At 72.6% G+C, this 47,490-nt stretch carries 45 protein-coding genes (1 of these 45 only partly in view); 31 read left to right on the top strand and 14 right to left on the bottom strand.

Annotation, left to right across the window (positions count from 1 at the left end; genetic code table 11):
* Nucleotides 1–51: 51 nt before the first annotated feature.
* On the bottom strand, nucleotides 52–756 hold the full coding sequence (locus QRN56_RS08830; RefSeq protein ID WP_285102460.1) for a tyrosine-protein phosphatase: 705 nt from the start codon (nucleotides 754–756) through the stop codon (nucleotides 52–54).
* A 9-nt stretch (nucleotides 757–765) separates the two neighbouring features.
* Nucleotides 766–2,538: a cation:proton antiporter gene (locus tag QRN56_RS08825; protein WP_285102459.1), complete on the bottom strand. Its 1,773-nt coding sequence runs from the start codon at nucleotides 2,536–2,538 to the stop codon at nucleotides 766–768.
* 178 nt (nucleotides 2,539–2,716) lie between these two features.
* Here QRN56_RS08825 and QRN56_RS08820 point away from each other — a divergent pair, with 178 nt between their 5' ends.
* The 9 genes from QRN56_RS08820 (at nucleotide 2,717) to QRN56_RS08780 (ending at nucleotide 11,178) form a co-directional block, all read left to right on the top strand.
* Entirely contained in the window at nucleotides 2,717–2,902 is a 186-nt protein-coding gene (locus tag QRN56_RS08820) for a hypothetical protein (RefSeq protein ID WP_285102458.1), read from the top strand.
* A 129-nt stretch (nucleotides 2,903–3,031) separates the two neighbouring features.
* On the top strand, nucleotides 3,032–5,059 hold the full coding sequence (thrS, locus tag QRN56_RS08815) for a threonine--tRNA ligase (protein ID WP_285102456.1): 2,028 nt from the start codon (nucleotides 3,032–3,034) through the stop codon (nucleotides 5,057–5,059).
* A gap of 22 nt (nucleotides 5,060–5,081) precedes the next feature.
* The gene (locus QRN56_RS08810) at nucleotides 5,082–5,654 is read left to right on the top strand and encodes an HIT family protein (protein WP_285102455.1); all 573 of its coding nucleotides are present in this window, start codon (nucleotides 5,082–5,084) and stop codon (nucleotides 5,652–5,654) included.
* Nucleotides 5,654–6,322, top strand: coding sequence for a phosphatidylinositol phosphate synthase (pgsA, locus tag QRN56_RS08805; protein ID WP_285102453.1), 669 nt, complete (start codon nucleotides 5,654–5,656; stop codon nucleotides 6,320–6,322). Before QRN56_RS08810 ends, pgsA begins: the two co-directional genes overlap by 1 nt.
* Complete coding sequence (locus QRN56_RS08800; protein ID WP_285102452.1) at nucleotides 6,322–7,338, top strand: phosphatidylinositol mannoside acyltransferase; 1,017 nt, start codon at nucleotides 6,322–6,324, stop codon at nucleotides 7,336–7,338. The genes pgsA and QRN56_RS08800 overlap by 1 nt, the downstream gene beginning before the upstream one ends.
* Nucleotides 7,335–8,564, top strand: a complete 1,230-nt coding sequence (locus QRN56_RS08795; protein WP_502928770.1) for a glycosyltransferase family 4 protein — start codon at nucleotides 7,335–7,337, stop codon at nucleotides 8,562–8,564. Before QRN56_RS08800 ends, QRN56_RS08795 begins: the two co-directional genes overlap by 4 nt.
* On the top strand, nucleotides 8,561–9,148 hold the full coding sequence (locus QRN56_RS08790) for a hypothetical protein (RefSeq protein ID WP_285102451.1): 588 nt from the start codon (nucleotides 8,561–8,563) through the stop codon (nucleotides 9,146–9,148). The genes QRN56_RS08795 and QRN56_RS08790 overlap by 4 nt, the downstream gene beginning before the upstream one ends.
* 150 nt (nucleotides 9,149–9,298) lie before the next feature.
* Nucleotides 9,299–10,201, top strand: coding sequence for a pyridoxal 5'-phosphate synthase lyase subunit PdxS (gene pdxS, locus QRN56_RS08785; protein WP_199718178.1), 903 nt, complete (start codon nucleotides 9,299–9,301; stop codon nucleotides 10,199–10,201).
* A gap of 101 nt (nucleotides 10,202–10,302) precedes the next feature.
* The gene (locus QRN56_RS08780; protein ID WP_350224561.1) at nucleotides 10,303–11,178 is read left to right on the top strand and encodes a S41 family peptidase; all 876 of its coding nucleotides are present in this window, start codon (nucleotides 10,303–10,305) and stop codon (nucleotides 11,176–11,178) included.
* 48 nt (nucleotides 11,179–11,226) lie between these two features.
* On the opposite strand, the gene QRN56_RS08775 is transcribed toward QRN56_RS08780, so the two are convergent.
* Complete coding sequence (locus tag QRN56_RS08775; protein WP_285102449.1) at nucleotides 11,227–12,726, bottom strand: SDR family NAD(P)-dependent oxidoreductase; 1,500 nt, start codon at nucleotides 12,724–12,726, stop codon at nucleotides 11,227–11,229.
* Between the two features lie 150 nt (nucleotides 12,727–12,876).
* Between QRN56_RS08775 and QRN56_RS08770 the strand changes: the two genes are divergently transcribed.
* On the top strand, nucleotides 12,877–14,283 hold the full coding sequence (locus QRN56_RS08770; protein WP_285102448.1) for an FAD-dependent oxidoreductase: 1,407 nt from the start codon (nucleotides 12,877–12,879) through the stop codon (nucleotides 14,281–14,283).
* Between the two features lie 37 nt (nucleotides 14,284–14,320).
* On the opposite strand, the gene QRN56_RS08765 is transcribed toward QRN56_RS08770, so the two are convergent.
* Both QRN56_RS08765 and QRN56_RS08760 read right to left on the bottom strand, forming a co-directional pair.
* On the bottom strand, nucleotides 14,321–15,016 hold the full coding sequence (locus QRN56_RS08765; protein WP_285102446.1) for a hypothetical protein: 696 nt from the start codon (nucleotides 15,014–15,016) through the stop codon (nucleotides 14,321–14,323).
* A complete protein-coding gene (locus QRN56_RS08760; protein WP_285102445.1) occupies nucleotides 15,013–15,903 on the bottom strand; it encodes a hypothetical protein in 891 nt (296 codons plus the stop codon). Before QRN56_RS08760 ends, QRN56_RS08765 begins: the two co-directional genes overlap by 4 nt.
* A gap of 43 nt (nucleotides 15,904–15,946) precedes the next feature.
* Here QRN56_RS08760 and hrpB point away from each other — a divergent pair, with 43 nt between their 5' ends.
* From hrpB to QRN56_RS08695, 13 genes are all read left to right on the top strand, one after another.
* Nucleotides 15,947–18,490, top strand: a complete 2,544-nt coding sequence (hrpB, locus tag QRN56_RS08755; protein ID WP_285102444.1) for an ATP-dependent helicase HrpB — start codon at nucleotides 15,947–15,949, stop codon at nucleotides 18,488–18,490.
* Between the two features lie 188 nt (nucleotides 18,491–18,678).
* Nucleotides 18,679–19,326: an NUDIX hydrolase gene (locus QRN56_RS08750; RefSeq protein WP_285102442.1), complete on the top strand. Its 648-nt coding sequence runs from the start codon at nucleotides 18,679–18,681 to the stop codon at nucleotides 19,324–19,326.
* Nucleotides 19,327–19,573: 247 nt separating this feature from the next.
* Complete coding sequence (locus QRN56_RS08745) at nucleotides 19,574–20,548, top strand: Abi family protein (RefSeq protein ID WP_285102441.1); 975 nt, start codon at nucleotides 19,574–19,576, stop codon at nucleotides 20,546–20,548.
* A gap of 107 nt (nucleotides 20,549–20,655) precedes the next feature.
* The gene (pdxT, locus tag QRN56_RS08740; RefSeq protein ID WP_285102440.1) at nucleotides 20,656–21,291 is read left to right on the top strand and encodes a pyridoxal 5'-phosphate synthase glutaminase subunit PdxT; all 636 of its coding nucleotides are present in this window, start codon (nucleotides 20,656–20,658) and stop codon (nucleotides 21,289–21,291) included.
* Between the two features lie 68 nt (nucleotides 21,292–21,359).
* On the top strand, nucleotides 21,360–22,121 hold the full coding sequence (locus QRN56_RS08735; protein WP_285102438.1) for a YebC/PmpR family DNA-binding transcriptional regulator: 762 nt from the start codon (nucleotides 21,360–21,362) through the stop codon (nucleotides 22,119–22,121).
* 60 nt (nucleotides 22,122–22,181) lie between these two features.
* Complete coding sequence (gene ruvC, locus QRN56_RS08730; RefSeq protein ID WP_285102437.1) at nucleotides 22,182–22,748, top strand: crossover junction endodeoxyribonuclease RuvC; 567 nt, start codon at nucleotides 22,182–22,184, stop codon at nucleotides 22,746–22,748.
* A gap of 102 nt (nucleotides 22,749–22,850) precedes the next feature.
* Nucleotides 22,851–23,477 (top strand): Holliday junction branch migration protein RuvA, encoded by a 627-nt coding sequence (gene ruvA / locus QRN56_RS08725; RefSeq protein ID WP_285102436.1) that lies wholly within the window; start codon nucleotides 22,851–22,853, stop codon nucleotides 23,475–23,477.
* Entirely contained in the window at nucleotides 23,470–24,549 is a 1,080-nt protein-coding gene (gene ruvB, locus QRN56_RS08720) for a Holliday junction branch migration DNA helicase RuvB (protein WP_285102435.1), read from the top strand. The genes ruvA and ruvB overlap by 8 nt, the downstream gene beginning before the upstream one ends.
* A 139-nt stretch (nucleotides 24,550–24,688) precedes the next feature.
* Nucleotides 24,689–25,120 (top strand): preprotein translocase subunit YajC, encoded by a 432-nt coding sequence (gene yajC / locus QRN56_RS08715; RefSeq protein ID WP_285102489.1) that lies wholly within the window; start codon nucleotides 24,689–24,691, stop codon nucleotides 25,118–25,120.
* Nucleotides 25,121–25,201: 81 nt separating this feature from the next.
* Nucleotides 25,202–27,094 carry a protein translocase subunit SecD gene (gene secD / locus QRN56_RS08710; protein ID WP_350224560.1) on the top strand — a complete coding sequence of 631 codons (1,893 nt, stop codon included), beginning with the start codon at nucleotides 25,202–25,204 and terminating at the stop codon, nucleotides 27,092–27,094.
* A complete protein-coding gene (gene secF, locus QRN56_RS08705) occupies nucleotides 27,094–28,185 on the top strand; it encodes a protein translocase subunit SecF (protein ID WP_285102434.1) in 1,092 nt (363 codons plus the stop codon). The genes secD and secF overlap by 1 nt, the downstream gene beginning before the upstream one ends.
* A gap of 22 nt (nucleotides 28,186–28,207) precedes the next feature.
* A complete protein-coding gene (locus QRN56_RS08700; protein ID WP_285102487.1) occupies nucleotides 28,208–28,780 on the top strand; it encodes an adenine phosphoribosyltransferase in 573 nt (190 codons plus the stop codon).
* Between the two features lie 76 nt (nucleotides 28,781–28,856).
* Entirely contained in the window at nucleotides 28,857–31,193 is a 2,337-nt protein-coding gene (locus QRN56_RS08695; protein WP_285102433.1) for a RelA/SpoT family protein, read from the top strand.
* A gap of 51 nt (nucleotides 31,194–31,244) precedes the next feature.
* Here QRN56_RS08695 and QRN56_RS08690 read toward each other — a convergent pair whose 3' ends face one another.
* Nucleotides 31,245–32,405 carry an ATP-dependent DNA ligase gene (locus tag QRN56_RS08690; protein WP_285102431.1) on the bottom strand — a complete coding sequence of 387 codons (1,161 nt, stop codon included), beginning with the start codon at nucleotides 32,403–32,405 and terminating at the stop codon, nucleotides 31,245–31,247.
* Nucleotides 32,406–32,420: 15 nt separating this feature from the next.
* Nucleotides 32,421–32,984 carry a dihydrofolate reductase family protein gene (locus tag QRN56_RS08685; RefSeq protein ID WP_285102430.1) on the bottom strand — a complete coding sequence of 188 codons (564 nt, stop codon included), beginning with the start codon at nucleotides 32,982–32,984 and terminating at the stop codon, nucleotides 32,421–32,423.
* A gap of 111 nt (nucleotides 32,985–33,095) precedes the next feature.
* On the opposite strand from QRN56_RS08685, the gene QRN56_RS08680 reads away from it, so the two are divergent.
* Nucleotides 33,096–33,365: a DUF7218 family protein gene (locus QRN56_RS08680; protein ID WP_285102429.1), complete on the top strand. Its 270-nt coding sequence runs from the start codon at nucleotides 33,096–33,098 to the stop codon at nucleotides 33,363–33,365.
* A gap of 34 nt (nucleotides 33,366–33,399) precedes the next feature.
* On the opposite strand, the gene QRN56_RS08675 is transcribed toward QRN56_RS08680, so the two are convergent.
* The 4 genes from QRN56_RS08675 to QRN56_RS08660 form a co-directional block, all read right to left on the bottom strand.
* Entirely contained in the window at nucleotides 33,400–34,503 is a 1,104-nt protein-coding gene (locus QRN56_RS08675; protein WP_285102427.1) for a DNA polymerase domain-containing protein, read from the bottom strand.
* Between the two features lie 9 nt (nucleotides 34,504–34,512).
* Nucleotides 34,513–35,127 carry a hypothetical protein gene (locus QRN56_RS08670; protein WP_285102426.1) on the bottom strand — a complete coding sequence of 205 codons (615 nt, stop codon included), beginning with the start codon at nucleotides 35,125–35,127 and terminating at the stop codon, nucleotides 34,513–34,515.
* Between the two features lie 65 nt (nucleotides 35,128–35,192).
* Complete coding sequence (locus QRN56_RS08665) at nucleotides 35,193–37,220, bottom strand: DUF349 domain-containing protein (protein WP_285102424.1); 2,028 nt, start codon at nucleotides 37,218–37,220, stop codon at nucleotides 35,193–35,195.
* A complete protein-coding gene (locus QRN56_RS08660; protein WP_285102423.1) occupies nucleotides 37,217–37,993 on the bottom strand; it encodes a peptidylprolyl isomerase in 777 nt (258 codons plus the stop codon). The genes QRN56_RS08665 and QRN56_RS08660 overlap by 4 nt, the downstream gene beginning before the upstream one ends.
* 204 nt (nucleotides 37,994–38,197) lie before the next feature.
* Between QRN56_RS08660 and QRN56_RS08655 the strand changes: the two genes are divergently transcribed.
* Genes QRN56_RS08655 through hisS form a run of 3 tightly spaced genes read left to right on the top strand, consistent with a single transcriptional unit; the run spans nucleotide 38,198 to nucleotide 40,413 of the window.
* A complete protein-coding gene (locus QRN56_RS08655; protein WP_285102422.1) occupies nucleotides 38,198–38,860 on the top strand; it encodes an MBL fold metallo-hydrolase in 663 nt (220 codons plus the stop codon).
* Nucleotides 38,857–39,003 carry a hypothetical protein gene (locus QRN56_RS08650; RefSeq protein ID WP_285102421.1) on the top strand — a complete coding sequence of 49 codons (147 nt, stop codon included), beginning with the start codon at nucleotides 38,857–38,859 and terminating at the stop codon, nucleotides 39,001–39,003. The genes QRN56_RS08655 and QRN56_RS08650 overlap by 4 nt, the downstream gene beginning before the upstream one ends.
* Nucleotides 39,004–39,033: 30 nt before the next feature.
* The gene (gene hisS / locus QRN56_RS08645) at nucleotides 39,034–40,413 is read left to right on the top strand and encodes a histidine--tRNA ligase (RefSeq protein ID WP_285102420.1); all 1,380 of its coding nucleotides are present in this window, start codon (nucleotides 39,034–39,036) and stop codon (nucleotides 40,411–40,413) included.
* Between the two features lie 82 nt (nucleotides 40,414–40,495).
* Here hisS and QRN56_RS08640 read toward each other — a convergent pair whose 3' ends face one another.
* Both QRN56_RS08640 and QRN56_RS08635 read right to left on the bottom strand, forming a co-directional pair.
* Nucleotides 40,496–41,647 (bottom strand): endonuclease, encoded by a 1,152-nt coding sequence (locus QRN56_RS08640; RefSeq protein WP_285102419.1) that lies wholly within the window; start codon nucleotides 41,645–41,647, stop codon nucleotides 40,496–40,498.
* 74 nt (nucleotides 41,648–41,721) lie between these two features.
* Nucleotides 41,722–43,110, bottom strand: a complete 1,389-nt coding sequence (locus QRN56_RS08635; protein WP_285102418.1) for an SMI1/KNR4 family protein — start codon at nucleotides 43,108–43,110, stop codon at nucleotides 41,722–41,724.
* A 426-nt stretch (nucleotides 43,111–43,536) separates the two neighbouring features.
* Here QRN56_RS08635 and QRN56_RS08630 point away from each other — a divergent pair, with 426 nt between their 5' ends.
* The 4 genes from QRN56_RS08630 (at nucleotide 43,537) to QRN56_RS08615 (ending at nucleotide 46,963) form a co-directional block, all read left to right on the top strand.
* Nucleotides 43,537–44,166: a hypothetical protein gene (locus tag QRN56_RS08630; RefSeq protein ID WP_285102417.1), complete on the top strand. Its 630-nt coding sequence runs from the start codon at nucleotides 43,537–43,539 to the stop codon at nucleotides 44,164–44,166.
* Nucleotides 44,167–44,231: 65 nt separating this feature from the next.
* Entirely contained in the window at nucleotides 44,232–45,356 is a 1,125-nt protein-coding gene (locus tag QRN56_RS08625) for an Rv2578c family radical SAM protein (protein ID WP_285102416.1), read from the top strand.
* Nucleotides 45,356–46,333, top strand: coding sequence for a phosphotransferase family protein (locus tag QRN56_RS08620; protein ID WP_285102414.1), 978 nt, complete (start codon nucleotides 45,356–45,358; stop codon nucleotides 46,331–46,333). The genes QRN56_RS08625 and QRN56_RS08620 overlap by 1 nt, the downstream gene beginning before the upstream one ends.
* Before the next feature lie 57 nt (nucleotides 46,334–46,390).
* Nucleotides 46,391–46,963: a GNAT family N-acetyltransferase gene (locus QRN56_RS08615; RefSeq protein WP_285102413.1), complete on the top strand. Its 573-nt coding sequence runs from the start codon at nucleotides 46,391–46,393 to the stop codon at nucleotides 46,961–46,963.
* Nucleotides 46,964–46,989: 26 nt separating this feature from the next.
* Here the strand turns inward: QRN56_RS08615 and QRN56_RS08610 are convergent, their stop codons facing one another.
* Nucleotides 46,990–47,490: the 3' end of a pyridoxal phosphate-dependent aminotransferase gene (locus tag QRN56_RS08610; RefSeq protein WP_285102411.1), read on the bottom strand. The gene runs 714 nt beyond the window's last position; only the last 501 of its 1,215 coding nucleotides appear in the window; the start codon falls outside the window, past its right edge; it ends in the stop codon at nucleotides 46,990–46,992.

The raw sequence follows: 47,490 nt of genomic DNA, 5'->3' as shown, positions 1-47,490 counted from the left end.
TCCGGGCGCGTGCCTCGTTCCTCGGCCCGCACCCTGCGCTGCACCTCCGGCTCAGCCGACCAGCCGGGTGCGCAGCGCACGGACGTGCCCCGGGGTGAGCCCGCCGCGGGCCAGGTACTCCTCGACGCCGCCGTGCCGCGTGCGCAGGTGCTCCAGCGCCCCGAGGATGACGTGCCGGGTGGGCGGCACCCGGCGCTCGGCGGGCCGGTCGTAGCCGGGCTCGGCCGCCCGCTCGACGTACCGGGGCGCGAGCCGCTCGTTGGTGACCTCGTAGTCGTCGGCGAGGGCGTCGACGTCGGCCCCGGCGAGCGTGAGCGCGAGCGCCACGACCAGGCCCGTGCGGTCCTTCCCGGCGGCGCAGTGCACCAGCACGGGACCGTCCGGCGCGTCCGCGACGGCCCCCACGGCGCGCGCGAACAGCTCCGGGCGCCGGTCCAGCATTCCCTGGTAGAGGTGCACCCAGGGCCCCTCCTCGGGATCGCCGGGGGCCTGCACCGGCAGGTGCAGGTAGGTCGCACCGTCGGCCAGCCGGCTCGGCCACTGCTCGAGCTCCTCCGGCCGGCGCAGGTCGATGACCCGCGTCAGCCCGTAGGCCCTCGCCGCAGCGACGCCGACGTCGGTCAGGTGGCTGGGGCACTCGGAGCGCACCAGCACGCGCTCGCGGATCGTGCCGCCGCCCGTGAGCGGTAGTCCGCCCAGGTCACGGGCGTTCAGGCAGCCCGGCCAGTCCAGGTGGAGCGGTGTGTAGTCCGTCACGCCCGGAGGCTAGCGCTCCGGGTCCTCCTCACGCAGCGAAAACTTGCCCTTGCGCATCTCGACGGCGATCTGCTCGGCGTCCAGCAGGTCCAGGGCGGTGCCGAGCTGCGCCGAGTCGTAGGTGCCGGCCGAGCGCGCGGCGAGCAGCTCCTCGCGCTGGGCCGCGATCGTGGCCAGCCGTAGTTCCCGGTACTGGATGAAGCGGTCCTTGGTGAGCACCGCGTCCTCGTCCTGCGACTCGTGCTCCCGGTAGGTGTCCTTGCGCACGCGGGCGACCACGCCGGCGTCGTACGGCGTGCCGTCCGGGCGGTGCGGGTCTGCCAGGTAGTCGCGCGCCGCCTGCTCGGTCTCGCGCCGCAGGGCGGGCAGGTCGCCCGCCGTGTCCTGTCCGACCAGCCCGAGCCGCCGCGTCAGCCAGGGCAGGGTGCTGCCCTGGACCAGGAGCGTGCCGAACGCGACGCCGAAGGCGACCAGGATGAGGAACGACCGCCCCGGGGTGTCGTGGGGGAGCGTCTGTGCGGCGGCGAGCGTCACCACGCCACGCATGCCCGCCCACACCAGCAGCGTGCCCTCGCGCCAGCCGAGCGGCCGCGCGAGGTCGTAGTCGATGTCGGCGGTCCGGCGCCGTAGCGTCCCCTGGATCCGCTCCAGGCGCTCGGCGGTCGAGCGGCGGCCCGTGCGCCGCCCGGTGGCCTGGTCCGGCTCGCCGGACGCGGGCGGGGTCGCGGCCGCTCGCTGGTCGATCCGGTCCTGGAACGCGGTGAGGGTCTCGCGCACGGCCTCGCCCCGCCGCGCCCGGCGGGCCTGGATGCCGATCAGCGGCGTCACGAACGCGGCGCGCACCACGAGGATCGCCACGCTGGCGATCGCGGCGACCACGACGGCCTGCCAGACCGACCCGGTCCCGGACTCCGCGTCCTCGATGAGCGCGAACAGCTCGATGCCCATGATGAGGAACACGGCGCCCTCGAGCAGCAGCTCGACGGTGTGCCAGTTGGAGCGTTCCGCGATCCGGTCCTGCGGGCGCAGGTAGCGCGGCGAGCCGTTGCCGGTCACGAGGCCCGCCGCCACGACGGCCACCAGGCCGGACGCGCCGAGCTCCTCGGCCGGGAGGTAGGCGACGAACGGGACCACGAACGACATGGCCGTGCTCAGTGCGGCGTGGCCCAGCCGGCGGCGCACCCGCAGGCCGAGCCAGCCGACGGGCACGCCGATCGCCACGGCCACCAGGGCGGCGTAGGCGAAGTCGCCCACGACCTCCCACAGGCTGACCGAGGCCGCGGTGGCGGCGATGGCGGACCGCAGCAGCACCAGGGCGGAGGCGTCGTTGAGCAGGGACTCGCCCTCCAGCATCGTGACGCTGCGCGGGGACGCCCCGAGCCGTTTCACGATGGAGGTCGCGACGGCGTCGGTCGGGCTCACGATGGCGCCCAGCGCGATGGCCGTGGCGAGGTCGATCCCGGGGATCAGCCACCGGAAGAGCAGCCCGAGCAGCACCGAGCTGATCACCACGAGCGTCACGGACAGGCCGCCGATGGCCGTGAAGTCGCGCCGGAAGTCCATCGACGGCAGCCCGACCGCGGCGGAGTAGAGCAGCGGGGGCAGCACGCCGCCGAGGATCACCTCGGGGGGTATCTCGACCGCCGGCACCCACGGCAGCAGGCTGACGCCCGCGCCGAGCACCACCAGGACCAGCGGGGCCGCGACTCCCGCCTTGGGCGCGAGCGAGGTGACGGCGATGATCAGGATGGCGGCGACGACTGCGACGATCAGGTACTCCACAGGCTGACGTTACGAGACCGCGGCGTCGCACGCCGACTTTTTCAGCCCTGCGAGATACCAGGTCGGGCCGTGTTACCGCGCGCGCGAGGCCGTCTCCGCATAGGTTCGGGGTGCCGGCGGGACCCCGTCGTGCGCAGGGGGCGCACCTGGTGTGCCTGTGTCGAAGAGGAGTCGAACCATGGGGCTTTTTGACAAGGCCAAGGAGTTCGTGACCGACCCGGACAACGTCGCGAAGGCGAAGGAGCAGCTCACCGACGAGAACGTCGACGCCGCTACCGACAAGCTCAAGGAGTTCGCGCCGGACAAGGCCGACGGCGCGATCGACGCACTGGGTGAGAAGGCCAAGGACTTCGGCCAGAGCTGAGCCGCCGGTCCGCCCGCGGCGCGACCGCGGGCACGGGACCGGCACTGTATCGGTACGATCGAGGGGCACCGTCCGCGTGGACGGCGCCCCTCGATCCATTTCGTCTTCCGTTCCCCAAGGAGCACTCCTGTGTCCGACGTCGCATCGCCGCCCAGCCCCACCGACCTCGCCGGTGGCGAGACCCCGGCGCAGAACTCCACGGAGGCGACGACGACCACGCAGACGACCACCGGCGTCGAGCTGTACGGCGACCGCCGCGACGTGGTCGTCGTGCGCGTGGACGGCGAGCTGTGGGACCTCGACCGCGAGATCCCGGCCGGCCACAAGGTCGAGCCGGTGACCATCGGCGAGCCCGACGGCCTCGCCGTGCTGCGGCACAGCGCCGCGCACGTGCTGGCGCAGGCCGTGCAGCAGGTCAACCCGGACGCGAAGCTGGGCATCGGCCCGCCCGTCACGGACGGCTTCTACTACGACTTCGACGTCGAGACGCCGTTCACGCCCGAGGACCTCAAGGCCCTCGACAAGACGATGGCGCGCATCATCAAGGAGGGCCAGACCTTCCGCCGCCGCGTCGTCACCGAGGACGAGGCGCGCGCCGAGCTGGCGGGCGAGCCGTACAAGCTGGAGCTGATCGGCCTCAAGGGCGGCGCGGCCGACGGCGAGAGCGGCGAGAGCGTCGAGGTCGGCGGCGGCGAGCTGACCATCTACGACAACGTGCGTGGCGCCGGCCGCGAGAGCGAGACCGTGGTCTGGAAGGACCTGTGCCGCGGCCCGCACCTGCCGAACACGCGCCTGATCGGCAACGGCGTGCAGCTCATGCGCAACGCCGCCGCCTACTGGCGCGGCAGCGAGAAGAACCCGATGCTCCAGCGCGTCTACGGCACGGCGTGGCCGTCCAAGGACGAGCTCAAGGCGTACCTGGAGCGACTGGCCGAGGCCGAGCGCCGCGACCACCGCCGCATCGGCGCCGAGATGGACCTGTTCAGCTTCTCCGACGAGGTGGGTTCGGGCCTGCCGCTGTTCCACCCCAAGGGCGGTGTGATCAAGCGGGTCATGGAGGACTACGTCCGCCAGCGCCACATCGAGGAGGGCTTCTCCTACGTCGGCACCCCGCACATCACCAAGGACGGGTTGTTCCACACCTCGGGCCACCTGCCGTACTACGCGGACACGATGTTCCCGGAGATGGACCTCGAGGGGTCCAAGTACCGGCTCAAGGCCATGAACTGCCCCATGCACAACCTGATCTTCGCCTCGCGCGGGCGCTCCTACCGGGAGCTGCCGCTGCGCCTGTTCGAGTTCGGGTCGGTGTACCGCTACGAGAAGTCCGGCGTGGTGCAGGGCCTGACCCGCGTGCGCGGCCTGACGCAGGACGACTCGCACTCGTATGTGACGCCCGAGCAGGCGCCGGGCGAGGTCAAGCACCTGCTCGACTTCATGCTCAGCGTGCTGCGCGACTTCGGCCTGGACGACTTCTACCTGGAGCTGTCCACGCGGGACGACTCCAAGCCGGACAAGTTCGTGGGATCCGACGAGGACTGGGCCGCCGCCACGGAGATCCTGGAGCGGGTGGGTCGCGAGACCGGCCTGGAGCTCGTGGCCGACCCGGGCGGCGCCGCGTTCTACGGCCCCAAGATCTCCGTGCAGGCGAAGGATGCCATCGGCCGCACCTGGCAGATGGGCACCGTCCAGTACGACTTCAACCAGCCCAAGGGCTTCGGGCTGGAGTACACCGCCGCGGACGGCACCCGCCAGCAGCCGGTGATGATCCACTCGGCCAAGTTCGGCTCCATCGAGCGGTTCATGGGCGTGCTCATCGAGCACTACGCCGGCCAGTTCCCGGCCTGGCTCGCGCCGGTCCAGGTGCTCGCCGTGCCCGTGGCCGACGCCTTCGACGACTACCTCAAGGACGTCGTCGCCCAGCTCCGCGCCCAGGGGATCCGCGCCGAGCTCGACCTCTCCGACGACCGGTTCGGCAAGAAGATCCGCAACGCGTCCAAGGAGAAGGTCCCGTTCGTGCTCATCGCGGGCGGGGAGGACGTCGAGGCGGGCGCCGTGTCGTTCCGCTTCCGCGACGGCACGCAGGAGAACGGGGTGCCGGTCGCCGAGGCGATCGAGCGGATCGTGAAGGCGGTCAGCGACCGGGTGCAGGTCTGACCGGCCGGAAGGTCGTCCCCGGATGAACAGCGAGCCCACCCCCGAGTCGCCGACGGCGTTCGGTCCCTCCGACGACGGCCTGCAGCGGCTCTGGACGCCGCACCGCATGGTCTACATCGGCGGGCAGGACAAGCCGGCCGACGGGACCACCCAGCAGTGCCCGTTCTGCCGCATCCCGGCGGGCGACGACGAGCAGGGCCTCGTCGTCGCCCGCGGGGAGCGGTGCTACGTGGTGCTGAACCTGTACCCGTACAACTCGGGGCACATGATGGTGCTCCCGTACCGGCACGTCTCGGACTACACGGACCTCGACGCCGCCGAGACGGTCGAGCTGGCTCGGATGACTCAGCAGGCCATGCGCGTGTCGCGCGCCGTCCACGCGCCCGCAGGCTTCAATCTTGGTATCAACCAGGGCGAGGTCGCGGGCGCGGGCATCGCGGCGCACCTGCACCAGCACGTGGTGCCGCGCTGGCTGGGCGACGCGAACTTCCTGCCCGTGGTGGGCCAGACCAAGGCGTTGCCCGAGCTGCTGGCGGACACCCGCCGTCGGCTCGCGGAGGCCTGGGAGACCGCGGGGGGCGGAGAGGAGAACTGATGTTACGGGGCCTGCGCTCCTTCATGACCACGCTGTTCACCCCGTTGGCGAGGCTGCTGCTGGCCCTGCGGGTCTCGCCGGACGCCGTGACGATCGCCGGCACCGTCGTGGTCACCGCGGTGGCCCTGACACTCCTGCCGACCGGGCACACGCTCGTGGGCGGGCTCCTCATCGGCTTCTTCGTCCTCTTCGACTCGCTCGACGGGGTGATGGCGCGCCTGGCCGGGCGCTCGGGCCCGTGGGGCGCGTTCCTCGACTCGACGCTGGACCGGGTGTCCGACGGCGCGGTGTTCGCCGGCATCACGCTCTGGTTCGTGCTGCACCCCGACGAGCACCACGGCCTGTGGGGCACGAGCGCCGCGCTCGCCTGCCTGGTGCTGGGCAGCGTGGTCCCGTATGCGCGGGCCCGCGCGGAGGGCGTGGGGGCCACCGCGCAGGTCGGCATCGCCGAACGCGCCGACCGGCTCCTGCTGGCGCTGCTCCCGTTCACGTTCCTGCAGGTCGGCCTGCCGGTCGTGGTGGCCGAGGTCATGCTCACGCTGCTGGCGCTCGCGAGCCTGGTGACCGTGTTCCAGCGCATCGCCACGGTGCGGGCGCAGCTCGCCCGGCACGCCGTCGAGACCAGGGACGACCCGCACGAGGGTCCGCTGGCCGGGCAGGGCGCCTGATGGACATCGCCGGGCTGTACACGTTCGCGTGGCGCAACGCCACGAAGATCCCCGAGCCCGTGCTCCGGGCCGTGTTCACGGCGGTGGCCGACGTCACCTGGCTGCGGCGCGGCAAGAGCGTGCGGCGCATGGAGAGCAACTACGCGCGCGTGCGGCCCGACCTGGACGCCGCGGCGGTCCGCCGGCTGTCCCGCGTGGGCATGCGCAGCTACATGCGGTACTTCCGGGAGGCGTTCACGCTCCAGGGCGTCACCTCCGAACGGCTCCGGGCGCGTGTGCGCGTGGAGGGCTACGACGAGCACGTGCGTCCCGTGATCGCCGACGGCGGCGCTGCCTCGCTCGCGCTGGGCCACCTCGGCAACTGGGACCTGGCGGGCGCGTACGGCTCCCAGTACCTCGCGAGCGTGCTCACCGTCGCCGAGCGGCTCAAGCCCGACGAGCTGTTCCAGGAGTTCGTGCGGTTCCGCGGCTCGCTCGGCATCGAGGTCCTGGCCCTGGGCAACGGCGACGTGCTGGGTTCCCTGGTCCGCGGCGCGAAGGAGGGCAGCAAGCTCATCCCGCTGCTCAGCGACCGTGACCTGACCTCGACCGGCATCGAGGTCGACCTCGCCGGGCACCGCGCCCGCGTGGCCGCCGGCCCGGCCCTCCTGGGCCTGGAGGCGGGCGTCCCCGTGCACGCCGTGGGGATCACCTACGAGCGGCTGCGCGGCGACCGACGCCGGGCGGCCGGCACCCCGTGGGGCATCGTCATCCACTTCTACCCGCCCCTGCCCGTGCCCGACGCCGGGCTGCCACGTGCCGAGCAGGCGCGGATCCTCACCCAGGGCTGGGTCGACCAGCTCACGGAGACGATCGTGGAGCACACCCACGACTGGCACATGCTGCAGCGCGTGTTCGTCGCCGACCTGGGCCCGGCCCGGCAGCGGGCGGCGGGGCGGTCCGCCGCGGAGGGACGGGACACCACCGCGCAGGACGAGGCCCGGCCCGATCCCGCCCCCGCGCGGGAGAACGGATGAGAGGCACGCGGCGGCGCGGCCACCGCTCGCTGCGCGTCGGCATCGTCTGCCCGTACTCGTTCGACGCCCCCGGCGGCGTGCAGTTCCACGTGCGCGACCTCGCCGAGGCGCTGCAGGCCGCAGGACACCACGTGTCGGTGCTGGCTCCCTCCAGCGACGACACCGAGCTGCCCGACGTCGTCACCGCCGCCGGCCGGGCCGTACCGGTGCCCTACAACGGCTCGGTCGCGCGGCTCACCTTCGGGCCGCTGACCGCCACCCGGGTGCGCCGCTGGCTGGAGGGCGGCATCGACGGCAGCCCGTTCGACATCGTCCACCTGCACGAGCCGATGGTCCCGTCCCTGTCGATGCTCGCCCTGTGGCTGGCCACCGAGCCCGTGGTCGCCACCTTCCACACCTCCCAGGTGCGCTCGCGCGCGCTGCAGGTCGCCTACCCGCTGGTGCGGCAGTCGCTGGAGAAGATCGCCGCCCGGATCGCCGTGTCGGAGGACGCGCGGCGCACCCTCGTGGACCACCTGGGTGGCGACGCCGTCGTGATTCCCAACGGGGTGTACACGCAGGTGTTCGCGAGCAGCGCCCGGCGGCCGGAGTGGACGGGCACGGCCGACGCGCCGACCGTCGCCTTCCTCGGCCGGCTGGACGAGCCGCGCAAGGGGCTGAGCGTGCTGGTGCAGGCGGTCCCCACGATCCTCGACCGGGTGCCCGGCACCCGGTTCCTGGTGGCCGGGCGGGGCAACGGCATCGTCGCCGAGACGCGAGAGGCGCTGGGGGAGCGGGCGTCGTCCGTCGAGTTCCTGGGCGCGGTGTCCGACGCCGAGAAGGCGGCGCTGCTGGCGTCCGCCGACCTGTACGTGGCCCCGCAGACCGGCGGCGAGAGCTTCGGCATCGTGCTCGTGGAGGCGATGAGCGCCGGTTCCGTCGTGGTGGCCAGCGACCTGGGTGCCTTCCAGCGCGTCCTGGACGACGGCGCCGCGGGCGCGCTGTTCCGCACCGGCGACCCCGCCGACCTCGCCTCCACAGTGCTGGACCTGATCGCCGACCCGGCGCGAAGGGACGCCTACCGCGCCCACGCGGCGCAGTGGGTGCAGCGGTTCGACTGGTCCGGCGTGACCGAGCAGGTGCTGGCCGTGTACGAGATGACGCTCGACGCCGACCACGCGATCGCCGGCGACGTCGTGGGCCGCTTCATGGGGCTGTTCCCGCGGCGGGTCGGGGGTGACGCGTGACCTGGTCGGAGATCGCGCTCGTCGCGCTGGCGGCCGTCGTCGTCGGCCTGGTGTTCGCCTGGCAGGGCGCCTCCCGGCTCGACCGGCTGCACCGCAAGGTCGCGGCGTCGCGCATCGCCCTGGACGCGCAGCTCGTGCGGCGGGCCTCGGCGGCGGTGGAGCTGGCGGCGTCGGGCGCCCTGGACCCGGCCAGCTCGGTGCTGGTGGCCGACGCCGCGTACACGGCGTCGGACGCCGGACCGGTCACCTCGCCCGCCGCCGCGCTGAAGATGGACGGGCTGGGCTCGGCCCGCGAACGGGCCGAGTCCGGGCTCACGGCGACGCTCCGGGAGGCGCTGGGCTCGCCCGAGGCGGTGCGGGACCTGCGGGCAGGCCCGGCGGGCGAGGTCGTGGTGGGCCTGGCGGCCGCCTGGTACCGCGTGACGCTCGCCCGCCGCTTCCACAACGAGGCCGTGGCGCAGGCCCGGCGGGTGCGCAGGCTCTGGTACGTGCGGCTGTTCCACCTGGCCGGCCGGGCGCCGATGCCGCGCACGGTCGAGCTCGACGACGCCCTGCCGCCCGGGCTGGAGCCGGCCGCCGGGTGACCGTGCTGTCCGGCAGATGACCGTTCTGCGGGCGGCGGCAGGGACGCGGCAGGCCGGGCGATAAGATCGAGGCAGGGCGCCGACCGCGCCCGGAACGACCGGCGTCGATCCCACCGGCGAGAACTATGCGAGGTAACCGTGACTGAATCCGTGACCGGCGAGAACACCGTGGGCACGGTCGGCACCGCGCGCGTGAAGCGCGGCATGGCCGAGATGCTCAAGGGCGGCGTCATCATGGACGTCGTCACGCCCGACCAGGCGAAGATCGCCGAGGACGCGGGCGCGGTGGCCGTCATGGCGCTCGAGCGGGTGCCCGCGGACATCCGTGCGCAGGGCGGCGTGTCGCGCATGAGCGACCCCGACATGATCGACGGCATCATCGAGGCCGTCTCGATCCCCGTGATGGCGAAGGCGCGCATCGGGCACTTCGTCGAGGCGCAGGTGCTGCAGTCGCTCGGCGTCGACTACATCGACGAGTCCGAGGTGCTGACGCCGGCGGACTACACGAACCACATCGAGAAGTGGAACTTCACCGTGCCGTTCGTGTGCGGTGCGACCAACCTGGGCGAGGCGCTGCGCCGCATCACCGAGGGTGCCGCGATGATCCGGTCGAAGGGCGAGGCCGGCACCGGCGACGTCTCGAACGCGACCACGCACATGCGCCAGATCCGGCAGCAGATCCGCCACCTCACGTCGCTGCCCGAGGACGAGCTGTACGTGGCCGCCAAGGAGCTGCAGGCGCCGTACGAGCTGGTCAAGGAGATCGCGACCACCGGCAAGCTGCCCGTCGTGCTATTCACCGCGGGCGGTATCGCCACCCCGGCGGACGCCGCGATGATGATGCAGCTCGGTGCCGAGGGCGTCTTCGTCGGCTCGGGCATCTTCAAGTCGGGCAACCCGGCGCAGCGCGCCGAGGCCATCGTCAAGGCGACCACGTTCTTCGACGACGCCGACGTGATCGCCAAGGTCTCCCGCGGTCTGGGCGAGGCCATGGTCGGCATCAACGTGGACGAGATCCCGGAGCCGCACCGGCTGGCCGAGCGCGGCTGGTGAGCTGAACCGTCGTCGGAGGGGCTCCGCGGACTTCGTGTCCGCGGGGCCCCTCCGCTCTTCCTCCAGGACGCCGCCGTCCGCGGGGCCGCCTCGCAAACCCGTTGACGCCTCGTCAGGCCGTTCGGTTGACTCCGCGCATGCTGATCGCCCAGGTCCAGGACCTCGTGAGAACCCACTACGTCTTTCCCGACGTGGCACGGAGCGTCGCAGACGCGCTCGACGAGCTCACCGTCGATGCGGTCGACGAGCCGACGTTCGCCGAGGCTGCCACGACCGTGCTGCAGTCGGTCAACGGCGACCGGCACCTGCGGGTCCGGCACTACCCGGAGGGCGTGCCTCCCGAGCAGGACGAGGAGGAGGTGCGCGCCTACTTCGCCGCGCTGGCCCGGGAGCACGGCCCCGCCATCAGCGAGGTGCGCCGCCTCGACGGCAACGTGGGCCTGCTGACGATCGGCCCGCTGATCCTGCCGCCGGAGTACGTCCGCCCGGGCGCGTCGGCGGCGTTCACGCTGCTGCAGGGCGTGGGCCGTCTCGTGGTCGACCTGCGCGGGTGCGTGGGCGGCGTGCCCGAGTCCGTCGCCCTGCTGGTGAGCCACCTGCTCGGCGACGAGCCGGTGCACCTCCTGGACCTCGTCCACCGTGACGGCGCCGTCGAACCGTCGTTCACCACGCCGGACGTAGCCCCGAGGCTGCCCGACGTCCCGGTGGTCGTCCTCACCAGCAGCCGCACGTTCAGCGGCGGTGAGGAGCTCGCCTACGACCTGCAGGCCCTCGGCCGTGCGGTCGTCGTCGGGGAGACGACGGTGGGCGGGGCCCATCCCCGGGAGGCGTTCGACCTCACCCCCAACCTGCAGCTCCACGTGCCGATCGCGCGGTCGGTGCACGCCGTCACCGGCACCAACTGGGAGGGCGTCGGGGTCGTTCCCGACCACTCCTGTCCCGCCGAGCAGGCGGTCGACGTCGCACTCGCGCTGTGATCGCGCCGGGGAGCCATGGCTCCCCGGCGCGTTGCTGTGGCTACGCCCCTACCAGGGCGACGGCTCGTAGTCCTTGAGGAAGCAGCCGTACAGGTCGGTCCCGGCCTCGCCCTGGACGATCGGGTCGTAGACGCGGGCGGCGCCGTCCACCAGGTCGAGGGGCGCGTGCCAGCCCTCGGCCGCGATCCGCAGCTTCTCCTGGTGCGGGCGCTCGTCCGTGATCCACCCGGTGTCCACCGCGGTCATCAGGACGCGGTCCTTCTCGAACATCTCCCCGGCCGAGGTCCGGGTCAACATGTTCAGGGCGGCCTTGGCCATGTTGGTGTGCGGGTGCCCCGCGCCCTTGTACCGGCGGGAGAACTGCCCCTCCATCGCCGAGACGTTGACGACGTACCCGCGTCGCGACGTGGCCGTCGCGGCCCGCATCGCGGGCCGCAGCCGTGAGATGAGCAGGAACGGCGCGATCGCGTTGCAGAGCTGGACCTCCAGGAGCTCCAGCGGGTCGACCTCGTCCACGACCTGGGTCCACGAGTTGTTCTTCTGCACGTCGGGGAGCAGCCCGCCGGCGTCGACCGCCGTGCCGGCCAGGTGGGCGTCCAGGGAGGCCGAGCCCGCCCGGAGCGCCAGCGCCGTCAGGGACGCCGCGGTGTGCGTCGCGACGGCGTCGCGCTCCGACTCGCCCTCGTGGTGGGCGACCGACAGGGCGGCCAGCGCCCCCGCGATCGCCGCGGGGTGCGCCTCCGAGACGCGGTCGAACGTGACCATCTCCGGCGGCTGGAGCCCGTGGGGAAGCGGGGCGACCGGCGCCGACTCGCCCGTGACGAGCTGCGAGTAGGCCCCCGGGGACCGGCGGACCGTCTGGCAGGCGTTGTTGACCAGGATGTCGAGCGGTCCCGCCGCGGCGACGTCGTCGGCCAGGGCGATCACCTGGGTGGGGTCACGCAGGTCGATCCCGACGACCTTGAGCCGGTGCAGCCAGTCGGCGGCGTCGGGCATCGCCGAGAAGCGGCGCACCGCGTCCTTCGGGAAGCGGGTGGTGATGGTGAGGTGGGCGCCGTCGCGCAGCAGGCGCAGCGCGATGTACATGCCGATCTTCGCCCGGCCCCCGGTGAGCAGGGCGCGGCGGCCGGTCAGGTCCGTGCGCTGGTCGCGCCGCGCGTGGCTCTTCGCGGCACAGTCCGGGCACAGCCAGTGGTAGAAGGAGTCGACCAGCACGTAGTCCGTCTTGCAGATGTAGCAGCCGCGGGCGGTGCGCAGCTCCCCGGCGAACGCCCCCGGCACGGAGGAGACCAGCGGGATGCCCGCGGTCTCGTCGTCGATCCGCGCCGCCGAACCGGTCGCCGTCCGCTCGATGATGCTCCGGTCGTGCGCCTGGATCTCCTCGCGGACCGCGGCCTTGCGGGACTTCTTGAGCAGCTTCCACATGTAACCGGTCGCCCGTTTGACAGTCTGGACGTCGGGATGGTCGGGCTCGAGGTCATGGAGCTGGCCCAGCACCCGCAGGGTGGTGGCGAGCTCGTCCGGGTCGATCCCCGCTTTCGTTGGCACCGCCGAAGGATAACTGTCGCCCTGTGCGGCACGACCACCCGTTGCTATGGTGCACCGGACGTTTGGGACAAATAGGTACCCCCGATGTGACGAAGATCTACGAGCTCGCACCTGCCGCGATGCTGCGCTGCCCTCCGAGAGGAACTCGCCATGAACCTGAGCCGTAAAGAGATGCTGAGACTGATCGGGACGGGCGCCGGGGCGGTGGCGCTCGGGTCCGTGGCGACGAGCCCCGCGGCCGGCTCGGAACCAGGCGGCCCCCGTGACATCGTGCGCGACGTCGCCGTGATCGGTGGTGGCGCGGCCGGGACGTACGCGGCGATCCGGCTCCGGGAGCTGGGGCAGAGCGTCGTCGTGGTCGAACGCGACGGGCGGCTCGGCGGGCACACGCAGACGTACACCGATCCCGCCACGGGCAGCACCCTCGACATCGGCGTCGTCGTCTGGCACGACCAGCCGCTGGTGCGGCAGTGGTTCGAGCGCTTCGACATCCCGCTGCGGAAGGCGTCGTTCGGCGGCGGAGAGACCGTCTACGCCGACTACCGCACGGGCCGCGAGGTCCAGGGCTACGCGCCGCCGAACCCCGTCGCTGCGCTGGCCCTGTACGGCGAGCAGCTCGCCAGGTTCCCGTACCTGGAGCACGGCTTCGAGCTGCCCGACCCGGTGCCGGCGGACCTGCTCCTGCCGTTCGGCGACTTCGTGCGCCGGTACGGCCTCGACGAGGTGGTGCCGACGGTCGTCCAGTTCGGCCAGGGCCTCGGAGACCTGCTGCGCCAGCCGACCCTGTACGTGATGAAGAACTTCGGCTCGGACATCCTGCGCAACCTCCAGACCGGCTTCCTCAGCACCGAGCGCCGGAACAACAGCGAGCTCTACGAGAAGGCGCTCGCCGAGCTGGGCGACGACGTCCTGCTGCACAGCCGGGTCGTCTCCACCGAGCGTCACGGAGGGCGGTACGCCTCGGTCCGCGTCGACACGCCCGCCGGACGCCGGACCATCCGTGCTCGGAAGGTCCTGGTGACGATCCCGCCCCTGCTCGGCAACCTGGACGGGTTCGACCTCGACGGCCTGGAGCGCCAGCTCTTCGGCCAGTTCCGCCACAGCGCCTACTACACGGGGGTGCTGCGCGACTCCGGCATCCCCGACAACGTGTCGGTGCGCAACATCGGCCTGGACACCCCGTACAACGTGCCCCAGCTCCCGGGCGTCTACGTCATCTCACCGACCGGCCTTCCCGGTCTGCACAACGTCAAGTTCGGCAGCCCCGTCGCACTGTCGGACCAGGCGGTGCAGGCCGAGATCCGGGCGAGCGTCCGCCGCCTGCACGAGGCCGGCACCGTACCGACCACGCGCCCCGACTTCGCCACCTTCGCCAGCCACACCCCGTTCGAGCTGACGGTGCCGGCCGCCGCCGTCCGCGCGGGCTTCTACCGCCGGCTCGCCACGCTCCAGGGCCGCAACCGCACCTACTACTCGGGGGCGGCCTTCCACACGCACGACTCGTCCCTGATCTGGCAGTTCACCGAGACGTTGCTGCCGCGGGTCGCCGCCGCCTGATCGGATCGGTGGCGCCCGAGGACGATCCAGGGCCGGATCAGCCCACCGGGACGATCCCGGTCCGACCCTCCCAGCTGCCGTGCTCCGCGAGCGGCCGGAAGCGGAACGTCGCGAACTCGTGGTGGAAGTCACGGCGCCGCCGTTCGACCATGGCGTCCACGTGCCGTCGGTCCGCGGGGTCGGAGCGGCCGTGCACCATCGACTCCATCTCGCGCACGGTGCGCCACACGGAGAACGTGGAGATGGTGCGCGGCGGCCGGAAGGCGGCGAGGGCGAGCGTGGTGCCGGGGTGGTCGCGCACCTGACGTTCGACGGGCTTGCCCACCCGCAGGAACCGGGGCACCTCGGGCAGCCGCATCCGCGCGACGGTCACCGCGACCACGGGTTCGTCCTGGTCCCAGCCGCCGGTCCGGGCGGGCAGGCCGGGCAGGGCCGCCAGCCGGGACCAGCGGCGCAGGTACTCCATCCGCACGTGCCAGCCGGTCGCCAGGTGCCGGCCGAGCGCGTCGTCGGACAGGAAGCGGTCCAGGGCGTCCTCGTCGCGCCACTGCGCGAAGACCGCGATCCGCCGCAGCTGCAGCCGGTCCAGGGAGACGGTGGGCGCCCCCAGGCGCATGAGGGCGAGGCACTCGGCGTGGTCCAGCCCGGGCGTGGTGGTGCCCGACGGCGCTCGCAGCAGCGCGCGTGCCGTCACGGCGGCCGGCAGCTCGGCGAGGTGGAAGGTGTGCATCATCGGGCGCGCCCCGTCTTCTCGCGGTCCATCTTGTAGTGCAGGCGCATCATCCAGGTGCTCCACATCCGCAGCTCGTGGTCGGTGCGGAGCACACCGTACGGGTCGGTGTACAGGCGGAAGGTCTCGTGGAGCGGGACGCGCGCGGCGAAGTCCCGTCCGCCGTCGTGCACGACGACGTACGCGCCGTCCTGCCCGAAGCGTCCCGGGGGCGACTCCAGGACGAGCCCGCCCTCGGCGCTGACGGCGGGGCGCAGGAACACCTGGACGTTGCCGGACTCGAGCGGGAACGCGACGTGGACGCTCGGCTGCGTGCTGCCGGGGAGCCTGCGTGCCGAGTAGCAGCCGCTGAACACGTAGCGGCCCGACGGCCGGAGCGTCCGCAGCCACGCGGCGCCCACCTGCGCGCCGTCCCGGTCGCGGATCACGCGGACCCGGCTGTCCATCCCGTGCGCGACGTCGAGCGGCCGCATCGGGAGGGAGAGCTGCTCGATCCGGCGGGCGAACAGCCGCGCGATCAGCTCGCCGGCCGGCCAGAAGAGCGGTGACCATCCGCTCCACACGTCCATGTGCCAGGCGGCGGTGTGCTCGTAGAAGTCGCGGATCCGTGGATCCAGCCGGGAGGCGTCGAACCCGGGACCGTCGAGCACCGTCATCGCCGGGAGCAGGCCGGGTGCCGGACGGGATGCCGGGCCGGTCGAAGGATCGGTGGTCACGTCGTCGTCGACCGTGCCGCCGTGGTGCGCGGCCTCGGCGGCGAGCCAGCCGTCCCCGACGGTGGAGGAACGACTCACCGGGGCGCGCAACCAGGAGTGTTCGCCGGCGAGGTCGACGGGCCTTCCGACCAGCCGCCAGAACTTCCGGGACCCGAGGTCCAGCCGATGGTTCACGAGAACGCATTGTTGCAGGCGGTCCGTCGGTTACGGTCGGGGCGTGCTGCTGCCTGATCTGTCGACGCCGGGGGCGGACCTGCCCGTCCGGGCGGTCCTGCCCGCGACGGTCGACGCCGTGCGGTCGCGCGGAACCGCGGTGCTGGTCGCGCCGCCCGGATCGGGGAAGACCTCGCTGCTGCCGCTCGCGCTGGCCGACGCGCTCGGGGGCACGGTCGTCGTCGCCGAGCCGCGCAGGATGGCGACCCGCGCGGCGGCGGCCCGGCTGGCGACGCTCGTCGGCGAACCGCTCGGGCGGCGGATCGGCTACGCGATGCGCGGTGAGCGCAGCGGCGGCGACGGACTGCGGGTCGAGGTCGTGACGACGGGGCTCCTCGTGCGGCGTCTGCAGCGGGACCCGGAGCTGCCGGGGGTCGCCGCGATCGTGATCGACGAGTGCCACGAGCGGCACCTCGACGCCGACCTGCTGCTCGCGCTCTGCGTCGACGTCCGGGCCAACCTCCGGGAGGACCTGGCGATCGTCGCGACCTCGGCCACGGCGGACACGGTCCGGCTGAGCCGCGCGCTGGGCACGGACGACCCGGCGCCGGTGGTCACCGCGTCCGCCGCGCTGTTCGACGTGGCGGTCGAGTGGACCCCGCCGCCGGTCCCCGCGCCGCTGCTGCCCGGTGGACGGGTCGACCCGCGCCTGCTGGACCACGTCGCGGCCGTCGTCCGGCGCGCGCTGACCGAGAACGAGGGCGACGTGCTCGTGTTCGTCCCGGGGGAGGCCGAGATCAACGGCGTGACGCGCCGGCTGGCCGGCGAGAACGTGCTGCCGTTGTTCGGCCGCCAGTCCCGGGCCGAGCAGGACCGCGCGCTGGCGCCGTCCGCCACGCGCCGGATCGTGGTCACGACGTCGGTCGCGGAGAGCTCGCTGACCGTGCCCGGGGTCAGGGTCGTGGTCGACTCGGGTCTGGCCCGGGAGCCGCGGACCGACCAGTCCCGTGGCCTCGGTGCGCTGGTCACCTGCCGGGTCTCGCGGTCGTCGGCCGACCAGCGGGCGGGCCGCGCCGGGCGCGAGGCGCCCGGCCGGGTCTACCGGTGCTGGTCCGCCACCGACCACGCGCGGCTCGACGACCATCCGGCGCCGGAGATCGCGATCGCCGACCTGGCCTCCTTCGCCCTGGACCTCGCCGCGTGGGGCGCACCCGGCGGTGCCGGTCTGACCCTGCTCGACGCGCCGCCCGCGCCGGCGATGACCGCGGCCACCGAGCTGCTGCGCCGTGTCGACGCCGTGGACGACGACGGCCGGATCACCGATCGAGGCCGGCGGATGGCCGCGATCGGCGCGCACCCTCGCCTGGCTCGTGCGTTGCTCGACGGGACGCCGCGGGTCGGCGCCGACCGGGCACGCGAGGTCGTCGCGCTGCTCTCGGACGACTCCGGACGCGGCCTCGGCGACGACCTGCCGGCCCGTTGGCGAGCCCTGCGCCGTGGCGAGGACCGGGGAGCCACGGCCCGCTGGCGGGAGGAGACGAAGCGCCTCGGCCGGGGCACGGCGACCGGCGGCGGTGCGACGACCGGAGACCCGTCGGACGGTGCGGCCGGCCCGGCGACGCGCGGGGTACCGGACGATCTCGCGATGGGGATCGTGGTGGGGCTGGCGTACCCGGAGCGGATCGCGCGGGTCCGGGGGTCCGGCTCGGCGACCTACCAGATGTCAGGTGGTACGGGTGCCGCACTGGACCCGCAGTCGCCGCTGCGGTCCACGACCTGGCTGGCGATCGCGGTCGCCGACCGGGCGCCCGGTCGCGCCGACGCGAGGATCCGGTCCGCGGTGCCGATCGACGAGCAGACCGCGCGCGACGTCGCGGGCCACCTCGTCTCGACCACCGACCAGATCCGCTGGGACGACGGCCGGATCGTGACGCGACGCGTCGAGACGCTCGGCGCGATCGTGCTGGGCGACGTCCCGCTGGCGAAGCCCGACCCGCTGCTGGTCCAGGCGGCCGTCCGCGACGGCATCCGGCGCAGCGGCCTGTCCGTGCTGCGCTGGTCGGAGGCCGCGCTCGCCCTGCGCGAGCGGCTGGCGTTCTGCCACGCCCACCTCGGCGCCCCGTGGCCCGCGGTCGACGACGACGCGCTGCTGGCCGGTCTCGACGGATGGCTGGGCACCGAGCTCGCCGCGGTGCGCGGGTCGCGCGATCTCGACCGCATCGACGTCGCGTCGGCGCTCCGGCGACTGCTGCCCTGGCCCGCGGCGGCCCGGTTCGACGAGCTCGCACCGGAACGGCTCCGGGTCCCGTCGGGCTCGCAGGTCCGGCTCGCGTACGACGGCGTCGAGCCGCCGGTCCTCGCGGTGAAGCTGCAGGAGGTGTTCGGCTGGACCGCCACTCCGGCCGTCGCGGACGGCCGCGTCCCGGTCGTCCTGCACCTGCTGTCGCCCGCGGGACGCCCGGCTGCGATCACGAGCGACCTCGCCTCCTTCTGGAAGCAGGGCTACCCCCAGGTCCGGGCCGACCTCCGGGCCCGGTACCCACGGCATCCGTGGCCGGAGGACCCGCTGACCGCGGTGCCGACCGGGCGGGTGAAGCCGCGCCGGTGAGTACCTCCTCTGCGCCGCGCGGCGGCACCCGCGGGCAGCCTGCCGTGTCGGCGCCGGGCCGATGAGCGTGGCAGGGCGGACGCCGGGCGGGTCGCGGACGGTACGTTGTGGGCACCGGACCGTCCGCAGGGGACGTCCGGCCCCCCGAATCGCCAGCACTCAGACGCTCAGCACGAGGAGCACACCGCATGACGGGTCACCCGCCGGAGACCTCCGACCAGCACCGGCCTGCCGCGCCGTCAGCGCCTGGGCCGTCAGTAGTCGCGCCGACGGCCGTCGCGCCGTCGGCCGTCGGGCCCGGCACCACGTCCCTCGGGGACGACTGGGTGCCTGGGCCGGACGGCGTCCGCGAGCGCTCGGCGGCGCGCGTCCTGCTCATGGACGACACCGGCCGGGTGCTCGTCATGCGCGGGCACGATGTCAACCAGCCGGAACGGTCCTGGTGGTTCACGGTGGGCGGCGGCATCGACGCGGGGGAGACGCCGGTCCAGGCTGCACAGCGCGAGACCCGCGAGGAGGTGGGCATCGACCTCCCTGACGGAGCACTGGTGGGGCCCGTGCTCACGCGGACGGGCATCTTCGACTTCTTCGCCGAGACGTGCCGGCAGTACGAGGTCTTCTACTTCGCCCGCATCCCGGACGCCATCGAGGTCACCGCCGACGGCTGGACCGACGCCGAGCGCGAGCTGCTCGACGAGATGGCCTGGCTGACGGCGGCGGAGCTGCGGGCGCAGCCGCTGGAGGTGTTCCCGCCGGAGCTGCCGGAGGTCATCGACCACCTGGTGGCCGGCTGGGACGGCGAGGTCCGCCACCTGGGTGAGCAGCACGACGACTGAGCCCGCCGAGCCGCGGTGCGTCCGTTGCGTCACGCCGGAGCTCCCCGTAGAATTGAGGTAACACGACCGGTCCCTCTGATCGCCTAGCGATCACGGGCCGGTCTTCATGTGTCTCCGTCCTCGGCCATCACGCTTTCGCCTAGAGGATTTGCGGAAGCACTCCTATCCTCGAGAAGCCAGTGAGCGGGACCTTCGACGTCCCTGCGACTGCCCAAGCCTCAACCGGCCGCAATCTCGAGGAAGCGCCATGTCCCGGTACCTGAAGCCGCACCTGTCGATCCTGCAGCAGGAAGCCCTGCTGAGACGACGCGGCATGCGGCTCGACGACGCGTCGTGCGTGTTCGCGCTGGGCCAGATCGGCTATCACCGCCTCAGCGGCTACTGGTATCCCTACCGTGTCATCGACCAGGCCGCTTCGTCCCGCCACGGCCGCCCTGTGCGCACTGCCGACGTAGGCCCGGGCACGGACCTGAACCAGGTGCTGCGGGTGTACGAGTTCGATCGTCGGCTCAAGCTTCTGACGATGGACGCCATCGAGCGGATCGAGGTGGCGATCCGGGTGAAGGTGACCGATGTCCTGGGCCGTCGCGGACCGTTCGCACACCTCGATCCCGGGCACCTCGAGACGCGCTTCTCCACGTCCGGTCAGGGCCGGCCGTCGCGGCACGCGAGCTGGGTGGGCAAGCTTCGCGCACACCAGGCCCGGTCGTCCGAGGAGTACGTGGCGCACTACGGCCGGAAGTACGGAGGCGACCTGCCGATCTGGGCAGCTCTGGAGGTCCTGGACTTCGGCGCGCTCTCGGTGCTCTTCCAGGGGCTCAAGCGGCGCGACCGTGACGAGATCGCCCGCCGGCTCGACGTCGTCGACCGGACGGGCGCCGGCGACGGGGCGGTCCTCGCCAACTGGCTCAGAACCTTGAACATCGCCCGGAACACGTGCGCGCACCACGCGCGGCTCTGGAACCGGCACTTCACGGACACCGTGCGTGTGTCGGCGCTGCAGGGGATCAAGGGGCTCAAGCATCTCGCCGGGCTTGAGCACCGCGATCGTGCCCGGTTCTACCCGGCGCTGATGGTGCTGTGCTTCCTGATGGAGAAGGTCTCGATGGACGGCGACTGGAAGGCCGAGCTGGTGCGCCTGCTCTCCGACTTCCCTGCGGACGGGGTGGTCAGTCTCGCCGACATGGGATTCCCGGCCGAGTGGGCTGATCTGATGTCGTAGAGCAGCGGGCCAACAGGTCATGGGCCGCTCGTCTGCCGCTGTTCCCCTGCGGGGGCACAGCCGGTGACGTCCCAGGTCTGTCGGCCGCCGCCGTAGAATGAACGGTTGTGAGCAACCCGACCATCGGCGTCCTGGCCCTGCAGGGTGACGTCCGCGAGCACCTGGCCGCCCTCGAGTCCGCGGGGGCGCACGGCGTGACCGTGCGTCGGCCGGGGGAGCTGGCGGCGGTCGACGGGCTCGTGCTGCCCGGCGGCGAGTCGACGACGATCGACAAGCTGCTGCGCATCTTCGAGCTCCGCGACCTGCTGCAGGCCCGCATCAAGGAGGGTCTGCCGGTGTACGGCTCGTGCGCGGGGATGATCCTGCTCGCCGACCGGATCCTGGACGGGACCGCCGACCAGCAGACCGTCGGCGGCATGGACGTCGTCGTCCGGCGCAACGCGTTCGGGCGGCAGGTCGACTCGTTCGAGACCGACCTCGACTTCGCGGGGATCTCCGACGTCGGCGACGGCGGCCCGGTGCGTACCGCGTTCATCCGCGCCCCCTGGATCGAGGAGGCCGGGCCCGAGGTCGAGGTGCTGTCCCGCATCCCGGCTGTGGATACGCAAGGCCGTCCTGTGGCGGCCGCCGGTAGGATTGTCGCAGCACGGCAGGGGTCGCTGCTCGCCACCGCCTTCCACCCCGAGATCACGGGGGACGCGCGCGTGCACGGGCTGTTCGTCAGCATGGTCGCGGGCGGCTGAGCGGGTTCCCCTCGCCGTTCGTCAGCCATTGATAAGAGCCATCGAAATGCAAGGAGTCAGGTAGAGGCATGTCAGGTCACTCCAAGTGGGCCACGACCAAGCACAAGAAGGCCGCGATCGACGCCAAGCGCGGCAAGCTCTTCGCGAAGCTGATCAAGAACATCGAGGTCGCGGCGCGGACGGGCGGCGGCGACCTCGCCGGTAACCCGACGCTGTTCGACGCGGTCCAGAAGGCGAAGAAGTCGTCGGTCCCGAACGACAACATCGACCGTGCGCTGAAGCGCGGTTCCGGCGAGGGCGCCGACGCCGTCGACTACCAGACGATCATGTACGAGGGCTACGGCACCAACGGCATCGCCGTCCTGGTCGAGTGCCTCACCGACAACAAGAACCGCGCGGCCTCCGAGGTCCGTCTGGCGTTCTCCCGCAACGGCGGCAACCTCGCCGACCCGGGATCGGTGTCGTACCTGTTCTCCCGCAAGGGCCTGATCGTGGTGCCGAAGGCCGACGGCGTGGGCGAGGACGAGGTCATGCTCGCCGCGCTCGACGCCGGCGCCGAGGACGTCACCGACCAGGGCGAGGTCATCGAGGTCCTCACCGAGGCGACCGACCTGGTGCCCGTGCGCACGGCCATCCAGGAGGCTGGCATCGAGTACGACTCGGCCGACGTGATCTTCCACCCCTCCATGCAGGTCGAGGTGGACGTCGAGGGCGCCCGCAAGATCATGCGCCTCATCGACGCGCTCGAGGACAGCGACGACGTGCAGAACGTCTACGCCAACTTCGACGCGAGCGACGAGGTCATGGCGGCGCTCGACGAGGAGGAGTAGCACTCACCCCCCCGGCCGTGTCCGCGCAGGGAAGGAACCCGCACGTGAGAGGGTTTCTCCGTGCGCGTTCTCGGTGTTGATCCCGGTCTGACCAGGTGCGGCGTCGGCGTCGTCGACTCCCTGCCCGGGCGGCGGGCCCGGATGGTGGCCGTCGGCGTGATCCGCTCGGACGTGGACCTGTCCACGGACCTGCGCCTGCTGCGGATCGCGGAGGGCCTGGAGCGCTGGCTCGACGAGCACGTCCCGGACGTGGTGGCGGTCGAGCGCGTCTTCGCGCAGCACAACGTCGGCACGGTGATGGGGACCGCCCAGGCGGCGGGCCTGGCCATGGTGGCCGCGGCCCGCCGCGGCGTGCCCGTCGCGCTGCACACCCCGTCGGAGGTCAAGGCAGCCGTGACCGGTTCGGGGCGCGCCGACAAGGCGCAGGTGACGACGATGATCACCCGGATCCTCGACCTCGACGAGGCGCCGCGGCCCGCCGACGCCGCCGACGCGCTCGCGCTCGCCGTCTGCCACCTGTGGCGCCCCGCCGGGGCCCTGCAGGGCGGCGACCGGCACGAGCTCACGCCCGCGCAGCGCGCCTGGGCCGCGGCCGAGCAGGCCGCCAAGCAGCGCCCCCGCCGCTGACGGCGTGCCTCCCCGGAGACCTCCCTCCGCTTGTTAGGCTCCTCGCACTGACGTTCGATACTGGTTCGGCGAGCCGGACCAGCAGGCAAGGAGGGGGAGCCCGTGATCGCCTCGCTGACGGGGACCGTGGCCCACGTGGGTCTGGACCGCGCGGTGGTCGACGTCGGCGGCGTCGGCTACCTGGTGCACGCCACCCCCGCCACCCTGGCCGGGCTGCGCGTCGGCGAGACCGCCGGTGTCGCCACGACCATGGTGGTCCGCGAGGACTCGATGACGCTCTACGGGTTCGGCGACCCGGACGAGCGGGACGTGTTCGAGGTGGTGCAGACCGTCTCCGGCGTCGGGCCGCGCCTGGCGCTCGCGATGCTCGCGGTGCACACCCCGGACGCCCTGCGCCGCGCCGTCGCCGGCGAGGACCTCGCCGCGCTGACCCGCGTGCCGGGCATCGGACGCAAGGGCGCCCAGCGCATCGTCCTGGAGCTCGGCGACCGGCTGGGGCCGCCGTCCGGCCTCGCGCCGGCCGAGGCCGCGCCCAGCGCCGCCGCGGGCGCCACCGACCACTCCGAGCGGGTCGTGGAGGCCCTCGCGGGCCTGGGCTGGCCCGCCAAGCAGGCCGACGACGCCGTGGCGAAGGTGCTCGCCGAGGCGGGCGCCGACTCCGTGGCGGCCGACGAGGTCGCCTCGACGCTGCGCGCGGCCCTGCGCGTGCTGGGAGGCCACCGTGGCTGAGGTCTCGACCGAGACGGAGGGCGGCGGCCGGATCGTCGCCCCGAGCGCCGACGAGATCGAGCGCGCCGCCGAGGCCGCGCTGCGCCCCAAGCGGCTCGACGACTTCGTGGGCCAGCGCGTCGTGCGCGACCAGCTCTCCCTGGTGCTGCAGGCCGCGATCGCGCGCGGCAACCCGCCCGACCACGTGCTCCTGTCCGGCCCGCCCGGGCTCGGCAAGACCACGCTGGCCATGATCATCGCCGGCGAGCTCGAGTCGCACCTGCGCCTGACCAGCGGACCCGCCATCCAGCACGCGGGCGACCTCGCCGCCGTCCTGTCCTCCCTGGAGGAGGGCGACGTGCTGTTCATCGACGAGATCCACCGCCTGGCCCGCCCCGCCGAGGAGCTGCTCTACGTCGCCATGGAAGACTTCCGGGTCGACGTCGTGGTCGGCAAGGGTGCCGGTGCGTCCGCGATCCCGCTCGCGCTGCCCCGGTTCACCGTGGTCGGCGCCACCACCCGCTCCGGCCTGCTGCCCGCCCCGCTGCGCGACCGCTTCGGGTTCACCGGGCACATGGACTACTACACGCCGCAGGAGCTGGAGCGGGTCATCCTGCGCTCCGCCGGACTGCTCGGCGTGCACCTCGACCACGCCGCCGCGCACGAGATCGCCGGCCGCTCCCGCGGCACCCCCCGCATCGCGAACCGGCTGCTGCGCCGCGTCCGCGACTGGGCGCAGGTGCGCGGCGACGGCCGCCTCGACCTGAACGCCGCGCGGGCGGCCCTGGAGGTCTACGAGGTCGACCTCATCGGCCTCGACCGCCTCGACCGCGCGGTGCTCACCGCCCTGTGCACCCGGTTCGGCGGCGGGCCCGTCGGCCTGTCCACGCTCGCCATGACCGTGGGGGAGGAGGCCGAGACCGTCGAGACCGTCGCCGAGCCCTACCTCGTCCGCGAGGGGCTGGTCGGGCGCACCCCGCGCGGCCGTGTCGCGACCCTCGCGGCCTGGGAGCACCTGGGCCTCACGCCGCCCGCGCAGGCGGCCGGCGCCACGACCGGCACCACCGGCCCGGGAACTTTGCTCGACCCCTGACGTTGTCGTTGTGGCGCCCCCACCGCGGGCAGCCCGGGGATCCACGCCCGAGCACTACACTGGTTGGGATCCTCGTCGTGCGCCACGAACGTGCGCAGCACATCCGACACAGCAATCGAACAGGGACCTCACCGTGGAAATGCTCATTCTCGTCGCGATCCTCCTCGTGGCGATGTTCTTCATGTCCTCCCGCACCCGCAAGCAGCAGCGCGCGGCGGCGGAGTTCCGGAACAACCTCACGGTCGGGGCCAAGGTCATGACCGCCTCCGGGATGATCGGGACCGTCGTCGAGGTGGACGACGCGAACGACCAGGTGACCATCGAGTCCGTCCCCGGCAGCCAGACCACCTGGCTCCGCGCCGCCATCTCCAAGCAGGTCGAGGAGCCCGTCGCCGACGACGCGGACACCGACAACACGGCAGATGAGGTCGACGTCACAGCAAAGAGCGAAACGGGAAGTACGATCAGCCCCGACGCGACCGACGTCCCCGACGATCTGTCTGGCCTCGACACCGCCCAGCGCGAGTACCGGGAGCAGCAGCGACGGGACGCCGACGCAGACGGCAAGTGACGGCCGCGCCGTCCGGTGACCCCGGACGGCGCCGAACCCGCGCCGGACGTACCCCGGCGCGCACACGAGAAGAGACAGACGTTGGCGACTGACACCCGGCGCTCGCGGCCGGTTCGCACGATCGTGCTCCTGACGATCCTGACGATCCTGCTGCCCTTCGGCGCCCTCTTGGCAGGTTGGCAGCTCGACGGAAAGTCGAGCGACAATCCGGACGGCGCGAGCCTGGCACCCGGTCTGGCCCTCGACCTCCAGGGCGGCACCCAGGTCATCCTGAAGGCGGTGACCTCCGACGGCTCCGAGATCACCCCCGAGGCGATGGAAGAGGCCATCGGCGTGATCCGGCAGCGGGTGGACGCCAACGGCGTGACCGAGGCGGAGATCGCTGCCCAGGGGTCGAACCAGATCGTGGTCGAGATCCCGGGAGAGGTGGACGACGAGACCGTCGCGCTGATCTCGAAGGCCGCGCAGATGAAGTTCCGCCCGGTCCTGGCCATCGGCAACCCGGTCCCGACGACGCAGCCCTCGGCGAGCCCGTCGGCGTCCGCGGACGGCACGGGCGACGACGCCCAGGCCGACGGCGGCGACGCGGCCGCGGCGGCCGAGCCGACCAAGGAGGACCTCGCCGAGCAGGACAAGGCGATCAAGGCGGCGACCGACCCCTCGGACCTGGCGCAGATCACGCCGTCGGTCCAGGCCGCGTACGACGCGCTGGACTGCACCGACCCCAAGAACCTCGAGGGCGGCGGCGGGGACAACCCGGACCGCCTGCTCGTCACGTGCGACCAGACCGGCGCGGCCAAGTACATCCTGGGCCCCGTCGAGGTGGACGGCACCAACCTGACCAGCGCGTCGTCGGGCCTCATGCCGGGCGCGAACGGGACGGTCACCAACGAGTGGGGCGTCAACCTCGACTTCAACACCGAGGGCACCAAGGAGTTCCGTGAGACCACGGAGCGCCTGGTGAACCTGGAGCAGCCGCGCAACCAGTTCGCCATCGTGCTGGACGGCCTGGTCGTGTCGGCGCCGAGCACGAACGTCGCGATCACCAACGGTCAGGCGCAGATCTCGGGCTCCTTCACGCAGGAGTCGGCCGCCACGCTGGCCAACCAGCTCAGCTTCGGCTCGCTGCCGCTGACCTTCCAGGTCGACGGGCAGAACACGATCTCCGCCACGCTCGGTTCCGAGCAGCTCCAGCGCGGCCTGATCGCCGGTCTGATCGGCCTCGCGCTCGTCGTCGTGTACTCGCTGTTCCAGTACCGCGCGCTGGGCCTGCTGACGGTCGCCTCGCTGGTGGTCGCGGCCGCCATGACCTACGTGGTGATCGCGCTCCTGAGCTGGGGCATCGGCTACCGCCTGTCCCTGCCGGGTGTCGCAGGTCTGATCGTGGCCATCGGCTTCACCGCGGACTCGTTCATCGTGTACTTCGAACGTATCCGTGACGAGCTGCGCGACGGCAGGTCGCTGCGACTCGCGGTCCAGCGCGGCTGGGTCCGTGCGCGCCGCACGATCTACGCCGCGAAGGCCGTGAACCTGCTGTCCGCGGTCATCCTGTACTTCATGACCGTCGGCGGCGTGCGCGGCTTCGCGTTCACCCTGGGTCTGACCACGATCATCGACGTCATGGTGGTCATCTGGTTCACGCACCCGATGATGGAGCTGCTCGCCAAGGTGCCGTTCTTCCGCGACGGCCACAAGTGGTCGGGGCTCTCGGCCGACCGGATCGAGGTGACGCCGCGGTACCGGGGCGCCGGCCAGCTCTCCGGCGCGCGGCCGGACGCGACGACCGACGCACCCGACCTCGGCACCGCCGAGCCCGACCGGGAGCTGGTCACGGCGCAGTCCGTGACCCCGGCGCCGCGCACCGCCGAGGACGGCCGCAGGATGACGATCGCGGAGCGGCGTGCCGCCGAGCGCAAGGCTGCCGCAGGGTCCGCAGAGACGACCCAGCCGGCTCAGAACGAGGAGAACAGCTGATGGCGCGGGGTGGCTTTGCTCAGTGGGGTAACGACCTCTACACCGGTCGTAGGTCGTACCCGATCGTCCAGCGGCGGCGGCTCTGGTACTCGATCGTCGCGCTCTTCTCGGCGGCGTCGATCCTCGTGCTCGTCTTCCAGGGCCTGAACCTCGGTATCGACTTCCGCGGCGGCTCCGAGTTCACCGTCTCGGGTGTCTCCACCACGGACGAGGACGTCGCGATCGACGCGGTCGCGACCGTCGCTCCCGGCGAGGAGCCGCACGTCAGCCAGGTCGGCGCGAACGCCGTCCGCGTGCAGGTCTCGGAGCTCGACAGCGAGCAGACCGACCAGGTCGGCGAGGCGCTGGCCAGCGCCTACGGCGTGAGCGTCGACGAGGTCACGTCGAACTTCATCGGCCCGACCTGGGGCCAGTCCGTGAGCCTGCGGGCGCTGTGGGGCACCGTGGCGTTCGTGCTCGCGGCGGCGGTCTTCATGGCGGTCTACTTCCGCGCCTGGCGCATGTCGGTCGCGGCCATCGTGGCCATGCTCACCGACGTGCTGGTCTCGGCCGGCGTGTACGCGGTGATCGGCTGGGAGGTCACGCCGTCCACGATCATCGGCTTCCTGACCATCCTGGGCTTCTCGCTGTACGACAAGATGGTCGTCTTCGACAAGGTGCGCGAGAACACCGCCTCGGTGACCGAGCAGACCCGCAGCACCTACGCCGAGCGGGCCAACCTCGCGGTGAACCAGACCCTGGTCCGGTCCATCAACACCTCCGTGGTGGCGCTGCTGCCCGTCGCGGGCATCCTCTTCGTGGGTGGCTTCCTGCTGGGCGCCGGCACGCTGAAGGACATCTCCCTGTCGCTGTTCGTCGGTATCGCGGCGGGTGCGCTGTCGTCGCTCTTCTTCGCGACGCCGCTGGACGTGACGCTGCGTGAGCGCGAGCCCAAGATCGCGGCCCACACCAAGAAGGTCATGGACCTGCGCGCGGGTCTCGTGGCCGAGGGCGCGGACGAGGGCATGCTGGCCGCTGCCGCGTCCGGTTCGGCCCAGCTCGTCCCCGGTCACCACCAGGGACAGGCGGCTCAGCCCAGGCGTCGCCGGTAGGCTCCGCCTCGTGGCAGACGACATGACCGACGTCGCCCTCTCCGGCCTGGCGCCGGAGAGGGCGACGCGCGTTCGCGACCTGATCGCGGACGTCCCGAACTTTCCCTCTCCCGGTGTCCTCTTCAAGGACATCACGCCCCTGCTGGCCGACGCCGAGGGCCTGGCCGACGTGGTGGAGGCGTTCACCCGCCTCGCGCTGGCCGACGGTGTGGACGTCGTGGCCGGCATGGAGGCGCGCGGCTTCCTGCTCGGCGCGCCCGTGGCCCACGCGCTCGGCCTGGGCTTCCTGCCCCTGCGCAAGGCGGGCAAGCTCCCGCCGCCCACGCACAGCGTCTCGTACGACCTGGAGTACGGCTCCGCGTCCATCGAGCTGCGCTCGGGAACACTCACCCCCGGTGCGCGCGTTCTCATCATCGACGACGTTCTCGCCACGGGCGGTACCGCGGCGGCCGCAGCAGAGCTGGTGGAGCAGTGCGGTGGAGTCGTCTCCGGGCTCGCCTTCCTGATCGAGCTGGAGGCGCTTCACGGGCGCGACAGGCTCCAGGGCCACAACGTCGATACTCTCCTGCGGGTGGACACCCCGTCCGGTGAATGATCCGGTCGGACGGCGAATAGAGGTCCAGGGCTAGACTGGCGACTCCGGGTTTCATCCCGGGGAAGGAGGCGCGTACATGGCGGAGAACACGGTGTCACGCGCTCCGGTGCCCGAGAAGAACCCGCCCACCCCTCCGGGTGGCAACCGGATGCGCAACCGGCTGGTGCGCCTGGGCGTGCGCAGCATCGGTGGCGGCACCCCCGCGGCGATCGAGCCGCTGCTGCAGGCGATCCGCAGCAACCACCCCAAGGCCGACGTCGCCCTCATCGAGCGCGCCTACGTGGTGGCCGAGAAGGCCCACCGCGGGCAGATGCGCAAGAGCGGCGACCCGTACATCACGCACCCCGTCGCCGTCTCCACGATCCTCGCGGAGCTCGGCTTCGAGGGCACCACGATCGCGGCCGCGCTGCTGCATGACACGGTGGAGGACACCGACTACTCGCTGGACACGCTGCGCGGCGAGTTCGGCGACGACGTCGCGCTGCTCGTGGACGGCGTGACCAAGCTCGACAAGGTGAAGTACGGCGACGCGGCGCAGGCCGAGACCGTGCGCAAGATGGTCGTGGCCATGGCCAAGGACATCCGCGTGCTGGTCATCAAGCTGGCCGACCGCCTGCACAACGCCCGCACGTGGAAGTACGTGCCGTCCAAGTCGGCGGAGCGCAAGGCGCGCGAGACCGTCGAGATCTACGCGCCGCTGGCCCACCGCCTGGGCATGAACACGATCAAGTGGGAGCTGGAGGACCTCTCCTTCCAGACCCTGTACCCCAAGGTGTACGACGAGATCGTCCACCTGGTGGCCGAGCGCGCCCCCGCCCGCGAGGAGTACCTCGGCGTGGTGCGCGGGCAGATCGAGTCGGACCTGCGCAGCGCCAAGATCAAGGCCACCGTGACCGGCCGGCCCAAGCACTACTACTCGATCTACCAGAAGATGATCGTGCGCGGTCACGACTTCGCGGAGATCTACGACCTGGTCGGCACGCGTGTCCTGGTGGACACCGTGCGCGACTGCTATGCGGCGCTCGGTGCCATGCACGCGCGGTGGAACCCGGTCCCCGGCCGGTTCAAGGACTACATCGCGATGCCGAAGTTCAACATGTACCAGTCGCTGCACACGACGGTGATCGGCCCGGGCGGCAAGCCCGTGGAGATCCAGATCCGGACGCACGACATGCACCGGCGCGCCGAGTACGGCGTCGCGGCGCACTGGAAGTACAAGGAGAAGACGCCGGCGGCGGGCGGCAACGACCCGAAGAACCAGGACATGGCCTGGCTGCGCCAGCTCGTGGACTGGCAGCGGGAGACCGCCGACCCGGCCGAGTTCCTCGACTCGCTGCGGTTCGAGATCGGCGGCGACGAGGTCTACGTCTTCACGCCGAAGGGTTCGGCCATGGCGCTGCCTGGCGGCGCCACGCCCGTCGACTTCGCGTACGCCGTGCACACCGAGGTGGGCCACCGCACCATGGGCGCCCGCGTGAACGGCCGCCTGGTGCCGCTGGACTCGCCGCTGGAGAACGGCGACGTCGTCGACATCCTCACCTCGAAGTCGGAGACGGCCGGCCCGAGCCGCGACTGGCTCGGGTTCGTGAAGTCGCCGCGCGCGCGCAACAAGATCCGGCAGTGGTTCACCAAGGAGCGCCGCGAGGAGGCCGTCGAGACCGGCAAGGACTCGATCGCGAAGGCGATGCGCAAGCAGGGCCTGCCGATCCAGCGCCTCATGTCGCACGAGACCCTGGTCGGGGTCGCGGACGAGATGAACTACCAGGACGTGTCCGCGCTGTACGCGGCCGTCGGCGAGGGTCAGATCTCCTCGGCCCACGTGGTCGAGAAGCTCGTCAAGGCCCTGGGTGGCGCGGACGGCGCGGAGGAGGACGTCGCCGAGGCGGCTCGGCCCGGCGGGCTCACCGCCCGGCGCGTACGGTCGGGCGACCCGGGCGTCATGCTCAAGGGCTCCGAGTCGGCCGACGTCTGGGTCAAGCTGGCCAAGTGCTGCACCCCGGTGCCGGGCGACGACATCGTGGGCTTCGTGACCCGCGGCCAGGGCGTGAGCGTGCACCGCACGGACTGCGTGAACCTGGACGGGCTGCGCAAGCAGCCCGAGCGCCTGGTCGAGGTGGAGTGGACGCAGGGCGCGAACACGATGTTCCTCGTGCAGATCCAGGTCGAGGCGCTCGACCGCTCGCGGCTCCTGTCGGACGTGACCCGCGTGCTGTCCGAGAACCACGTGAACATCCTGTCGGCGTTCGTCTCGACGTCGGACGACCGGCTGGCGGTCTCCCGGTTCATCTTCGAGATGGCCGAGCCCGCACACCTCGCGACCGTCCTGTCGGCGGTGCGCAAGGTCGAGGGTGTGTTCGACGTGCACCGCATCACCGGCACCAAGCCGGTCGAGCGGCCGCAGCTGCCGGTCTGAACCGTCCTGTCAGACGTACAGGTCACTCGGGTGACCTGCACGTCTGACACGTCAGGACGTCCCCGGAGCCCCCGGGAGCAGCTCGCCCAGGTCGAAGCTGACCGGCTCCTCGAGCTGCTCGTACGTGCAGGACGCCGGCTCGCGGTCCGGGCGCCAGCGCTTGAACTGGGACGTGTGCCGGAACCTGGAGCCCTCCATGTGGTCGTAGCCCACCTCGAGCACGCGCTCGGGCCGCAGGGGGGTGAACGACAGGTCCTTGCCGGAGCTCCAGCGCGACTGCGCGCCGGGCAGCCGGTCGCCCGCCTCGGCCTTCGTGGGGTCGGTCCACCCCTGCCACGGGTGCTCCTCTGCCGCGGGCGTCCCGGGCTCCACGACCAGCGGGGTGAGCTCCGCGATCAGCTCGGCGCGCCGGGTGGCCGAGAACGACGCAGCGACGCCCACGAACTGCAGGCGCGGCCCGTCGTCGGTCTCGTCCCACAGGCCCAGCAGCAGCGAGCCGAGCAGCGGCTGCTCGGGCGTCGAGGTCTTGTGCAGCCGGTAGCCCGCCAGCACGACGTCAGCGGTGCGGGTGTGCTTGATCTTGAGCATGGTGCGCTTGTTGGGCGCGTACGGCCCGTCCGCGGGCTTGGCGACGACGCCGTCCAGGCCCGCGCCCTCGAACGAGCCGAACCACTCCTTCGCCTCGGCGGCATCGAGGGTGCGGGGCGTCGCGAACACGAGGGGACCCGTGAGACCGAGGCCGTCCAGGGCCGCGATCCGCTCGGTCAGCGGCCGGTCGATGAACGAGTCGTCGCCCAGGGCGAGCACGTCGAACACCACGAGCGCGGCCGGGGTGGTCTCGGCGAGCATGTTCACGCGGGACTCCGCGGGATGGATGCGCTGGGACAGCAGCTCGAAGTTCAGGTGCGCGGCGCCGTGGCCGGGCCGCTGGGCGATGACGATCTCGCCGTCGACCACGCACCGCTCCGGCAGGGCGTCGCGGACGGCGGCGACGACGTCCGGGAAGTAGCGCTCCATCGGCTTGGCGTTGCGGGAGTCGATGCGTACCTCGTCGCCGTCGCGGTAGACGATGGCGCGGAACCCGTCCCACTTGGGCTCGTAGACGTACGCGGGGCCGGCGTCGTCGCCGGCGGGCTGGGCGGGCACCGAGGGCACGCTCTTGGCGAGCATCGGCCGGACCGGGGGCTGCACGGGCAGGTTGAGTGTGGTCACGGATACGAGCCTGCCTCAGCGCGGCGCGTAGCGCAGGTAGACGCACCCGCTGTCGAAGGTCCGGGAGTCCACCAGCCGCAGCCGCAGCCGGGCGTCCCGGGGGAGGGCCGGCAGCCCGCCGCCCACCACCTCGGGGTAGACCAGGAAGCGGAAGTCGTCCACGAGGCCCTGCCGGATGAACTCCTCGGCCACGGTGGGCCCGCCGATGGAGACGACGCCGGGCGCGCAGTTCACGATGCGCCGCAGCTCGCCCGGCTGCAGGTCACGCACGAGCCGGGTCCGGGCCGACGCCACGGCGTCCTGCGGCAGGGACGACGACGCGACGACCTTGTCGACGCCGTGCCAGATCGCCGCGTAGCGGTCCGTGTGCGGGTTCGGGTCGGACCGGGAGTCGTGGGTCTCCCAGTAGACCATCGTCTCGTACATGCGCCGACCGAGGACGTAGACGGCGACGTCCGACTCGTTCTCGTTGATGAACGCGAGCACCTCGTCGGTCGGCCGCGTGAAGTCGAAGCTTCCCTCCGCGTCGACGGTGTACCCGTCGGCGGACATGTTCGCGGTGTAGCGCAGCGTTCCCATGCCCGTCCGACGCCGGGCGGGCGCCGGACTCATCGGTTGGCGGGCGTGCGAGCGGGGTGAGATCGGGTGATGGTGGACGGTGAGCGTCCAGCACCGTCGGGAGGAGTGACCATGCCGAAGCGTGACCCCGGGCCGAGCGTCAAGGACAAGGAGCTGTACGAGAAGCTCCGTGACGAGGGCAGCTCCAAGGAGAAGTCCGCCCGCATCGCGAACGCGGCGGCGAACACGTCGCGCAAGAGCGTCGGCCGCACGGGCGGCAAGGCGGGCGACTACGACGACTGGACGGTCGAGAAGCTGCGCAAGCGGGCCGCCGAGATCGGCATCGAGGGACGTTCCTCGATGCGCAAGGGCGACCTGATCAAGGCGCTCCGGTCGCACTGACGGCCTCACCGGCCGTGGCGCTGCCGCGGGCGGGTCACTCCGCCGCGGCGTCCTTGCTCCGGTCGCGGTCCTTGTCGCGGCTGGGCTGGACCCGCTTGGGCTCGCCCGGCATCTTCGGGTACTCCGGCGGGTAGGGCAGGTCCTCCAGGCCGTCGGCCTCGTCGCGCGTCGCCAGGTCGAGCGCGGCGTCGAGCGAGCAGTCCAGGTCCGGGTCCCGGTCGGCGCGCAGGGCGGCGAACAGGTCGCCCCGCTCGGCGAACCGGCCCGGCGCGGTGAGCACGTCGAAGTCGTCGGGGTGCACGTGGGGCACCTCGTCCCAGTCCAGCGGCATCGACACCGTCGCCCGGCCGTTGGCCCGGATCGACCACGCGGAGGCGATGGTGCGGTCGCGGGCCATCTGGTTGTAGTCCACGAAGATCGCCTCGCCGCGCTCCTCCTTCCACCAGCGCGTGGTGACCTTGCCGGGCAGCCGGCGCTCCAGCTCGCGCCCGATCGCGATGGTCGCCCGCCGCGCCTCGATGAACGTCCACCGCGGCTCCAGCGGCACGAACACGTGCAGCCCGCGGCCGCCCGACGTCTTGGGGTAGCCCCGCAGGTCCAGCTCGCCGAGCAGCTCCCGCAGGTGCGGCGCCACGGCGGCGGCGTCGGAGAAGTCCGTGCCCGGCTGCGGGTCCAGGTCGATGCGGAGCTGGTCCACCGCCTCGACGTCGTCGCGCCGCACCGGCCAGGGGTGGAACGTGAGCGTGCCCATGTTGGCCGCCCAGGCGACCACGGCGGGCTCCGTGGGGCAGACCTCGTCCGCCGTGCGGCCCGACGGGAACGCGATGGTCGCGGTCTCCACGTAGCCCGGGGCGCCCTTCGGGATGCGCTTCTGGTAGAAGCCGTCCCCCTTCGGGTCGTCCGGCTTGGGCATGCGCGTGGCGAGGTGCGCGCCCTCGTGCCACCCCTTGGGCCACCGCTCCAGCGTGGTGGGGCGGTGGAGCAGGGCGCCGGTGATGCCGTCGGCGACGGCGACGAAGTACTCGACGACCTGGAGCTTGGTGATGCCTCGGGGGAAGACGACGCGGTCCGGGCTCGTCACGCGCACGGTGCGGCCCGCGACGTCGAGCTCCACTGCGGGTGTCTTGGATCCGGCCATGGACCGAACCTAGCCCGCCAGCAGCTCCCGCGCCGCAGAAAGCGCCCGGTGCGCCGCCGGGCGACCGACCACGCGGGCCCGCCGGTCCAGCAGGGCGGTGGCCTCCCGGAGGTCCGCCCCGGCCCGCGCGAGGGCCACCAGGACGGGCACGGCGGCCTCCTGCGGGGCGGTGCAGGCGACGTCGACGGCGGTCCGCACCCGCCGGGTCACCGGTACTCCCGCGAGGTGCTCGGTGTCCCGCCCGAGACCCGGCGCGCGGCGCGCGACCTGCCCCGGGCGCGGGACGGGACGGTGGGTGTCGGGGGAGTAGGCCAGCTCGACCGGGGCTCCGGCCGGCCAGGCGGGCGCCGCGACGCCGTCGTACAGGCCCGTGTGGACCCACGCCGCGGTGGCGGCGCCCAGGACGCAGCGAGCGGGCACCTCGGGTGCGAGCGCCAGTGCGCGGTGCGCCGGGCCCACCACGGAACCTGCGGCGACCGCCGCGCCGTCGTGCAGCTCGACCAGCGCGCCCGCCCGCCGCAGCTCGGTCCACGCCACCGGTCCGCCGACGTGCGCCGGGGTCACGATGAGCGGCGGCGCCGTCTGCTCGGGGTCGAGCAGCGCGGCGAGGGATGGGAACGGCATGCGCAGAACCTACGCGCAGCGGGCCCGGTCGCGCAGAGCGCGAACGGGCCCGCTGTGGACAAGCATCAGCCCCGGGAGTCCTCCGCGGCCTTGACGACCTGCTCCAGCCACGAGCGGCGGGCCGCCACCGCGGCCTCCAGCTCGGAGACCTTGCGCTTGTCGCCCTTGGCCTGCGCCTCCGCGAGGTCCGCCTCGAGGGCCGCGATCGCGGACTCGAGCTGCGCCGCCGCACCCTCGGCGCGCGCACGCGTCTCCGGGTTGGTGCGCTTCCACTGCGCCTGGTCGGCGTCGCGGACCGCGGTCTCGACCGCGCGCAGGCGGGCCTCGATGCGCTGGATGTCGCCGCGGGGGACCTTGCCGGCCTCCTCCCAGCGCTCCTGGAGGCTGCGCAGGGCGGCCTTGGCCTTGTTCAGGTCCTTGACTGGGAGCAGCGCCTCCGCCTCCTCCAGCAGGACCTCCTTGACCTTCAGGTTCTCGCCGTACTCCGCGTCGATGACAGCGTTCTCGGCGTCCCGGGCCTGGAAGAACCGGTCCTGCGCGGCCCGGAACCGGGCCCACAGCGCGTCGTCGTCCTTGCGGGACGCCCGGCCCGCCGCCTTCCAGCGCGTCATCAGGTCGCGGTACGCACCCGCGGTGTAGCCCCAGTCGGTGCTGTTCGACAGCGCCTCCGCCTCGGAGACCAGCTTCTCCTTCTCCGTCTTCGCGGCGCTGTTGCGCTGCTCCAGGTCGGCGAAGAAGTGCCGGCGCTCACGGTCGAACGCCGTGCGGGCGTGGCTGAACCGCTTCCAGAGCGACTCCTCCGTGGGGCGGTCGATACGCGGCCCGGAGCGCTGGGCGTCCTTCCAGCGGTCCAGCAGCGCGCGCAGCTCCTCGCCCGCCGGGCGCCACTGCATCTTGCCCGGGTCGGTCGCCGCGATCTTCTCGGCGGCCTCCACGATCGAGGTGCGCGACGCGACGGCCTCCGCCTTGGCGGCGGAGCGTGCCTGCTCCAGGGCGGCGCGGCGCTCCGCGGCGCGGCCCCGCAGGGCCTCGACCCGGGTCCGCAGGCCCGCCAGGTCGCCAACGGCGGCGGGCTCGGCGGTCTCCTCGCCGAGCTTCTGCAGCGTCTGGTCGATCTCGCGCACCGACAGGTCCGCGCTCTCCAGCCGGGCCTCGAACAGGCCGACCTTCGCGCTCAGGTCGAGGTAACGCCGCACGTACAGGGCGAGCGCCTCCTCGGTCGTGACACCGGGGAACTGGCCCACGACGCGCTCGCCGTCGCCGTCGTTGACGTAGACGTTGCCCTCGTCGTCGACACGGCCGAACTTCTCCGCCTCGGCGTGCGCGACGGCGTCCGCGGCCGCGGGCACCACGGGTGCGGGCGCCGTCGCCGGGGCGGCCTGCGCCACGGGGGCCGACGGTGTGCCCGGCTTGGGCGCGCGCGGCCGCGCGAGGGCGGCCGGCGAGGGGATCGCCGACGGCTTCGGGGTGGCGGGCTTCGGAGCGGGGGCGGCGGCGGGTGCCTCCGCTGCCGGAGCCTCCTCGGCGGGGGTCTCCTCGGCGGGCGCCTCGGCCTCGGGGGCCGGGGTCTCCTCGGCCGCAGGCTCCTCGGCCGCCGGCTCCGCTGCCGGAGCCTCCTCGGCAGGAGTCTCGGCCTCGGCGGCCGGTGCCTCCGCCGCCGGTGCCTCCTCGGCAGGTACCTCCTCGGCGGGCGCCTCGGTCACAGCGGCTTCGGTCGCAGCGGCCTCGGTCGCGGGAGTCTCGGCCTCGGCGGCCTCCTCGACGGCCTCCTCGTCGGCGGGGGCCTCTGCCTTGGCGGCCTCCTCGACGGCAGCCTCGGTCGCAGCGGCGTCCTCGGCGGGAGCCTCGGTGACCGCGGCGGGCGCCTCCTCGGCGGGAGCGTCCTCCGCGGGAGCCTCGGCCTCGGCCTCGGGAGCTTCCTCGGCGGCCGGCTCCGTCGCGGGGGCCTCGGGGGTCGCCTCGGCGGCGTCCTCCTCGGGCGCCTCGCTGACCGCCTCGGCGGGTGCCTCGGCTGCGGTCGGAGTCTCGGCCACGGGCTCGACGGGCGCGTCCTGCTGGACGGGCTCGGTCGAGCGAGAAGTGGGTTCGCTCACTGGGTCTCAACTCCTTCGATGGTGACCGGGGTGGCAGGCTCACCGTCTGGTGCACCGTCTACCGCGCCCGTGTCAGCGACTGCTTGGACAAAGTCCAGGCCGGATGTGATCGTGCCGAAGACCGTGTACCCGCCGGCTGTGTCGGAGGGGATGGTCGAATCCTCGTAGACGAGGAAGAACTGGGAGCCCATGGACTCTGCGTCGTCGCCGCGCCGCGCCATCGCGACGGTGCCCGCGGGGTAGACGTCGTCCTCCGGGGCGTTCTCGACGGGGCCGAAGGAGTAGCCCGGGCTGCCGGAGCCCGTGAAGGTCGGGTCGCCGCACTGGAGCACGAAGATGCCCTGCGTCGTGAGGCGGTGGCAGCCGGTCCCGTCGAAGTAGCCGCCCTGGGCGAGCGTGACGAAGCTGGCGACGGCCTGCGGCGCGGCCGCGCCGTCGAGCTCGAGCACGATGTCGGCGGTCGTGTCGCCCGAGCAGGCCTGCAGCGTGACGGTCCAGGTGCGGTCCTCGGCCACCGACGGGTCGGCGAGCTCGTAGGTGTCCCGTGCCTCCTCGACGCCGGCCGGGCAGTCGGCGGTGCCCCCGCCCGCCTCGGGCGCACCCGAGTTGATCAGCGCGGCGATCACGAAGGCGCCGACGAGCGCCAGCACCGTGAACAGTGCGACCAGGGTCCACAGGCGCTGCTTCTGCGCGCGCTTGGCCGCCTGCCGCTGCGCCCGCTTGTCGGCCTGCCTGGCCTGCTGCGCGCGCTGCCGCTGCTTGGTGGAAGCCACCGCGTTCCCTTCCCCGTGCTCTCTCGTGCTCGCCCCGACCCGGGGCGCGGTCACGCTGGACCGATTCACCTGATGGATCCGGGGCGAATCACCCCGTGCGGGGACAGTGTAGGCATCGGATGCCAGGTCATACTGTCTGAGCGCCTCCGGCGACGGGTGAAGAAGCCCCTGCCAGGGCCGATGCGAGCCGCTAGCGTAGGTCGCGTGGAGCTTCGCGTCGTGGTCGCGCCCGTCTTCGGGACCAACTGCTGTGTCGTGTCCGCGGGCGCCGACTGCGTGGTGGTGGACGCCGGTGCGGGGGTCGCCGACGCCGTCGGGCGCCTGCTCGACGACACCGGACTGAGGCCGCGCGCCGTCCTCGCGACGCACGGCCACGCCGACCACACCTGGGACGCCGGGGCACTGTGCGCGCGGTACGGGATCCCGATGCGCCTGCACGAGGCCGACGCCTACCGCCTCGCCGACCCGTTCGGCACGCTCAGCCCCGCGCTGGAGACCGCGCTCGGGCTGCACCGCGACGACTACCGGGCGCCCGACCTGGTCGAGCCGTTCGCCACGCCCGGCGGGTCCGCCGAGCTCACGTTCGGCGACGTCACGCTGCACGCCGTGCACGCGCCGGGCCACACCGAGGGGTCCACGCTCTACCGCCTCGACGGCGAGGTGGTCCTGACCGGCGACGTCCTGTTCGCGGGCTCCGTCGGCCGCACCGACCTGCACGGCGGCTCGGACCGGGTGATGGGCGCGACGCTGCGCGACGTCGTGCGCGGGCTCGACACGGCGCTCGCCGTCGTCCCGGGGCACGGGCCCGCCACCACGGTGGCCCGCGAGCTGGCGACCAACCCGTTCCTCGCCGCGGACGGCACATGAGGGCGCCGGACCTGTCCCGGGTCTGGCCCGAGCACGGGAGCTGGACCAGCGTGAAGGTGCTGCGCCGGCTGGCGTGGCACGAGCGCGGCGAGCTGGACGTGCTCGCCGGGCTGGTCGACCAGGCTGTGGAAAACCCGGGCTGACGGGTCGCCGCTCATGGGAAGATCTGAGGCATGGCAAAGCCCACTCCTCTCTCCGGTTTCCCCGAATGGCTCCCTGACGGTCGCATCGTCGAGCAGCACGTCCTCGACACGCTGCGGCACACCTTCGAGCTGCACGGGTTCGCCGGGATCGAGACGCGGGCCGTGGAGCCGCTGGACCAGCTCCTGCGCAAGGGTGAGACCTCCAAGGAGGTCTACGTCCTGTCCCGCCTCCAGGAGGAGGACGGCGCCGCCCGCTCCGGCTCCGAGAAGCAGCTCGGTCTCCACTTCGACCTGACCGTCCCGTTCGCCCGCTACGTGCTGGAGAACGCCGGCCGCATCGCGTTCCCGTTCCGTCGCTACCAGATCCAGAAGGTGTGGCGCGGCGAGCGCCCGCAGGATGGCCGCTTCCGCGAGTTCGTCCAGGCCGACATCGACATCGTGGGCGCGGGCGAGCTGCCCTACCACTTCGAGGTCGAGGCACCGCTGGTCATGGCCGAGGCACTCGGCGCACTGGGCGAGATCGGCCTGCCGCCGGTCCGCATCCTGGTGAACAACCGCCGGGTGGCGGAGGGCTTCTACCGCGGCGTCGGGCTGGACGACGTCGAGGGCGTGCTGCGCCAGATCGACAAGCTCGACAAGATCGGGCCGGACAAGGTCTCCGAGCTGCTCGTGACCGAGTGCGGTGCCACCGACAACCAGGCGAAGGCCTGCCTGGCGCTCGCGTCGATCTCGGGGTCCGACGTCGGCGTGATCGACGAGGTGCGGGCCCTGGCCGAGTCCTACGGCGCGGTCACGGAACTCCTGGAGACCGGCCTGGCCGAACTGGGCGCGCTGATCGCCGCGGCGGCGCAGCGTGCGCCGGGTGTGGTCGTGGCGGACCTGAAGATCGCGCGCGGCCTCGACTACTACACCGGCTCGGTGTACGAGACGGTGCTGGTGGGGCACGAGCAGCTCGGCTCGGTCTGCTCGGGCGGCCGCTACGACACGCTCGCGTCCGACGGCAAGAACACCTACCCGGGCGTCGGCCTGTCGATCGGCGTCTCGCGGCTGGTCTCCCGGCTGCTGTCCGCCGACCTGGTGCAGGCGACGCGCTCGGTGCCGTCCGCCGTGCTGGTCGCGGTGTCGTCCGAGGAGGAGCGCGCGACGTCCGACGCGGTGGCCGCGGCTCTGCGCGCCCGGGACATCCCGGTGGAGGTGGCGCCGAGCGCCGCGAAGTTCGGCAAGCAGATCAAGTACGCCGACCGGCGCGGCATCCCGTTCGTCTGGTTCCCGGGCTCCGCGGGGGAGGACGGCGTCGTGGGCGCCGACCAGGTCAAGGACATCCGCTCCGGCGACCAGGTCGACGCCGACGCCGCGACGTGGGCCCCGCCGGCCGAGGACCGCTGGCCGCGGGTGGTCCCGCAGGGCTGACCGCCGGCAGGCCGGTGCCCCGCCGGCCGACCTGAACCTTGCGCACCCGCCTCGGATGACGAGGCGGGTGCGCACCCGCCGGTCACCAGATCGACTCGGCCCACTCCGGGTGGTCGATGAACGGGTTCCGGTTGTGCTGCCAGTCGCCGTAGATGATGTCGTTGCGACGGATCTCCGCCGCTGATACGGGATCGGCGGCGTGCCAGGCGAGCAGTACGGAGATCTTCCCGTGCAACGGCACCGAGCCGTTCGAGGTCGACTCGTTCAGCTCCAGGTTCGGCCAGCCGTCATCGCCCTCGTACCTGATCGCCATGTAGAAGAGCGCGCGTGCGACGTCGCCCTTGAACTGGTCGGCGGGTTCGAACGAGTTGGAGTCGGTGAAGCAGTCCGGGCACTCGGAGACGGCCGAGCCGCCGTTGTCGAAGTCCTTGTTGCCCCGGGTCGAGTTCACGGTGACGTCAGTGGGCCGCAGGTGGTGCAGGTCGGTGCCCGGGCCGGTGGCCGTGCCGAAGTCGCCGTGGCTCTGGGCCCAGGTGTGCTCTCGGTTCCAGTCGTCGGGGTCGCCGCCGTTGAGCGTCTTCGAGATCGACTCGCCGGAGTAGAACTCGATGACGTTGTCCGGGTTGCTCGAGTCCTCGTCGGTCTCCTGGAGCGCGGTCCAGACGGTCGCGTAGCTCACGCCGGTGTGATCGTCGATGATGCCGTGCAGGGCCGAGCGCAGCGCTGTGCCGGTCCTGCCCGCCGCCGCGTCGTAGTAGCCGGTGGGGATCGCGCCGCCACCGCCACCCCCGCCGTTGCCGACGACGGCGAACGTGGTGCCGTCCTTGAGCCCCGGGTGGGCGAAGTACGACGTCAGGGCACCCGTGACGTCGAGCTGCCTGCCCATCAGGGCTGGGTTCGACGCGAGACCGAAGCTGCTACGGAATGCGGCGGGGATCTGGACGTAGACCATGCGCGAGGTGCTGCTCTCGCCAGGGGCGTCGGCCAGGGCAAGCGCGTAATCGTTCGGGAACCCGCTGGTGACGACTGTGCTGGTGGCAGTCGGCTGCCCGACGACATACCCGCGCACCGTTGCGGACGAGCCGTTCTGGGTGGCGATCGCCGACGCGACCGTGATCGGGGTGGCCGCCTGGCCGGACGCGGCCAGGCGGACCTGGGCTGCCGTGACCAGCACCAGGGTCAGGGCGAAGCACACCAGGGCGAGCGCCGTCGAACGCGCGGTCACTTTCTGCATTGCTCGACCGTAGCGGGGTAAATGATGGCAGTCATGGCTTATAGGTAAAATCTGCGCAAAAAACGACTCGGGCGTCAGAGGTCGCCCTCGATCGTCACCGTGCGCAGGCCCTCGCCGCCCCACAGCCGGATGAGCGTGTCGTAGACCGCGTCGACCTCCGCCCGGTCGAGGTCGGACCCGGAGATCCCGGCGGCGAGCAGGGACTTGGGGACGGCATCTGCGGCGATCAGTGCCTGCCATTCGTCCAGGCCGATCTCGAGATACTCGAGGTGGTCGAGCCGCCCGATGACCAGGGGGTCGGCGATCGTGCCGGGCTCGGCGATCACCGTGCGCAGCGCTGGGAGCCCGACGAGTGGCGAGAGGTCCGACGGTGCGGTGTCCCAGTGCCCGATCCCCAGTACCTCGAGCTCTTCGGTCGCGGCGGCCTCGACGGTCATGCCCTCGGCACTGTTGACCATCACCGCTGCGGGCGGTTCCGTGATGGTCTCGCCCTGAGGCGAGGCGTTCTCGCCGTGGAGCACGAGGTCGGTGATCGAGTCGGCCAGCAGCCAGGCGCCGACGTCGGACTCGTGGCTGAGGACGACGAGCTGGCCGACGTGGCCGGCGGGGCCGGGCGCCAGGTCGATGGCCACCCAGTCGCCGGTCCCCCCGAGGTCGCCGATCACGATCCACTCCGGCGGGGCCACCAGGCCCTGGACCGGCGAGTCGGGCCGGGTGACCACGGCCTCGCGGGCGAGGAAGTCGAAGGGCAGGCCCTTGCGGATGTCAGCCACTGAGGCGCGTTCGATGCCGTCCGCCTCGAACTGCTCGATCCCACCGAGCGCGGTGGTGTCCCGCTCGTAGCGGTCGTCCTCGCCGTACGGGCCGTAGTCGCCGTACTTCGCCCGGGTCGCGGTCAGCACCGCGCGCAGCTCGGGCGGCAGCGGCATGCCGAGCCGCTTCTCCAGGGCGGTGAGCTCCTGCTCGGTGGCCCCGACCGCGTCGGGCATCCGTTCGCGCAGCACCCGTTCCAGCAGCTCGGGGTCGGCCGACGGGGCCGGCCCGCGTCCTGGGTATGTCCGGGGCTCGCGCCGGACGGGCTCGGGCACCGCGCCGTCGACCAGGACGACATGCCCGGCACCGTTCGCCCCGAAGGCCCGGTGGACCTTCGTGGTCGGCGACTCGGCTGCCGGCGTCACGACAGTGTGTCCGTCCGGCGCGATCCGGACCGAGAAGCTGATGGAGCTCCTGCCGGCATCCTTGAGCGCTGAGCTCAGCGGCTCGGTCGCGTCCATGAGTGCCACGGTGTACTCGGACTCGTCGGAGGTCTTGGCCAGGGGGAGGCTGAAGGCCCCCAGCGCATAGTCGCCGGACCACGCGCACAGTTCGGGGTGTTCGGCCCTGACGAGCTCGAGCATGGGTGCCCACGTCTCGAAGGCGTACAGCGCCGCGTCCCCGGGCGTGGTGTGAGCCGGTGCCGGCATGGATGACCCTTCCTGTCGGGCGGTTGCCGCCGGTGCCTGGGTGCAGTCCTCGGTGCTGCTGTGGCTCGCTCGGCCCGCCGACGGGCCGAGCAGGTGGATGATCACGATCGCGGCTCCTGCAGCGGCCACGAGGCAGGCCGTGACGGCAGAACCTTTGAGTCCGGCCTTTCGTTCTGGCCAGCCCTCCCGACGCGTGATCACCGGGGCAACCTACCCGAACGGGTTCGCTCCGATCGCGGGCAGCCCGGCTCGACGTCAGCCCGGGGGCGCGCGGGTGACCCGGTGGGTGAACTGGAGCATGTTGTCCGGTTTGCCCGGAGTTCTGAACGTGCCTTCGGATAGCCTCGCGGTCGGGTCGATGAGACCCGGTATGTGAACGACGCCGCCGGCCGCCTCTCGGCCCACGGCGGGCCGAGGGGACAGCCGATGACAGGTTCGGGACGCGTCGACGACGGGGTGCTCGGCGAGCACTGGGAGCAGTCGCTCGTCGGGGTGACGGGCGTGCCCGGCGCGGCGCCGATGAGACGACGTCGCATCCGGGCTGCCGGGGGGTTGGTCCGGACGCGGTGGGCGCGGAACCCGCACCGCACGGTGCGCGAGCACGCGGGCGCCCCGGACGACAACCGGCTGCACGCGCTGCGCCGGGCACGCCGCCGGTTCTCCGCGCCTGCCATCGTGCTCGGCGCGAGCCTGGCGGGGTCCACCGCGGTGCTCGCGCTCAGCCCGGTCGAGGCCGAGCACGTCGTGCTCGTCTGCCCGGCCGGCGTGTCCGCCGGCTGGGTGGACCAGTACCGCGACGTCCTCGGCCTGCGCCTGCCGGACCCGCGGGACCACCTCGCGGTCACGGCGCCGGCTGGCTCGGCCGTGGCGGTGACCTTCACCGACGCCACTGGTACCGCCTACCCGACCGTCCGCGACGCCGTCCCCGGCGACGGCATCCTGACCGTGGAGCCGCCGCGCGCCCTGTCCGCGGCCGAACGCGCGCAGTGGCGCGTCGCGGCCGTCGTGTCGGCCGACGGGGTCCCGACGGCGACGTGCGAGGCGCCGCTGCCCTGACGGGCTGTTCCGGGTGAGTCTGTGGACAGCTTGACGTCTCCTCGAACAAGTGTTCGAATCGGGTCATGCGTTGGAACGGTCAGGCAATCTCGAACGACGACGGCGCGCTGCCCGGGCTGGAACTGCCCGGGCTGCGCGGCGCCGGGCTCCTGCGCACCGTCCGGTCACCCGAGTTCGCGGGCGTGACCTTCCACGAGGTGCTCGCCAAGAGCGCGCTGTCGAAGGTGCCGGCGGCGTCCCAGATGCCGTTCCGCTGGACGGTGAACCCGTACCGCGGATGCAGTCATGCCTGTTATTACTGCTTTGCCCGAAATACCCACGAATATCTCGACCTCGACGCCGGACACGACTTCGACTCCCAGGTGGTCGTCAAGGTCAACGCCGACCAGGTGCTGCGGGCCGAGCTGGCCAAGCGCACCTGGAGCCACGAGGCCGTCGCGCTCGGCACCAACACCGACCCGTACCAGCGGGCCGAGGGCCGCTACCGGCTCATGCCGGGCATCATCTCGGCGCTCGCGGACTCGGGCACGCCGTTCTCGATCCTGACCAAGGGCACGCTGCTGCGGCGCGACCTGCCGCTGCTCGTCGAGGCCGCGCAGAAGGTCGACATCGGTCTCGGCGTCTCGCTCGCGTTCGCCGACACGCCGTCGGGCCGGGAGCTGCAGCAGGCCGTCGAGCCCGGCACCCCCACGCCGAAGGCCCGCCTCGACCTGATCCGCGCGATCCGGGCGGCGGGCCTGCCGTGCGGCGTGATGGTGGCGCCGGTGCTGCCCTGGCTGACCGACTCGCTCGCGCACCTCGAACGGCTGCTCGACAACCTGGTCGAGGCCGGCGCGACCGGCGTCACCGTGCTGCCGCTGCACCTGCGACCCGGTGCCCGCGAGTGGTACCTCGGCTGGCTCGGGCGAGACCACCCGCACCTCGTGGAGGGCTACGGCCGCGTCTACGCGCGGGGCGCCTACGCGCACCGGGGCTACCGCGACTGGCTCTGGGAGCGGGTGCGTCCCCTGATCCGCGAGCGCGGGCTGGGCGGGGCCGCGATGCACCGGACGCGTGCCGCGTCCGGGGACCTGACCGACGACCAGCACGCCGAGGGGGACTACCCGCGCGGTGCGTTCACCGGGGTGCGGTCCGACGGCGTCGGCGCGGCGTCCATCGGCGCGGACGTCGGGAACGAGACCCTCTTCTGATGCAGCCCCCGACCCCGCGCGTCGACCCGCGCCTGCCCGGGTACCTCCTGGAGCCGCTGACGGGCGGGTGGTCCGGGGAGACGTTCCTCGCGACCCCGTCGCGCGCGGCGAGGGGAGGGGACCGGCTCGTGGTCCGGTTCTTCGCCGACGCGCGGCACACCCCGGACGCCGCGCGGATCCAGGCGGCGCTGCTCGACCGGGTCCGCAGCGCCCTTCCGGTCCCTGCGGTCCGCGAGGTGCACGACGGCGATGGCGCGCTGCCCGGGGCGCTCGTCACCGAGCTGCTGCCGGGGGAGCGCGGCGACCTGGTGCTCGCGCGCCTCGTCGCGGAGCACAGGGAGGGCGGACGGCGGGAGGGCGGACGCTCGACCGAGGGCGCCCTCGGGGCGCTGGGCCGAGCGCTCGGCCGGGTCGCCGGAACGCTCGCCACGACGCCGATGCCTCGGACCGGGCTGTTCGCCGGCGCGGACCTGCGGATCGAGCCGTTCGACCTCTGGCTGCCCGACTGGGTCGACGCCCATGCGCCGGGCCTGACCGCGGGAGGCTGGTCCGACGGCGAGGTCGCCGGTCTGCGGAAGGTAGCCGAGCGGGCCGGCGTCGACCGGGAGGGCGCTACGCCCTGCCTGGTGCACAGCGACCTGAACCCCAAGAACGTGCTGGTCGACCCGGCCACGCTCCAGGTCACCGGCGTTCTCGACTGGGAGTTCGCGCACGCGGGGCACCCGGCCACGGACCTGGGCAACCTGCTGCGGTTCGACCGGGAGCCGCCCTACGTCGAGGGCGTCCTGGACGGCTGGTCCGCGGGTGTCGGCGCCGACGGCTCCGACCGGCGTCGTGCCCTCCATCTCGCCCGGTCCGCCGACCTTGTCGCGCTGATCGAGCTCGCCGCCCGCGCCGAGACGAACCCGGTGGTGCGCCAGGCGCGGGCGCACCTGCGCGCCATCGCCCGCACCGGCGACGTCCATGCCGTGCCGTGACCGCAGGGCCTCGACGCGGCTACGTCGGCCGCTGCGCCTGGCACCTATCGTGTCGGCATGGCTGAGCTCGCCCCGTACACGATCACACCGGGCACCCTGGCGGAGCTGGCGCAACCCACGCTGCCACTCCCGAGCGGTGCACGGATGCGGCCCTGGAGCGGCACGGACGCCGTCGCCCTCCAGGCCGCCTACGCGGACCCCGACATCCAGCGCTGGCACGTACGCCGGATCGACTCCCCTGACGAGGCGCGCGGGATGATCGAGGGCTGGCAGCGCGCTTGGGCGCAGGAACGCCGCCTCGAGTGGGCGGTCGCGGCCGCCGACGGCACGCTGCTCGGGCGGCTCGCGCTCAAGGACCTCGTCCTGTTCGACGGCGTCGCCGAGATCGCCTACTGGACCGTCCCGGCCGCCCGCGGCCAGGGCGTGGCGCCGCAGGCGGTCACGGCGGCGAGCGCCTGGGCGTTCGACGTCGGGTTCCGGCGGCTGGAGCTGGAGCACTCGACGCTCAACCCGGCGTCGTGCCGGGTCGCCGAGAAAGCCGGGTTCGCCCTGGAGGGGACCCGCCGTGGGGCCGCCCGGCACGCGGACGGCCACCACGACATGCACGTCCACGTCCGGCTCGCCGGCTGAGAAGGTTGAGAAGGTGGGGACAGGCGTCAGGCCCGCACTTCCTCCAGGTACTCCGCGATGCGGCCGATCGCCTCGGTGAGCACGTCGACGTCGGGCAGCGTCACCAGGCGGAAGTGGTCGGGCTCGGGCCAGTTGAAGCCCGTTCCGTGCGTCACCAGGATCTTCTTGGCGCGCAGCAGGCCGATCACGAAGGCCTCGTCGTCCTCGATCGGGTACATCTCCGGGTCCAGGCGCGGGAAGCAGTACAGAGCACCGCGCGGGCGCACCGAGGTGACGCCCGGGATCTCGTTGAGCAGCTTGTCCGCCAGGATGGCCTGCTCGTAGAACCGGCCGCCGGGCTGCACCAGGTGGTCGATCGACTGGTAGCCGCCCAGCGCCGTCTGGATGGCGTGCTGCGCCGGCACGTTGGCGCACATGCGCATGTTCGAGACGAGGGTGAGCCCTTCGATGAAGTCGCCGGCGCGGTGCTTGGGGCCCGAGATCATGGCCCAGCCGGACCGGTAGCCGCAGATCCGGTACGCCTTGGA

It is taken from the genome of Promicromonospora sp. MEB111 (genome assembly GCF_030209445.1).
Classification (GTDB): domain Bacteria; phylum Actinomycetota; class Actinomycetes; order Actinomycetales; family Cellulomonadaceae; genus Promicromonospora.
This window is presented reverse-complemented; position numbering and strand designations above follow the sequence as displayed.

What these genes read in the sequence shown, in the direction of transcription:
- QRN56_RS08630 (WP_285102417.1), top strand. Translation starts at nt 43,537, where the DNA reads ATGACAGGTTCGGGACGCGTCGACGACGGGGTGCTCGGCGAGCACTGG.
- QRN56_RS08800 (WP_285102452.1), top strand. Translation starts at nt 6,322, where the DNA reads ATGGACATCGCCGGGCTGTACACGTTCGCGTGGCGCAACGCCACGAAG.
- QRN56_RS08675 (WP_285102427.1), bottom strand. Translation starts at nt 34,503, where the DNA reads ATGGCCGGATCCAAGACACCCGCAGTGGAGCTCGACGTCGCGGGCCGC.
- QRN56_RS08820 (WP_285102458.1), top strand. Translation starts at nt 2,717, where the DNA reads ATGGGGCTTTTTGACAAGGCCAAGGAGTTCGTGACCGACCCGGACAAC.
- QRN56_RS08640 (WP_285102419.1), bottom strand. Translation starts at nt 41,647, where the DNA reads ATGCAGAAAGTGACCGCGCGTTCGACGGCGCTCGCCCTGGTGTGCTTC.
- QRN56_RS08650 (WP_285102421.1), top strand. Translation starts at nt 38,857, where the DNA reads ATGAGGGCGCCGGACCTGTCCCGGGTCTGGCCCGAGCACGGGAGCTGG.
- QRN56_RS08765 (WP_285102446.1), bottom strand. Translation starts at nt 15,016, where the DNA reads ATGATGCACACCTTCCACCTCGCCGAGCTGCCGGCCGCCGTGACGGCA.
- QRN56_RS08685 (WP_285102430.1), bottom strand. Translation starts at nt 32,984, where the DNA reads ATGGGAACGCTGCGCTACACCGCGAACATGTCCGCCGACGGGTACACC.
- QRN56_RS08810 (WP_285102455.1), top strand. Translation starts at nt 5,082, where the DNA reads ATGAACAGCGAGCCCACCCCCGAGTCGCCGACGGCGTTCGGTCCCTCC.
- QRN56_RS08700 (WP_285102487.1), top strand. Translation starts at nt 28,208, where the DNA reads ATGACCGACGTCGCCCTCTCCGGCCTGGCGCCGGAGAGGGCGACGCGC.
- QRN56_RS08750 (WP_285102442.1), top strand. Translation starts at nt 18,679, where the DNA reads ATGACGGGTCACCCGCCGGAGACCTCCGACCAGCACCGGCCTGCCGCG.
- secF (WP_285102434.1), top strand. Translation starts at nt 27,094, where the DNA reads ATGGCGCGGGGTGGCTTTGCTCAGTGGGGTAACGACCTCTACACCGGT.
- yajC (WP_285102489.1), top strand. Translation starts at nt 24,689, where the DNA reads ATGCTCATTCTCGTCGCGATCCTCCTCGTGGCGATGTTCTTCATGTCC.
- QRN56_RS08795 (WP_502928770.1), top strand. Translation starts at nt 7,335, where the DNA reads ATGAGAGGCACGCGGCGGCGCGGCCACCGCTCGCTGCGCGTCGGCATC.
- QRN56_RS08670 (WP_285102426.1), bottom strand. Translation starts at nt 35,127, where the DNA reads ATGCCGTTCCCATCCCTCGCCGCGCTGCTCGACCCCGAGCAGACGGCG.
- QRN56_RS08680 (WP_285102429.1), top strand. Translation starts at nt 33,096, where the DNA reads ATGCCGAAGCGTGACCCCGGGCCGAGCGTCAAGGACAAGGAGCTGTAC.
- QRN56_RS08635 (WP_285102418.1), bottom strand. Translation starts at nt 43,110, where the DNA reads ATGCCGGCACCGGCTCACACCACGCCCGGGGACGCGGCGCTGTACGCC.
- QRN56_RS08745 (WP_285102441.1), top strand. Translation starts at nt 19,574, where the DNA reads ATGTCCCGGTACCTGAAGCCGCACCTGTCGATCCTGCAGCAGGAAGCC.
- QRN56_RS08620 (WP_285102414.1), top strand. Translation starts at nt 45,356, where the DNA reads ATGCAGCCCCCGACCCCGCGCGTCGACCCGCGCCTGCCCGGGTACCTC.
- QRN56_RS08615 (WP_285102413.1), top strand. Translation starts at nt 46,391, where the DNA reads ATGGCTGAGCTCGCCCCGTACACGATCACACCGGGCACCCTGGCGGAG.
- QRN56_RS08735 (WP_285102438.1), top strand. Translation starts at nt 21,360, where the DNA reads ATGTCAGGTCACTCCAAGTGGGCCACGACCAAGCACAAGAAGGCCGCG.
- QRN56_RS08625 (WP_285102416.1), top strand. Translation starts at nt 44,232, where the DNA reads ATGCGTTGGAACGGTCAGGCAATCTCGAACGACGACGGCGCGCTGCCC.
- hisS (WP_285102420.1), top strand. Translation starts at nt 39,034, where the DNA reads ATGGCAAAGCCCACTCCTCTCTCCGGTTTCCCCGAATGGCTCCCTGAC.
- QRN56_RS08695 (WP_285102433.1), top strand. Translation starts at nt 28,857, where the DNA reads ATGGCGGAGAACACGGTGTCACGCGCTCCGGTGCCCGAGAAGAACCCG.
- QRN56_RS08770 (WP_285102448.1), top strand. Translation starts at nt 12,877, where the DNA reads ATGAACCTGAGCCGTAAAGAGATGCTGAGACTGATCGGGACGGGCGCC.
- pgsA (WP_285102453.1), top strand. Translation starts at nt 5,654, where the DNA reads ATGTTACGGGGCCTGCGCTCCTTCATGACCACGCTGTTCACCCCGTTG.